We start from the raw sequence: 57671 nt of genomic DNA on the forward strand, positions 1-57671 counted from the left end.
GGGGGAATTCGGCGATCACCGAGCCGTCGACCGGGCTGGTGTTGCTGAAGTACTGGCCGCTGAGCGGGGCGACGAATTCACCACCGATGTAGTTGCCGTAGCGCGGCTTGAGGGTGACGACGGCGCCTGCTGTACCCGGTTTCGCGTAAATCATAGTGCGGTCCTCTCTTATTGTTGGCCGGCCGTGAACGGTCGGGACGGGCGGTATCGGGACTAGCTGCAGATATCTGCCCCATAACGCGCTGCCCGGGTGGGCAGCGCTGTCGCACGCCCTAGGGGCTGCCCCAGGGCGCGTATTTCAGGCACTTTGTGGGGTTTCTCCGCGAGCCAGGCGGGCGTTGATATCGTCGATCACGGCTGGCAGCTCGGCAATGGTGTCAATTAGGTAGTGCGGGCGCGAGCCTTCGAACATCTGGCCGATACGCTTGCGCTCCTGCTCCAGTTTGTCCTGCGGCAGCGCCTTGTATTGGTCAAAGGTCAGGCCGAGGGCGTTGCCGGAGCAGGTCAGCGCCACGGTCCACATGCCGGCGCTGCGACCTTCGAGGATGCCTGGCCAGGTGTCGTCGACCTTCACGCAGGCGGCCACATCGCTGATGCCGAGGGCGATCACGTTGGCCAGTGATTGCGCCGGGTAGGGGCGGCCATTGGGCACTTCGTCGGTGGCGACGACGTGGTCCGGGACATAGCCGTTGTCGCGCGCCAGGTCGACCACCTTGGCCATCACCACGGCCGGGTAGCCGGAGCAGGTGCCGATCTTCAGGCCTTTGTCACGTAAGGTGGCAATGGCCTCGAGTGCACCGGGAATGAGCGCCGAGTGGTCGGCGATCTTCTCGATTTGCAGCGGCATGAAGCGCTCGTAGATAGCGGTTACGTCATCGTCGGTCGGCGGATGACCAAACGCGGCACGGTAACGCTCGGCAATTTCCGGGACGTTGCACAGAGTGCGAATATGATCCCACTTGCCCATGCCCATTGGGCCGCGAGCTTCATCCAGGCTGACCTGGACGCCGAACTCGGCAAAGGCTTCGACGAAGATCTGCGTAGGAGCAAAGGAGCCAAAGTCGACGACGGTGCCGGCCCAGTCGAGGATGACGGCTTGCAGGTGGGTAGGTTGCTGGTAGTTCATGGTGTTTCTCCGTTTCGAGGGCGATGAGGTGCTAACCGTCCTATGGGGCGGCTGTGGGTTAACGATGCAGTCATGTTGTTGGAGGTGGGCCGTTGGCTAACAGCTCGGCGATCATTGGCCGGTTCTTGCGGATGGCCAGGCAGCACAGGTGATAGTCGATGTGGAACGGGTGGTCGACGAAGGTAACCGGCCTGGTTCCAGGTGTTTCGGCGTACTCGACTGCAGAGACAAAACCGATACCGATGCCTTGGGCGATGGCGTGGACGATGGCTTCGCGGCTGTTGAGCTGCATCACGCAGTCGAGTTCAATGTCGAGTTGTTGAGCTCCATCCTCGACCAACTGCCGGGTGCGTGATGCACGCTCGCGCAGAACCAGTCGCTCGCCGCGAAGCTGTTCGACACGTACCTGCTCCTGAGTGGCCCAGGGATGGTCGTCGCGCACCACGGCGATGATCGGATAGCGGCGATACAGGCGGGTGTGCAGGCGTTGATCCAGTCCGGATAGTGCCAGAATGGCCACGTCGATATCGAAGTTGTACAGCCGCTCCAGGGTGTCGACTTCGGAGGAGAACGAGGTCTCCAGTTCGACGTCCGGGTACTGTTGCATCAACTCGTAGGTCAGGTTCATGGCGATAGGTGGTGAAACGGCCCCCAGGCGCAGCATCCCTGCCTTGCGCTGGCGGAAGCTTTGTAACAGTTGCACGGCTTCGTCTTCCTGGCCGAACAGGCCCTGAGTGATCGCGTACAGCTGATGCCCGGCGTCACTCATCTCGATGTAGCGACCGCGGCGGTGGAACAGCTCGACGGAGAACATGTTCTCAAGCGCGCTAACCTGCTCGCTGACGGTCGGCTGGCCGACGCTCAGGTACTCGGCAGCCTGAGTGAAGCTGCCGGTACGCGCGACCGCGTGAAAGGAGCGAAGCCATTTGTGGTACTGGTACATAGTGTTTCTCGATCTTGATTCTGGGCCGTTTCAGCCTAGGTCAACGACGCACGAACAGGGCGACCAGCGCACTGCATGCACAAGCCGAAGCCACGACCACGAAGATCAACGAGGTGTTGCCGGTGCTGTCGAGCATGCTGCCGATCAGCGGCTCTGCCAGACCGGCGAACAGGTAGGACGAGAAGTTCATCACCCCGGTTGCCGTACCCGCTCGTTTGGCGCCCACGAGGTCCGGACACAGTGCCCAGAAGCTCGACGCCGGGCCGTAGACGAAGAAGCCGCAAAGAAACAGGGCGATAAGGCCGATGGCGCTGTGTGCTGGCAGGCTCCACATCCACAGGCTGGTGGCGGCGCCGAGAATCATGTACAGCATGATCGCCTTGTAGCGCTTGGAGCCGAACAGCTTGTCGGACACCCAGCCATTGCTCAGGGCGCCGACCGCCATACCAACGGGCAAGGCGATGGTGATCCACTTCGGATCGATCCAGGCGTCAGCGCCGCCACTTTTCCAGTCGGCACCTAGGAAGTGCACCGGTACCCAGACTATCAGGCCGTAGCGCGCCGCATTCTGGAAGCCCAGTGAGACCGCAGCAATGATCAGGCGGAAGTTCTTCAGTACGGCCTTGTAGCGCTGGGCCGAGGTTTCTACTTCACCGGAGGCCGCTTCCTGACCCTTGTCCTCAGCATTGGCCACGCCCGTGTCGGCCAGCGGCTCGAAGCCGAGGTCCTGCGGGCGCTCCCGAGCGACAAAGAAGAACATGATTCCACCCGCGAGCATCAGCAGTACCGGCAGACGGAAAATCCAGCGCCATTCGAGCTGCAGGACCTCGAGGACTACCACCGAGGTGACGTAGGAGAGGATCGACGCGCAGCCGGCAGCGAAGACATAGAAGCCGTACACCTTGCCGCGTTCGTGCACGCCCCACCAGTTGGACAGCACGCGACTGCCAGGTGCCCAGCCCAGCGCTTGCAAATAGCCGTTGAGGCCCCAGGGCAGGATCAGGCTGAAGAAACCGGTGGCGAAGCTGGTAACCCAGTTGGCGCCACAGGACAACACTGCGCCCAGGCTCATGATGCGTCGGCCCCCGAACTTGTCAGCGAGGTTGCCGTTGATGGCCTGGCCGATTGCGTAACACCACAGCATGGCGGCGGAGATCCAACCGAGGGTTTCCTTGCTCAGGCCGAACTCGGCCTGCATGCCCGGAATGGCGAAACCGAAAGTTTGCCGGCCGGTGTAGAAGAACAGGTAACAGAACATCGCCGCCAATAGCATGCGCCATTGGGCGAAACGAAAAGACGGTGTAGCAGGTAAAGCAATACCAGACAGGGATTGGGAACGGCTCATGATCTTTTCCTTCTTGTTACGCTCCCTCCGGACACTTAGCCGGAAGGACGGCACTCTTTTCTGGTGCTACAGGAAACAGGCGTCCGCAAGTGGGCGCCCAGCATTGGAAGCGGCTTTCAGGCGGCTTGCGAACCGATGAAGTTCTTGCCGCGAGCACCCTGCATGGCGTAGAGGATCATCTCCTGTGCCTCACTCTCCGTCACCCCGTAATCCGTGAACTCGGTCTTGACGTCGAGGCTATGCAGGAACTCTCGCAGGCGCTTCTGGGCCAGGCCCAGATCGGTACCGAAGACTCGTTGCAGCGTCTGATCCCGCGTGGCATCGCGTCCCCAGGCCAGGCCCAGTACATAGGGCAGGGTGAAGGAACAGGCGATGCCGTGGGGCAGGCCGTGGCGCAGGGTCATCTCATAGGAGATGGAGTGCGCCAGTGCGGTCTTGGTGTTGGAAAAGGCCATCCCCGCCTTCAATGCGGCCAATGCCATGCGCGAGCGAAGGTCACGGCTCGACAGGTCCTGGCGCAGTCGGGGTAGGCATTCGAGGATGTCCTCGATGGCAGAGATGGCGAAAGTGTCGGAAATCGGGTTGGCGTTGACGTTCCAGATCGCTTCCAGTGCGTGCGACAGGGCGTCCAGGCCGGTAGACACGGTGACGCCGGCCGGTACCGTCAGCATCAGCTCCGGGTCGACGATGGCGGCAGTCGGCCAGGTGCAGGACAGGTGTAAGGAGTACTTCTTCTGCTGGGCGGCATCCCAGATGGTCGCCCAGGGCGTCACTTCGCTGCCGGTGCCGGCGGTGGTCGGTACGGCGATCAGCGACTTGCAGCGCGGCGGGGTGAACTGTTTGCCGCTGGCCAGCAGGCTCAGCAACTCTCTGAAACTGCCGGAGGTGGTGCCGACCATCAGCGCCTTGGCGGTGTCGATGGCGCTGCCGCCGCCGACCGCGAGCACGGTCTCGCAGCCTGCTGCCTGCTGCCAGAAGCGCTCATAGGTCGTGCATAGCTGGGCGACATCGGGGTTGGGTTGCACATCTTCGACGATATGCACCAGGCGATCGCCCAACAGAGCCTGGATCTTGTCGACCAGGCCCAGGCCACGGGCTTCGGGGAAGATCACCAAGGCCACGGTCTGGCCTTCGGTAAGGGTGGTGATCTGGCTCAGGCTGCCGCCGCCAAAATAGGTAGCGACCGGGTTATGGAACTGGGCAGGCATGGCACTTCCTTTATTGTTGTTTGAACGTGGGGCCATAGTCTCTGCCACCATAGCGACGCTCAAATCGATTGATTCAAGGTATGGATCGGCGGGGCCGATAGATGAGGGCGCAGCGATATCGTGGGTCACCGTTCGGGTACTCCAGAAATTCGGGGATGCCTGAGGCGGTAGCCGGTACAGAGCCTCGGCTGGCCTCAGCTAAGGGAAGAGCTTGTATCGGCGGCGGGCTCAGTGCCTGCCGCCTTGCTGGATACTGCTGCGCAAGCGGCTGGACAGCATGTCGGCGGCTATCACCATCAGGGTAATGACGATGATGCAGGTGGCGGTTTCCTGGTACTTGAACAGCTTCAGGCTGCTGACCAGTTCGAAGCCCAGACCGCCGGCGCCGACCATTCCCAATACGGTGGCCGAGCGCAGGTTGACCTCGAAGCGGTAGAGGATCACCGCGATCCAGGCAGTGATCACCTGCGGCAGCACGCCGAACACGATCACTTGCAACGGTCTGGCGCCGGTAGCGCGCAGCGCCTCGATCGGCCCCTGATCGATCTCCTCGATACTCTCGGCGAAGAACTTGCCCAGCATGCCGACACCATGTACTGCGAGCGCCAGTACGCCAGGGAACGGGCCAAGGCCGACGGCGGAGACGAAAATCAGCGCCAGGATCAGTTCGTTGATGCTGCGGATCACGTTCAGCGTCTGCCGGGTGCCCTGGTAGAGCCAGCGATTGCTGTGCAGGTTGCGTGCGGCGAGAAAGGCCAGTGGCACGGCGAAAATGATGCCCAGCAGGGTGCCCCAGATGGCAATCTGGATAGTCTCCAGCGCTGGAGCAACCAGCCTGGAAAGGATGTCCAGGTCCGGAGGCACCGAACGTGAGAGGAAGTCACCGATCTGCGGCAAGCCGGCGGCCAGCTCACCCCAGCTCAGCTGTGCGCCGCCAGCGCTCCAGTGGAGCATGGTGATCAGGGCCAAGATCAGAGCGGAGCTGGCGAGCCAGCCGCGCAGGTTTTCGGGCGTATTCACCATCCAGCGATAGTTGTGTGCACGCATGTCAGCCTCCCAGACCATTGGCGTAGTGTGGATGTGGTACACAGGCTTCAGACGCCGCGTCGGGACACTCTTCGGGGGCGGGGTAGATACGCTGCAAGACTGGTTCGTCCAGACCATCGGCACTGCCGTCGTAGACCAGACGGCCGTGAGCCAGACCGATGATTCGATCGCCAAACTCACGGGCCAAGTCCACCTGATGGAGGTTACATACCACCGTGATGCCCAACTCGCGGCTGGCATCACGCAGGTACTGCATGACCAGGCGTGCGGTCTTCGGGTCGAGACTGGCCACGGGCTCGTCGGCGAGAATTACTCTGGGTTGTTGAGCAAGTGCGCGGGCAATGCCCACACGCTGCATCTGCCCGCCCGACAGGGAGTCCGTACGGGCACCGGCCTTGTGTAGCAGATCTACTCGGCGCAGGCACTCGCGTGCTAGTTCGACATCGTGGTTGCTGAACAGCTGAAGCACAGAGGTCAAGGTCGAGACAGACCCCAGTCGCCCGCTGAGCACGTTCTTCAGTACCGAGAGGCGCCGAACCACATTGTGGTGCTGGAAGATCATAGCGACCTGTCTATGCAGATCGCGTTCGTCACGTACCTGCATCGCATCGATACCTGCCACCTCTAGTTCGCCTCCATCGGCTTGGGCCAGGCGATTCATGCAGCGCAGCAAGGTGGACTTGCCTGCACCGGACTGGCCGAGCACGACAACGAACTCGCCAGCGCCGACATGCAGGTCGATACCGCAGAGGACGGGGTTGTCACCGTAGTGCTTGGTGAGTTGGCGGACCTTGATCATTTCATCTTGCTCAGGTCGAGATCGAGCACCTTGGCGGTGTCACGTACCACGTTGTAGGCGTTGTCGGTGGTTGGCTGGAAGCCGTCGAGCATTCCCTGATCACCCCAGGGCACGTTTTTGACGTTGGCCAGGGCAGTGACCAGTTTCTGCTTCAATGCCGGATCTAGATCCTTGCGCCAGACCATTGGTGACTCAGGGATGTCGTTCGAGCTCCAGACAATCTTCAGGTCGTCCTGCTTGACCTGCCCCGAGCTGATGGCGGAGTTGAGAATGCGGTCTGCCACGGCGGCGGCGTCGACCTTGCGGTTGATCACGGCCAGAATGCTGGCGTCATGCGAGCCGGAGAAGATCACGCGGGAGAACAGCTTGTCCGGGGCGTATCCAGCCTGCTCGATACCAGCCTTGGGAAACAGATGACCGGAGGTGGAGCTGGGATCGACGAAGGCAAAGGTGTGGCCGTTGAGGTCGGCCAGCGAATGGATGCCGCTGTCGGCACGGGCCACGATCAGGCTGCGGTAGGCACTCTTGCCAGTCTTCTTGGTGACCGCAACGGCAAAGGCCTCTGCATCGGCGATCTGGTTTGCCAGCACATAGGAGAATGGACCCAGATAGGCGACATCCAGTTTCTTTGAACGCAGTGCTTCGATCACGCCGTTGTAGTCGGTGGCCACGAACGGTTTGACGGGCATGCCCAACTGCGACTGCAACTGATCGAGCACGAGCTGACTGCTCTCGATCATCGACTGGGAGTCCTCGGACGGAATCAGGCCGATGCTGAGAGCCGTCTCGGCCTGCAGGTGGGGACTGGCAAACAGCGGCAGAGACACGCTGGCGACACATAACAGTTGGCGAAGAGTCTTCATGGCATTCCCGGTTTCGTTGGTTGGAATGCCGCTTAAGCTAGGCCTGTAATGTGACGGTCACACTATCGATTCAATATGGCCTTCGACTGAAAAGTATTGAGTAATTCTATAGATGGCCAACAGCAAGCTTCGCGCCTTTCTCGCCGTCGCTCGGCATGGCAGTTTCAGTGCGGGGGCACGTTCCCTCGGGCTCAGTCAGCCGACCGTCACCACCCAGGTACAAGCCCTGGAGCGGCAGCACAACCTTGAACTCTTCCACCGCCGTGGTCGCCGCGCCGAACTCTCCAGCGTGGGGCGCCAGCTACTGCCCATCGCCCAGCAGTTGCTGGCTCTGGAAAGTGAAGCCGATGGTCTGTTGCGCGATTGTGGAACGCTGGTACGTGGCCAGTTGCGCCTCGGGGCCGTTGGGCCATTTCATGTCATCGAGATGGTCGACACCTTCAGTCGCAGCTACCCACAGATCGACTTGTCGATCCGTGTCGGTAACTCCGCCTCAGTGCTGGCCGATCTGGACAATTATGTAATCGATGTCGGTGTGCTGGCTGGCTTGCATGACGACCATGCTTACCACGCAACGCTCTATGCCAGGCACCCGGTGATCGTCTTTGCCCGCCACGACCATCCCTTGGCAGATCGTGAGTGCATTCCGATTCAGGCCCTGCAGGGCCAACGGATGCTGCGTAGAGAGCAGGGTTCTACAACGCGACTGGCCTTCGAGAAAGTCATCGCAGAGCATGACGTGACCCCGCGCATGGTGATGACGATCGGTAGCCGCGAAGCCCTGCGCGAAGCAGTTGTTCGAGGTATTGGCCTGGGTGTGGTATCAGAGGCAGAGTTTATTCCTGGAGAGGAATTACGGGCTATACGCATCGAGGGCGATCCGGTTTACACCGAGACTTACCTCTATTGTCTAGCCGAGCGCCGCAGCAGTCAGTTGGTGGACGCTTTCCTGACCTGTGCTGATGAAGCTCGGCAACGACGTAGAGGGGCAGCAAGCTACTAGAGGTCCCGGGGCTGTCCCGCGAGTCCGGCGCGATCATTGATGTTTGCGGTGATCGTTGGCATGCAGGTCGTCAGGTCGTCCTTGGCCTCGGCAGCCATCAACTTCGTTTAACGCTTCGACGCATCTTCGACACTAAAAGAAAACCCCTGGCTTTCTCTAGGAAAATCAGGGGTTTATTTGGTGGAGCCGGGGGGATTTGAACCCCCGTCCGCCAGCTCTCCGCTATCGGTTCTACATGCTTAGCCATCTCTACTGAGTTAACTCCGCGCCGCCCGAGTGGCAGGGTGCTTGGAGCGAGCTGCATGAGTTTTAGCCGTTACGTCTGCAGCGAACTTGGCGGCGATCCTGTTCTATATGACTGACCAGATCTTCGGGTTTACAGGCATCCCCTAGGGTCAGCTGGCGCCCTTAGGCGGCCAGGGCGTAGTTGTCGTCGTTGGCAACTATCAAATTGTGGCAGCGGATTTACGAGAACTGTCACCTACTCGGCATGCCCCTCAAGTTTCGCTACCGGCGTCGAATCCTAATCGGCCCCAAAACCTTCGTGGTTACATCTACGACGCGGAGTGTACGGTAAAGGTTCCTCGGCGTCGACTGCGGATTCCATCTCAGGACGCTATGATGGCCTCCCGCATCCGCCTGCCTGCCCATGGAAAGGAGCCGCAATGCCGAGTTCTAGCCGCCACCCTCTGCGTCAGTGGATCTGGCGAGCGTTCGTGCAAAGCGCGCTGATCCCGCTGATTCTGGTGGAGTCGGTGCTGATTGCGGTGTACCTGCTGAGCAATCAGGCCATTCGTGATGCGCAGATCAGCCACCTGCAGGAAACGGCGGTCAAGGACCTGGCCAGCGCCGCGTTGCGCGAAGGGCAGATCATCGATGGTCGCCTGCGCTCCATCGAGTCGCTGCTGCAGGTCTATCGCGATGCGACGCATGATGCGCTGCTCGATAGCCGTTTCCAGGCCGATGACCTCGAACGGGCGCGCCATGCGCTGACCGACTCCGGGGTGTTCTATACCCGCAGTGACGATGGTCGGGCTGCTTCGTTCTACGCCAACAGCACGCCGTTGGCGCAACAGGACCACGCCAAGGTCATGCGTCTGTCGCAGGTGGACCCGCTGATGCGTTCGATCCGGCACGCCAACCCGCTGGTGGCGGCGCTGTATTTCAACAGCTGGGACAGCTACAACCGTATCTATCCCTGGTTCGACACGCCGGCGCAGTATCCCCACGACATGGTGATACCCGATTACAACTTCTATTACCTTGCCGACGCCAAGCACAACCCCGAGCGCAAGGTGGTATGGACCGACGTGTACCTGGACCCGGCGGGCCTGGGCTGGACGATGTCGGTCATCGCCCCGGTCTACCGCGAGAGCTTTCTCGAAGGTGTCGTAGGGCTGGATGTCACGGTCGGCCAGGTGCTGAGCGAGATCGCCGAGCTCAACGTGCCCTGGCGGGGCTATGCGATGCTGGTCAGCCATGACTACAACATCATGGCGCTCCCCGAGGCGGGTGAGCTGGACTTCGGCCTGCGCGAGCTGACCCAGTACTCCTACGAGGAGGCGGTGCGCCGCGAGGTGCTCAAGCCCGAGGATTTCAACCTGGTCAAGCGTGAGGGCATGGCGCCGCTGCTGGAGGCGATGAGCGAGGGCCCAGGTGGCGTGCAGGAGGTCTTGCTGGGCGGGCGCAACCAGCTGGTGGCCTGGAGCGAGATTCCGCAGACCGGCTGGCGCCTGTTACTGGTGGTGGACGAGGAGCAGGTGTTTCACGATACCAACCAGTTGTCCGAGCGTTACATGCAGATCGGCTACCTGCTGATCGCCGGGCTGCTGGCCTTCTATCTGTTGTTCTTCGCACTGATGTGGCTGCGTTCGCGGCATCTGAGCGATCAGTTGGCCAAGCCCATCTCCGGCATCGTCGACATGGCGACCCGCCTGGGTGAGGGCAGGGATCTGCCCGTCGCGCCGGACAGCCACATCCATGAAGTGCGGCGCCTCGCCGATGCCATGCAGCGGGCCGGCAAGCAGCTCAAGGCCAGCGAGCAGGAGCGGCTCGAAGCCCAGAGCATCCTGCAGCTGGTGCTCGACAGCACCACGGAAAGCCTCTGGGAAATCGATAGCCGGGCCCTGACCATCGAGCTCAGCGAGCGCTTCGTTCGCCGCTTCGGCCTGGGTGGCACGCACCTGACGCTGAGCGAGTTCAACCAGCGTGTGCACCCGGATGACCTCGAGCGCCTGCGGCACTTGCGCAAGCAGTTCGCCGACAATGGCGATGAGCATTTCGATGCCGAATACCGCTACCTGGACTGCCGTGGCGAATACCTCTGGCTGCTCAGCCGGGGCAAGGTCCTGGCCCGGGACGAGAGCGGCTGGCCGCTGCGCATCGCGGGTACGCACGTCGATATCACCCGGCTCAAGCAGGTTCAGGAGGAGTTGCGGCATGCCAGCCTGGAGGCGCTTGCGGCCAGCCAGGCCAAGAGTCGCTTCCTGTCGAGCATGAGCCATGAGCTGCGCACGCCGCTCAACGCCATCCACGGTTTTGCCCAACTGATCGAGATGGAGGCGCAGGACAAGGCGGATGCCCGCCTGGAGACCGACTATTCGCGGGAAATCGTCAGCGCCAGTCGCCATCTCACCTCGCTGGTCGACGACATTCTCGACCTGTCCAGTATCGAGAGCCGGCGTCAGCAGCTGCAGCTGCAGGCGATCGACATCGGTACGCTGCTCAGTGGCTGTGCCGAGCTGGTGCAGCCGGAGGTGCAGCAGAAACAGCTGCACCTGCAGGTCATGGAACCGGCGGACCCGCCCCTGTTCGTGCAGGGCGACCCGCGGCGCGTACGGCAGATTCTGCTCAACCTGCTCTCCAATGCGATCAAGTACAACAGCCCGCGCGGGATGATTCGCATGGGGTACGAGGTGCGCGCCGACTGCGTGCGGCTGTGGGTCGATGACACCGGCCCGGGGTTGTCGAGCGAACAGCAGGCGCAACTGTTCCAGCCGTTCCAGCGACTGGGGCGTGAGAGCTCGAACATTCCCGGTACCGGTATCGGGCTGGTGCTCTGCCGCGAGCTGGCCACCCTGATGGATGGCGAGATCGGCCTGCGCAGCGAGCCGGGCGTCGGCAGCTGCTTCTGGCTCGACCTGCCCAGCGCGGCCAGCCCGGACGCGCTGGGCGACGAGAGCCATGAGGCCGCGCCTCAGACCGTGCAGAGTCTGGTTCAGGTGTTGTGCGTCGAAGATCACCCGGCCTGCATGCGGATTCTGCAGGCCTCGTTGCGGGAGTTCGCCGAGGTTCGCGGCGTCAGCTCCTGCAAGAGTGCGTTGGCCGTATTGCAGGAGAGCGAGCCGGCGCTGCTGCTGCTGGATATCGACCTGCCGGACGGCAGTGGCCTGGACGTGCTGGATGCCATGCGCCTGGAACCGAGGTTGCGCAACATACCGGTGATCGTGATCAGTGCGGTGGCCGATGAGCGGCTGTTCGAGGACGCCCGGGCGCGTGGCGCCGCGGCCTGCCTGAGCAAACCGGTGGACCTGCAGGAAGTGCGTCAGTTGGCGTTGAGCCTGCTATACAGCGGTTTCTAGCAGGCTCAAGCATCGCGCCCAGGGGTGTCACTCGCTGGCGGACAGCAGGTCCAGCGCTTCGCCCAGCACCTTGACCGACTCGGCGTGATCACCCGCCTTGTGCAGGGCTTCGCCCTCGGCGCGCAACTCCTTCACCTTGGCCAGTACCTCGGGGTCGGTCGGCGGTTCGCTTTGCAACAGGGCATCGATCTTGGCCATGTCCTGAGGGCAGTGCATGGCCCAGAGCGGCAGGCTGATCAGTGCAGCGACGAGAAACATGAGCGTACGGCGCATGATGGCTCTCCTGGAAGGGGGCGGGAATCTCAGTATAGGAGAGCCTGGGCCAGTGGCTGATTGTCGACGCAACGCGGTCAGCGTCGTAGCACCTGTACTTGCACGTTGCGCTCCGACTTGCAGCAGCGGATATCGATATCCAGGAAGCGCTGGATGACCTCGATGTTGCTGCTCAGGTGTTCGCTGACGTGTGGCGTGGTGAAACTGCCGGCACCTGCCATGGCCAGTGGCAGCAACAACTGGTCGGCCAGGTGCTCCTCGACGGCGGCGCCGCTGCCGAGCCAGGTGCGCGCCTGTTCGATGGCCTGGTCGGCCACCTGTTCGGCGCGCACGCTGGTCTGTCCGACGCTGCTGAACACGGCGGTGACATCACTGCAGGTGACCTCCAGCAGCAGTATGTTGCCGGGGCCGATGTCTCGCTCCAGCCACACCCCCTTGAGGTCTTCGGCCGGCCATTTCAGGCGCTTGCCGACCCGCGCCAGTTCGCGCTCGGCCACATGTCCCGGCACGTCGGCCAGCAGTGCCCGTGCCTGCTGGCCGAGGCGTTCGCCGGGGCCGCTCAGGTGCAGCGGTTGCAGGGTGCCAGGGGTGATCTGCAGGGCCAGTTCACCGCCGCCGGCCGGCACGAAGCCATGACGCAGCAGCTGCATTTCGACCTGTGCACCCATGCGCTGCAGCAGCGGCAGCCAGCTGTGCGCGAGAAATTCGAAAGGCGGTGCCAGCGGGTTGTGCGTGCCGCCGCTGAGGTGGATGCGGCTCGGTGCGTCGGCCTGCAGCAGGGCGGGCAGCAGCGTCTGCAGCACCAGGCTGCAGCTGCCGGCAGTGCCGATGGCGAAACGGTAATCGCCACCGCGAATCGGCCCCGGTACGAAGCTCAGGCTCTGCGAGCCAAGTTCGACACCGCAGGTGTTGGCCGAGCAGATCTGCGCGGCGGCATTCACTGCGGTCAGATGCTGGCGCAGCAAGCCCGGCCGGCTGCGCTTGGCGCGGATGTTGTGGATGCGAAACGGCTGGCCGGTGAGCATCGACAGGCTCAGCGCGCTGCGCAGAATCTGGCCGCCACCGATGGCGCCGTCCAGTTCGAGGAAATCCGTGTTCATTATTCTTCTCTGTTGCTTACAGGTGGCCACTCTTTGGCCCAGTCTGGCGGCGGGAGAGGCTGCGGTTTGTTATGGGCAAAATTTGCCAGCTCGCGCCATTGCAGTTCCGGCTCGGTTGGTGAGTCACAAACCATCAGGCGGCCATCTGTGCTGAGAATCAGTCTGCCTCGGGTGTCGAAGTCCACTAAATCGACTTCACCCAGATCCCACTGGTTATGTACATTGCTGACGGTGAAACGTTTGTGCAGCTTCCAATGTTTGCCTTGACGGACGCTACGGGTGATGCGCACCGCGCCCTGACCAATTTCCTTACCCAGGTGCGTATTCAATTGCCAGTGGTAGTCGTTAAGGCTTTCCGGCGATTGGTTCAGTGGCTGCCAGCCTTCTTGCAAGGCGATTTGCAGGGACAGCGGCTGGTGTAGGTGTTCCTGTGTACCAGTGACTTTCAAGCGGTCCTGCGTAAATGAGTTCTGGGCCTTGGGAAAGGGCAGGCCGAGTTTCACGGAGCGCAGCTCGTTGAACAGGCCACCTCCATCCCAGCAGCCATTGGGCCATAGGCCCAAGGCTGTGAAGTACGGTGGGCGGCTGATAGCTGTCCAGGTATCACCTACGCCATCCGCTCGGAATAGCGTCCAAGCGTTGGTTTTCCTGGCGGAATAGAGCAGCAACTCTCCGTCGGGCGAGAGGTTGCTCAACTCCGCGTAGATGCGCCCTTTGAACCATTGGCCCTCGGTAAAACTGTCGGTACGCAGATCCCAGCGGATCATCTGTACCCAACCCGTAGGTCCACGACGCAGCAGCACGGCGATGGGCGCGTTTCTGGCGATTTTGAGCGACAGGCTGCACTTGGAGCGTTGTCGTCTGGAGTGACTGCCATTATTTCGAGCGTTCATCTCGAGGCATAGCTCCATACGCAGTCGCGCAAGAAATCATCCAGGCACCCAGAGTCGGTGTGTGTTCGTGGCAACGACGGCACCGGTCCTTCCAGCTGCGCTTCGATAAACGCATGCAGGGCCGGGCGACGTGGGCCATAGGCCGACTCGTCAGCACTGCGCTTGAGCGCCAGCAACTCGTCGACTTCCGCCAGCAGGGCGCGGTCGTCCACCGTCTGCAGCAGGTCGGCGAAGGTCATCGGCGGGCGGCCGCGGCCCTGGTCGATCCAGCGTACGGCAAGCAGCGGGCGCAGCACGTAGAAGTACTTCTTGAAGCGCACCGTCTCGTCCTGCAGGTAGCCGCGGAAATTCTTCCTGGCCATCGACAGGTAGTGATGACGCGCCGCCGGCGGGTTGTAGAACAGCTCGGCCAGTTCGCGCAGGCGCGCCGTGGCGTCGTCTTCCTGGCGATACACCAGCGGTGAGTCGAGCCATTCCAGCAGCGTCGGGTTGGATTTGCGCAGCAGGCCGAGGGTCTTGCGCAGCTCCCAGCCGCTGACGTCCAACTCGTCGTCCAGCGGCCGCTCGATCACATCGCGCGGTGTGTCGACCTGGACGAACCAGTCCGGTTTTTCCACGTAGACGAAGCGTACGTCGTAGTCGCTGTCGGGCGAGGCGAAGCCCCAGGCGCGGCTGCCCGACTCGCAGGCATACAGCACCTTGACGTTGCGCTCGCGTTCTATGCGCTCAAGTTCTTCCAGCACCCGCGCGCGCATGGTGTCGCTGAGCGGATGGCGCTGTTGCAGGTTCATTTCTTTCATCCTTCTGTCCTTCATGCCAGGCGTGCGTAGCAACCTGGCGGCAGCTGGCCGTGCTGTTCCAGTGTTTGCAATCGCTCCAGCAGTTGCATGCGTTCCTCTCGGCCTGTGCTCGGGTCGACCATCAGCCCTTGCCGCTGGCACCACTGGGCGATCTGCTCCAGCCAGTGCTGGTCAGCCTCGCGGCTGTCCAGGCGGCGCAGCAGGTAAGCCAGTTGCTGCCAGCGCGGGCGCAGGTGCATCAGCGCACTGTGGCGCGCGGGCGATAGCTGCTGGCGGTCGAGGCGGGCATCCAGTGCCTCGGCCATCGCTGACCAGGGCTGCTGGCTGAGTCTGCGCACGGCCATGGCGAAGACCTTGTCTGCCGGGTCATCGAGAGCGGCCAGTTGCTCGTTCAACTGTGTGTCGCCGAGGGCGCTGACGGCGGCCAGGCGCACGCTGCTTTGCGGGGCGCGCAGAGCGGCTTGCAGCCAGTCGTCCGCCAGGCGCGTATCCAGGTCGGCGGCCAGGCCGAGGACCATGAGCCACTCGCGCTTGCTCTCTGGCAGCGCTTGTTGCAGACGGCCGCTCAGTACCTGGCGGGCGTCCAGTTGCCAGCGCGGCGCCGCCCAGAGCGCCAGACTGCGCATGGCGGGCGAGGCATCGAGCAGTGCACGACGCAGCAGTTCGCGTGGGTCGTCGAGGCGCTGCAGCAGGGCATGCATGGCCTTTACCCGTACGCTGGCGCCAGGTGTGTGCAGGGCTTCTTGCAACAGTGCGACGGCCTGTTCATCCGGCAGAGCCTGGCAGGCCAGCACCGCTTGCTGGCGCACGGTCATTTCGCGGTGTGCCAGGGCTCGCTCCAGCAGCCGGGCAGGGTTGTCGCTGACTTCGAGCAGCAGCGCGAAGAGAAAACGCGCCGCCTGCCCCTGGCTGCTGGCGAAGGCGGCTTCCACCTGGCTGCGCACCGAGTCGGCCTGCAGTGCCAGGCGGGCGGCGGCCAGGGTCGGAGCATGGTCGTCACGCTGGCGCCCGGCCAGTGCCATCAGCTGGGGCAGGGCGTACAGCAACTCGGCGGCGTGCCCGCTGGTGAGGTAGCACTGCAGCGCCGCCTTGGCCAGGGTACGTATCTGCGGCACCCAGTCGTTGAGGCGTTCGAGCAGCGCCGTCAACGCCTCGGGCGAGGGTTGCTCGCCGAGTTCGCGTACGGCGGCCTCGCGCACCAGGCCATTGCGGTGGCAGCTCAGTCTTGCCCAGTCGCCCTCTGCGTGGCCCTGGCCCTGGCGCAGGGCGCTCTGCGCTTCCTGCAGGCGCCAGTTCTCCCCGTAATCTGCGGCCGGGGCGCGGCTTTTCAGCCGCTCCAGCCAGTCGTTCAGGTACTTCATTTTCCTATCCTTTCACGCATACCACCTGTCGCAGGGTATGCATCACTTCCACCAGCTCGCGCTGGGCGTCCATTACCTGGTCGATGTCCTTGTAGGCCATCGGGATTTCGTCGATCACGTCGGCGTCCTTTCGGCATTCGACGTGAGCCGTGGCCTTGATCTGGTCGTCCACGGTGAACAGCTTCTTCGCCTTGGTACGGCTCATGGTTCGGCCGGCGCCGTGGCTGCAGGAGCAGAACGCTTCCTCGTTCCCCAGGCCGCGCACGATGAAGCTCTTGGCCCCCATGGAGCCGGGGATGATCCCCAGCTCACCCTTCTTCGCCGACACCGCACCTTTTCGCGTTACCAGCACCTCTTCACCGAAGTGGCGCTCCTTCTGCACGTAGTTGTGGTGGCAGTTCACCGCTTCCAGCGCCACATCGAACGGCTTGCTGATCACGCCTCGTGCCGCCGCGATCACCGCGTGCATCATCAGTGCGCGGTTCTGCTTGGCGAAGTCCTGCGCCCAGCCCACGGCTTCCACGTAGTCGTTGAAGTGCTGGCTGCCTTCTTCGAAGTAGGCCAGGTCGCGGTGCGGCAGGTTGGCGATGTGCTGACGCATATCGGCCTGGGCCAGTTCGATGAACAGGTTACCGATGGCGTTACCTACGCCGCGTGATCCGCTGTGCAACATGAACCACACGCGGTTGGCTTCATCCAGGCAGACCTCGATGAAGTGGTTGCCGGTTCCCAGGGTTCCCAGGTGTTTGCGGTTGTTGGTCTTCTCCAGCTTCGGGTGCTTGTCGGTGATCAGCTTGAAGCGCTCGCTCAGCGCCGACCAGGCGTGGTCGGTCAGCTCCGGCACGTTCTCCCAGGCACCTTTATCGCGGGCGCCGCGCCCGGAAGTACGGCCGTGCGGCACGGCCTTCTCGATGGCAGCGCGCAGGCCGGCCAGGTTATCCGGCAGGTCGTGGGCCATCAGCGTGGTGCGCGCGGCGATCATGCCGCAACCGATATCCACACCAACGGCCGCCGGGATGATCGCGCCGACCGTGGGGATCACGCTGCCGATGGTCGAGCCCTTACCCAGGTGCACATCCGGCATCACCGCCAGGTGCTTGAAGATGAACGGCATCTTCGCCGTATTCATCAACTGCTGCTTGGCGTCCTCCTCGACCGGGACGCCTTGCGTCCACAGCTTGATCGGCTTGCCGTTGGCCACTTCCAGCAGGTTGTAAGTCTTGGTTTGCATCGTCATTCACTCGTCATTCGTGCCGGTCATCCGGCGTGTGTGCAGTGCGGCGACTAGAGGTGGTGAAACATGCGCGCTGCTCTATCCCATTGAGCTACCCGTTGCCGGGGCGGGAGTCGAACCCGCAACCTTCACGTTCTGTAGTTCCACCGGCATTCGCCGGGTCAGTCAAAAAAGTGGAGGCCGGGCCTCCGCGCAGCGACGAGATAACGGGCACATTTGCTCTACCGGCTGAGCTACAGCCTTGCGGCTGGCGGGATTCGAACCCGCGACCCAATGTAGTACCCGTGGCATTCGCTGCCGGCCCGCCGTGGCGGGCCAAAAAAGATGCGACGACAAGGTGTGGTGAAACGTTTTCGTGTTCTGCCATTGAACTACGACCCCGCAGTGATGGAGTCGACGGGATTCGAACCCGCATCTCGACCGTGGAAGGGTGTAGTTCCACCGGCATTCGTCGCAAAACTCTGAATCAGGTGGCACGACAAGATGAGTGACTGTTCCGTGTTGCCACGGGCCGGTATCGAACCCGGCATAACCAATGTACAGCCACTGGCATTCGTGCCTTCGTGCGCAGTCGACAAGGGTGTGATGAGACGTCTTGGATGTAGTCCCATCGGCATTCGAATGCGCTCGAAATCGTTGATCTGTGTGCCCGGCCGCAATGGGCCGGGCGCGTTGTCATAACTCCATCTGCTCGATGGCGTCGACCCAGTGGCCGGCGCCGAAGCGGCCGCTGGCGAACTGTGCCAGCACATCGAACACCGCGTCGCTGAAGCCGCCGACATTCAGGATGTCCTTGCGGTCCGCCGCCTGCGTGGTGCCGTAGGGCTGCAGATCGATGCAGATCAGCCGCGCTTGCGGGTTGATGTGCTTGATCCGTTCCCACTGCCGCAGGGTTTCGGTGGCACCATGGCGGCGGGCGTCGATCCAGGATTCGTTGTCGGAAACCAGAACCAGTGTGTCCACCTTGGCCTTGGCGTCGGCCAGTTGCTTGAGCGGCGCGGAGCAGCTGGTGCCGCCACCGCCGACCGCCGCCAGCTTCTGCGCGTTGCTCATCACGCTGTCACGCGGGTTGAGCGCCACCTTCACCACCTTGTTCTCGAACGGCAGTACCTGAGCACGCGGTTGCTTGCGCAGGATGGCCGCGGCCACCAGCGCCGCGACATCGATGCAGCGCACCGCTGTGGTCGCGCCCTGGCGGTAGCCGGTCACGGGGCTGTGCATCGAGCCGGACACGTCCGGGCACACCACCACATGGCCGCTCAGCGCCGGCACGTTGGCCAGCGACAGCTCCAGGGCATCCTGCAGCGCCTCGCGCACGGCCAGCGGCACACCGTCGCCGGTCATGCGGTAGGCGGCCAGCAGCTGGTACGGGTAAACCCGTGCCTTGGCCACGGCTTCGGTGTCAGCCAGGCGCTTTGCGACCCGCTCTGCGCAACCCTCGACCGCCAGTGCGCCATGGCGCAGCAGGGTGTTGAGGTTCATGCGCAGAGCCTGCCAGCCCATGCGTCCGGCCAGCTCAGCCCATTGCTCGGCGTTCAGCGTCTCGTTGCCGAGCAGCTGGAACGGCACGTCCGGCAGCTCGCTGCTGGCGCCGCTGCGGAAGGCCAGCAGGGCACGGGTCAGCGGCGGCAGGGCGGCGGCATCGGCCGGCTTGCCGATCAGCCAGGCGAAGAAGGCTTCGCGCCAGGCTTCGCTCGGCTTGGGGTGAACCATCTTCACCACGTCCGCCAGTGACGGCTGGTTGCCGATCGCCGCCTGCAGCAGCTGGCGTTCGCTGGCCGCGTTCAGCCAGTTCTGCACCAGGCGCTTGGGCTGCGAGCCGAGCGATTTGCGTCCGGTCACGCCGCTGCGCAGGATCTGCACGAAGGTGCTCAGCATCTTGCCGTTGTCCACCACCTGCTCGAACAGCGCCGGCACCAGGCTCGAGCGCTGGGCGGCCAGGGCTGCCAGCAGCAGGGCCGGCATGTCTTTCATGTGGCCTTTCTTGCGGGCGTACAGTGCGGCCTTGGCCACGTAGCGGGCGTCGAGTTCGGCGACCAGCTTCAGCACTTCGGCCAGCTGCGTTTCAGCATCGGCGTAGAAGGTCTGGTTCAGGCAGCCGGTGACGGCGAGCTGAGCCAGCTTGTGCTTGGGCGTGTAGGCATAAGCCGGTGCCTGCTGCTGATTCAGGGTGTCGCTGGCCGGCAGTTGCGCGGCCCGGGTGTTGAACAGATTGAAGTTGGCCATCGTGGCGTCTCGCTGTGTTTATCCGTTGTGCCAGGACTATTGCAGCGGCTGTGCCAGGTTTTGTTGGTTGGCTGTGATTAATTTTCAACTAATTGATTTATAAAGATTTAATTTTATTTTATTGCCCGTAAGGGAAAAGCTTTCGACAGCGCGTTCTGCAATTTTCATATCTGATGATATCGTTGTTTATCTTTTTGGATAGTTTCTGGGACGGCGGATATGAATGGCAAGCGCACGGTCGCCATCGGTTTCATCGGCGCGACCCTGGATCGGGTCGGCAAGGGCGCCAACCGCTGGAACAAGTGGCGGCCGAGCATCGGTCTGTGTCAGCAGGCCGATCTGCTGATCGATCGCCTGGAGCTGATTCACGGTACCGATGCACGCGACCTCAGCCTGGCCGAGCGTATCCGCGCCGACATCCAGCAGATTTCCCCGGAGACCGAGGTGCGTCTGCAGCCGATGCACCTGCGCAACCCCTGGGATTTCGAGGAGGTGTATGGCGCACTGCATGACTTCACCAGTGGTTATGCCTTCGATACCGAGCACGAGGACTACCTGGTGCACATCACCACCGGTACCCACGTGGCCCAGATCTGCTGGTTCCTGCTGACCGAGGCGCGTTATCTGCCGGCGCGCCTGGTGCAGACCTCACCGGCGCGCAAGCGTGATGAGGCGGCGCAGGTCACCGGCACCCATGCACTGATCGACCTCGACCTGTCGCGCTATGACCGCATCGCCTCGCGCTTTCAGAGCAAACGCCTGGAAAGCCTGGCCTTCCTCAAGTCCGGCATCGCCACGCGCAATGACGCCTTCAACCGCAGCATCGAGCAGATCGAACGGGTCGCGTTGCGCTCATCGGCGCCGATGCTGCTGATCGGCCCGACCGGTGCCGGCAAGTCGTTCCTCGCTCGCCGCGTGTACGAGCTCAAGCGCAGTCGCCATCTGGTCGAGGGCCGCTTCGTCGAGGTCAACTGCGCCACCTTGCGCGGCGACGGCGCGATGTCGGCGCTGTTCGGCCATATCAAGGGCGCCTTCACCGGTGCGCAGAATGCCCGCGATGGCCTGCTGCGCGCGGCCGATGGCGGCATGCTGTTCCTCGACGAGATCGGCGAGCTGGGTCTCGACGAGCAGGCCATGCTGCTCAAGGCCATCGAGGAAAAACGCTTCTTCCCGATGGGCTCGGACAAGGAGGTAAGCAGCGACTTTCTGCTGATCGCCGGCACGCACCGCGACCTGCGTACGCGGGTCGCCGAGGGCCTGTTCCGTGAGGACCTCTACGCCCGCATCAACCTGTGGACCTTCGAGCTGCCGGGCCTGGCCGGGCGGCGTGAGGACATCGAACCGAACATCGACTTCGAGCTGGAGCGTCATGCTCGCGAGCAGGGGCGCATGGTGCGCTTCAACCTGGAGGCACGGCGCCGCTACCTGGCGTTTGCCAGCTCGGGCGAGGCGGCCTGGCAGGGCAACTTCCGCGAGCTGTCGGCCTCGATCACGCGCATGGCCACCCTGGCCGACAGCGGGCGTATCGACGAGGCGCAGGTCGAGGAGGAAATCACGCGGCTGCGGCGGGCCTGGGGGCTGGCCCAGCAGCAGGACGCGCTGGGCGACCTGCTCGGGGAGCAGGCTGCCGGCCTCGATCTGTTCGACCGTCTGCAGCTGCAGGCGGTGATCGAGGTGTGCCGCCAGGCCGACAGCCTGTCGGAAGCGGGCAGACGCCTGTATCAGGTATCACGCCTGGCCAAGGCGCAACCCAACGATGCCGACCGTCTGCGCAAGTACCTGGCGCGCTTCGGCCTGGATTGGCAGGCGCTGCGTCAGTAGTGATACCAGCGCAGCTCCAGCTGCACCTCGTTGACCGGGCTGGCGAGTTGGCTGAACTCACGCTGGGCGCTCAGGCGCAGGCCGAGGTTGCGCGAGACTTCCCACTGCTGGTTGAGTGACAGGCGGCGGCGCACCTCTCCGTTGTGGAAGTAGTCGCCAGCCGCCTCCAGGGTCAGGTTGCCCATGGGGTTGCGCCAGAGCAGGCCGGTGTTGAAGCCCAGCGCGGGGGCGATGACGGCGGCGAAGTCCTCGTTGTATTCCAGGCGCGCGGTGCCGAGGGCGAAGCCGAGCAGGTCGTCGTGCAGTTGCCAGCTGGCGCCTGCACCGCCACTGAGATGACCGACCAGCGGAGTATCGCCATCTTCACCCAGTACCCGCTCCAGCCCGCCTCCGACCTGCCAGGAGAGCGGTTGCAGCAAGGCGTTGCGCGGGGTCAGCGAGCGGATGTTGGCCAGGTCCAGGCGCTGCAGCTGCCAGTGGTTGTTCTCGTACTGACGCAGCTTGAGCTGGAGAATCTCGATCTGTGCGCCGAGCGGGAAACCGTCGAGGTTGTCGTTCAGGTCGTGGTAGGCCATGCGCAGGCCGTACTCGGCGAAGGCGCGATCGTCACGGCTGCCGCCGGCCAGTTGCCAGGTCCGCGATTCGTGGCCTTCCTCGGGCAGCGGTGGGCGCTCGACGTCCAGTGCCGGCGGCGGATTGCGGCTGATGGCGCCGAGCAGCTGGAAGCTGCGCTGGGCGTTGCTGCTGCGCTCTTCGTCGTTGGCGTGGTAGCGCACCAGGCGGAAGGCTGCGTCCTGCATCAAGGCGCGGCGCTCGGCGGGCAGGGCGGTAAAGGCGGCGTCGTCCAGTTGCGCCGGGTCCTGGCTCAGGCGCAGTACCCAGGCCTGCTCGTCGGCGTCCAGCGGGGCGGCACGCTCCAGCAGCTCGCGCTCACGCGACGGGCGATAGTCGATGCGCTCGATCAGCCCGGCGTCCTTGACCGCGCGCACGGTGTCGGTGGGGATGGCGGTGAGCGGGAAGTGCTCGGTCAGCTCGATGCCGGGGCGGGCGATTTCCAGCAGTTCCAGCAGGCGGTAGGAGCAGTTCTCGTCGAAGAAGAAGTAGTCGAAGCGGATCTGCTTGAGTTCCCAGACGTGCTCGACCATGCGCGTGGTTTCCTCCGGCGTCAGGTTGAGCCGGTACTCCCACAGGTCACGGTTCTCCAGGCGGTTGTACTCGCTGAGTTTCTCGCGGTACGGCACCAGGGCGAACAGGCCGGGGTAACCCCCCATCAGCCCGCGCCAGGCATAGAGGATGCTGTTGTCGTTGCCTTCGATGAAGGCCCCGAAGTTTAGCGCGTAGCTGAGCAAGGCGGTGTTGTGGCTGTCGATGTCGGGCTGGTCGATGCGCAGCAGGGTATGACCGAACATCGACGACGGGCTGTTCAGGTAGGCCGCCGGGAACACCAGCACCGTGCTGTGTGGGTTCACGTCGGCGATCCACGTGCGGTACTCGGCGCAGTCCGGGGTGGGCAGGTCGTTCAGTTGCAGCTGCGCCTTGAGCCAGCGCGTACGCGCCGGGTAGACGCACTGCGGGTGGCGGTCGCCCAGCTCGGCGGGCTGGTACAGCGCCTTGACGGTCGCCTGGAGCTCGGCTGCCGGGTCGCTGGCGCCGTGTTCCGCGAGAAAGAAATCGTCGTCGTCGACGTAGCTGCGCCAGCCACCGAGTTTGCCGGTTTCGTAGTGGCCCAGGGCGATCCAGTAGGGATCGTCAGCCAGTCGTTCGAGGCTGGCGGCATGCAAGGGCAGGCTGAGACTCAGGGCGATGACGGCGAATATCCGTTTCAAGGGCACTGTTCTTCTGCTTATGAGGATGGCCGAGCTTTGGTCAGCCATGCGCTGGGTGTCAAGGCAGTCGATGAACGCATTTCGCGCAAGTGCTGATCGGCGTCAGTCTTGCGCCGTGCGCGGCGGATCACACTGGTGATTCCTCACTCCCAAGGAGACAGGGCTCATGGCTCATCGAGATGTGCTGGACGCGCTGCAGCGCGACTATACGACCCGCGCCGAGGCGATTCGCCGAGATCTGGGGCGCACCCATTCGGCCGATTTCGCCGAGCAGGCGCAGCAACGGCAGAACGATGAAGTGCTGGAGGCCCTGCTGGCCGAGGCCGAGCAGGGCTTGGTGCGGGTGCGCCAGGCGCAGCAGCGGCTGGCCGAAGGGCGCTATGGCGAATGCCTGTGCTGTGGCGAGCCGATCGATGCGGCGCGCCTGGCCGCCATGCCGGTCGCCGAGTACTGCCTGCACTGCGCCGAGTTCAACTGAGCGGCGCTTCGACCTCCTGCAGCAGACGGCGGGCGGCCGAGTCGGCGGCGTCGATGTAGGGTTGCAGGACGCTGGCCGCGCCGGCGCGATTGAAGGCTTCCAGGTCGCCTTCGCGGAAGGCGCTGAGGGTCACGCTGCCGCGAAAGCCGGCACTGCGCGCGGCGCGCAGCAGCAATGCGTTGACCTCGCGCTGGGGGATGGTGCTGACCAGCGCGCGGGCCTGCTGCAGGGGCAGGTGGGCGATGAAGTCGGCGTCCTCGGCATCGCCGTAGCACACGGCCAGGCCGGCCTGGCGGGCGCTGGCCAGCGCCTGTGGGTCGAAGTCCACGCCCAGCACGCGCAGGCCACCCTCCTGCAGGCGGTGCGCCAGCTCGCGCCCGTAGCGACCGAGGCCGTAGACGATGACTTCCGGCTGTGCCTGGGCGGGGGCGTTGTCCTCGGCATTCTCGCGGTGGGCGACTTTTCGCTCGAACATCCCGAGCCAGGGGGACAGGCGTTCGAACAGCGGTTGCGAGTAGAGAATCATGTAGGTGGACAGGGTGATGGTGATGATTCCCACCAGGGTCGTCAGTCCCAGTGCCGCTCCGCCCACGTGGCCGAGGCTGATGCCCATGGCGACGAAGATGATGGAGAACTCGCTGATCTGCGCCACCGTCAGGCCGGCCATGAAACCGGTGCGCTTGCGGTAGCCCATGGCGCCCATGATGGCCATGACGATCAGGGGGTTGCCGATCAGCACGAACAGCGACAGCAGCACGGCGCTGCCGATCTGCTGGTGCAGGTAGGAAAAGTCCAGCTGGATGCCCAGGTGCAGGAAGAAGAACAGCAGGAGGAAGTCGCGCAGGCTGGTCAGGCGGCTGGCGATCGCCTCGCGCAGCGGCGTGGAGGCCAGGCAGAAACCGGCGATGAACGCGCCCAGCTCCTTGGACAGGCCAAGTGCCTCGGCACCGCCCGCCAGCAGCGTGCCCCAGGCGATCGCCACCAGCATCAGCAGCTCGGGGGAGCGGGCCATGGGGGTCAGCAGGCGGGGTAGGGCGAAGCGCATCAGCAGGTAGAGCACCAGCAGGCTGGCCAGCAGCGCGCCGATCAGGGCCAGCGGTGACAGGCCCGTGTGCTCGCCACTGGCCGGCTGGTACAGGCTGATCACCAGCATCGCCAGCACCACGGCGATGTCCTGCACGATGAGGAAACCCATGGCGATGCGCCCGTGCAGCGAGTCGATCTCGCCTTTGTCCGACAGCAGCTTGACGATGATGATGGTGCTGGAGAAGGTCAGCGCGACGGCGACGTAGCCGGCGCTCGTCCAGTCCAGGCCCAGCAGGCGGCACAGGGCCAGGCCGGCGAGGATGGTGAAGGCCAGCTGCCCCAGGCCCGTGGCCAGGGCCACCGCACCCAGGGTGCGTACCAGGTGCATGTCCAGCTTGAGACCGACGACGAACAGCAGCACGGTGATGCCGATTTCCGACAGCAGGCTGATGGAACTGTGATCGCCCGACAGGTTCATCACCGCCGGGCCGGCGAGAATGCCGACCAGGATGTAGGCGATGATCAGCGGCTGGCGCAGCTTCACGGCGAGCATGCCGAGCAGCGCGGACAGGCTGAGCAGGGCGGCGATTTCCTGAAAGGCACTCATAGGCAAGGTTCCTTGTGGTGGGGCTGCCTGTCGATGGTGCAGGCTTGGTGGGGCAATGCGTGGCAGCTTATCGCAGCACCGTTTTTGCGCATTGCCTTGAATCAAGCCTTGATCCTCTTCGCGCCACAGGCCCAGAATCACCCCATGTTTTGCGGAAGACTCCGCCCGCTATAAGGATCGCCAATGTCCAAGCGTAGCCTCGATGCTTTGCGCCTTGCCCCCGAATCACTGACCCGCCCCTTCGCCCCCGAGCAGTTCAATTTCGACAGTACCGATGATCTCGAACCCTTCCGCGGCGTGCTGGGCCAGGCGCGCGCGGTCGAGGCCCTGCAGTTCGGCGTGGCCATGCCGCGCCCGGGCTACAACGTGTTCGTCATGGGCGAGCCGGGTACCGGGCGCTTCTCCTTCGTCCAGCGCTACCTCAAGGCGGAAGCCAAGCGCATGGACACCCCGGCCGACCGCGTCTACGTCAACCACTTCGACGAGCCACGCGAACCGCGCGCCCTGGAGCTGCCTGCCGGCACTGCCGGCGATTTCATCGCCGATATCAATCAGCTGATCGACAACCTGCTGGCCACCTTCCCGGCGGTGTTCGAGACGCCGACCTACCAGCAGAAGAAGAGCGCCATCGACCGTGGCTTCAACAAGCGCTACGACCAGGCGCTGGACGTGATCGAACGTCTGGCGCTGGAGAAGGGCGTGGCGCTGTACCGCGACAGCAGCAACATCGCCTTCACCCCGATGGCGGACGGCAAGGCGCTGGACGAAGCCGAGTTCGCCCAGTTGCCGGAGGCCGACCGCGAGCGCTTCCATGCCGATATCGCCGAGCTGGAAGAGCGCCTGAACGAAGAACTGGCGAGCCTGCCGCAATGGAAGCGCGAATCGAGCAACCTGCTGCGCCAGCTCAACGAAGAGACCATCACCGTGGCCCTGCAGCCGCTGCTGGCGCCGCTGTCGGAGAAGTACGCGGAGAACGCCGGTGTCTGCGCCTACCTGCAGGCCATGCAGGTCAACCTGCTGAAGACCGCGGTCGAGCAGCTGGTGGATGTGGACAAGGCCGACCCGCAGCTGCGCAAGCTGCTGGAGGAGATGTACTGCCCGAGCCTGGTGGTCGGCCATCACGCCAATGGCGGCGCGCCGGTGGTGTTCGAGTCGCACCCGACCTACGACAACCTGTTCGGCCGTATCGAATACAGCTCCGACCAGGGGGCGCTGTACACCAGCTACCGGCAGCTGCGTCCCGGCGCCCTGCACCGGGCCAACGGCGGCTACCTGGTGGTCGAGGCGGAGAAGCTGCTCGGCGAGCCCTTCGTCTGGGAGGCGTTGAAGCGTGCCTTGCATTCGCGCCAGCTGAAGATGGAGTCGCCGCTGGGCGACCTGGGCCGCATTGCCACCGTGACCCTCAACCCGCAGGTCATCCCGCTGCAGCTCAAGGTGGTGATCATCGGCTCGCGCCAGCTCTATTACGCGCTGCAGGATCACGATCCGGACTTCCAGGAGATGTTCCGCGTGCTGGTCGACTTCGACGAGGACATCCCGCTGGCCGAGGACAGCCTGGAGCAGTTCGCCCAGTTGATGAAGACCCGCACCTCGGAAGAGGGCATGGCGCCGCTCACCGGCGCGGCCGTGGCACGCCTGGCCACCTACAGTGCGCGTCTGGCCGAGCACCAGGGGCGCCTGTCGGCGCGGATCGGCGATCTGTTCCAGCTGGTCAGCGAGGCCGACTTCATCCGTCAGCTGGCCGGTGAAAGCATCACCGAGGTCGGCCATATCGAGCGCGCGCTGAAGGCCAAGGCGACCCGCACCGGCCGGGTCTCGGCGCGGATCATCGATGACATGCTGGCCGGTATCATCCTCATCGACACCAGTGGCGCTGCCGTGGGCAAGTGCAACGGCCTTACCGTGCTGGCCGTCGGCGACTCGGACTTCGGCGTGCCGGCGCGTATTTCCGCCACCGTCTATCCCGGCGGCAGTGGCATCGTCGATATCGAACGCGAGGTGAGCCTCGGCCAGTCGATCCACTCCAAGGGGGTGATGATCCTCACCGGCTTCCTCGGCAGTCGCTATGCCCAGGAATTCCCGCTGGAGATTTCCGCGAGCATCGCCCTGGAGCAGTCCTATGGCTACGTCGATGGTGACAGCGCTTCGCTGGGCGAGGTGTGCACGCTGATCTCCGCGCTGTCGCGCACGCCGCTCAAGCAGTGCTTCGCCATCACCGGTTCGATCAACCAGTTCGGCGAAGTGCAGGCGGTCGGCGGGGTCAACGAGAAGATCGAGGGCTTCTTCCGGCTCTGCGAGGCGCGTGGCCTGACGGGCGAGCAGGGGGTGATCATCCCGCATTCCAACGTCGCCAACCTGATGCTCGACGAGCGCGTGCTGCAGGCGGTGCGCGCCGGCCAGTTCAACGTCTACGCCGTGCGCCATGTCGACGAGGCCCTGAGCCTGCTGGTCGGCGAGCCGGCCGGGCACCCCGACGAGAAGGGCCGTTTCCCCAAGGGCAGCGTCAACGCCCGGGTGGTCGAGCGTCTGCGCGATATCGCCGAGATCGGCCTGGAAGAAGAGAGCAAGCCGGTCGAGGCCGAGAAAACCAAGGTCGAGAAGGCCAAGGCCGAGGCCGCCAAACCGGCCAAGGCACCCCGACGCAAGAAGGGCGAGGAGGGCGGCGCCAGCTGATCGAATCTTGCACGACTGTCCCGGATCGCCTGAGGTAGCTGCCCCAGGCATCTTGCTCACCCGTCATGCACAGAGTTATCCATAGATTGCGTGAATAACTTTGGCTTCACAGTGCAAGCGTTCGGGGTGTAGGCTGAGGTCTGGATTCTGCGAGGGTCGTCGTCATGTCGCGCAGCCTCTGCCTTACCCGCCAATGCCTGGGCCTGGTGACCCGCATCGAATGCATCATCAGACCACTGGCAGGAGACAACGGACGTTGGACGTTGCTCTGCGCTGCCGGGATGTCGGGGGCGCAACCTTCTGCGATCCGGGCCCAGGGCCCGTTCCATGGGCCTTTCGTCGCCGAGGACGTGCTCGAGGCGATCGCCGAGAGTCTGTTCGTGCAGGGATATGTCGAGTGCAGCGAACCGCCGATCTGGCGCGTGCACCTGCAGGCCGAGCTGCGTCGCGTCAACGGTGAGCGCTACAGCCTGCCAGGGGCCTTCCAGCGTCATCCCGAGACCGACGGGCAGAGCTGAGCGGCAGCGCCCCCCAGGGCTGCCAGGCCCCGGTCCAGAGGGTTATCCACAATTTCACCGATGCTTCTGCTGCGGCCGGCTGCTGGTTATACTCGCCGCCGTTTTTCTTTTCCTTCTGTGAGCCACACATGGAACGCTTACTCGAAAACGCGATGTATGCCTCGCGCTGGTTGCTGGCGCCTATCTACTTCGGCCTGTCGCTCGCGCTGCTGGCCCTGTCGCTGAAGTTCTTCCAGGAAATCTTCCACATCCTTCCGCACGTGTTCGAGAAGAGCGAGTCGGAGCTCATCCTGGTGCTGCTGTCGCTGATCGACATGGCGCTGGTCGGCGGCCTGCTGGTGATGGTGATGATCTCCGGCTACGAGAACTTCGTCTCGCAGCTGGACATCGATGAAGGCAAGGAGAAACTCGACTGGCTGGGCAAGATGGACTCCAGCTCGCTGAAGATGAAGGTTGCCGCCTCCATCGTGGCGATCTCCTCGATTCACCTGTTGCGCATGTTCATGGATGCCCAGCAGATCGAGAACGAGAAGCTGAAGTGGTACGTGATCATTCACATGACGTTCGTCGCATCCGCCTTCGCCATGGGCTATCTGGACAAGCTGACCAAGCCCAAGCACGACTGACTCGCACGCCACCGACCGCCCGTCCGAACATGACGGGCGGTCTGCTTTTCAGGTTTGAGTTTTTCCTGTGTTGTACAAGAATCAATTTTGTATAGGTTCTTGTATAGTTTAACCAGGAGGCCGACCTGATGAATCTGCATGACCTGTCTATCCACGCCCAGGCCGGGCGTATCGATGAACTGAACCTGATTTCCCTGGAAGGCGGTATCTATCTGCTCGAAGCGCAGATGGACGGCCGCAGCCATCCGATTCTCGACCCGCGCGGCAGCACGCTGAACCTGCGCTCGGTCGAACACGCACGGGACGTCCTGCAGGAAATGCCGGCGCTGCCCTTCTTCCTGGTGCACAGTTCGGTGCACGACGAGATGTGCGGCATGCCGTCGGCTGACAACAGCCTGCGCGTGCCCATCGCCTTCCGTTCCAGTTGGTGACTGCCTCGTTCACGCGCGCGCCGGGTGTGCGCCGGCTGGTGCTGATCCTGGGGGACCAGCTGACGCCGGGCCTCGGTGCGTTGCAGGACATCGACCCGCAGCGCGATCACCTGCTGCTGGCCGAGGTGATGGAGGAGGCCAGCCATGTGCCGCACCACCCGCAGAAGATCGCCCTGATCTTCAGCGCCATGCGCCATTTCGCCGAGCAGTTGCGCGAGCAGGGGCTGCAGGTGCACTACGTGGCCCTGGACGATGTGGACAACAGTGGCTCGCTGCCGGGCGAACTGCTGCGCTGGACGCAGCAGCTCGATCCTGCCGAAGTGCACCTGACCGAATGCGGCGACTGGCGCCTGGAGCAGGCGCTGCGCCACTGCGGCGTGCCGATCCACTGGCATGTCGACTCGCGCTTTCTCTGCAGCCGGGAGGCCTTCGCCGACTGGGCGCAGGGACGCAAGCAGCTGCGCATGGAGTACTTCTACCGTGAGATGCGTCGCCGCAATGGCCTGCTGCTCAACCCCGACGGCACGCCCGAGGGCGGCGCCTGGAACTTCGACGCAGACAACCGCAAGGCGTTGCCGCGCGAGGTGCAGCCGCCCGCGCCGTTACGGATCGAGCCGGACGCCATCAGCCGTGAGGTGCTGGCGCTGGTGGCGCAGCGCTTCCCCGACCATTACGGCAGCCTGGACGGCTTCGACTATCCGGTGACGGCAGAACAGGCCGAGCGTCTCTGGCAGCACTTCCTCGTCCGGGGCCTCGCCGACTTCGGCGATTACCAGGACGCCATGGCCGACGACCAGCCGTTTCTCTTTCACTCGCGCATCAGTGCCGCATTGAACATCGGCCTGCTCGACCTGCGACGGATCTGCGCCGAGGTCGAGGCGGCCTACCGCGCAGGGGATGTGCCGCTGAACGCGGCCGAGGGCTTCATTCGCCAGCTGATCGGCTGGCGCGAGTACGTGCGCGGCATCTACTGGCTGCGCATGCCCGACTATGCCGAAGGCAATGCATTCGGCAACTCGCGTGCGTTGCCGGCGTTCTACTGGACCGGCGAGACGCGCATGAACTGCATGCGTCAGGCGATCGGCCAGACCCTGCGGCACGCCTATGCACACCACATCCAGCGGCTGATGCTCACCGGCAACTTCGCCCTGCTCGCCGGCATCGCGCCCAAGGCCATCTGTGACTGGTACCTGGCGGTGTACATGGACGCCTTCGACTGGGTCGAGTTGCCCAATACCCTGGGCATGGTGATGCACGCCGATGGCGGCTACCTCGGCTCCAAGCCCTACTGCGCCAGTGGTCAGTACATCAAGCGCATGTCCGATCACTGCCAGGGTTGCAGTTACAAGGTGAGCGAGAGCACCGGTGAGTCGGCCTGTCCGTTCAATGCGCTGTACTGGCACTTCCTCATGCGTCACCGCGACCCCCTGCAGCGCAACCCGCGAATGGGCATGGTCTACCGTAACCTGGCGCGCATGGACGACGCCCGGCAACAGGCGCTCTGGGACTGGGGGGAACGCCTGCTGGCGCGGCTGGATGCCGGAGAAATGCTGTGAAGAAGGGCGAGCTGCCGGTGAAGATGTGCGCGTGCTGCGGCCTGCCCTTCACCTGGCGCAAGAAGTGGGCGCGCTGCTGGGACGAGGTGCGCTACTGCTCCGAGCGCTGCCGCCGTGTACGCCGCTCTGCGGTTCAGACCTGAAAACGCGCGACCATGCCCTGCATGTCGGCCGCCAGGTTCGACAGGGCGCGGCTGGCGGTGCTGGTCTGCTCCGAGCCGGCCGAGTTCTGCAGCGACAGGTCGCGGATGTTGACCAGGTTGCGGTCCACCTCGCGGGCGACGTGGGCCTGCTCTTCGGTCGCGCTGGCGATCACCAGGCTGCGCTCGCCGATCTCGGCGATCGACTGGATGATCTGCTGCAGCGCGCTGCCGGCGCCCTGGGCGATATCGAGAGTGTGCTGGGCCAGGCCGTTGCTCGACTCCATGGCATGCAGCGCACGCTCGGTATCGTTCTGCACGGTGCCGATCATGGTTTCGATTTCCCGCGTCGACTGGCCGGTCTTGTGCGCCAGCGCGCGGACCTCGTCGGCGACCACGGCGAAGCCACGGCCCGCCTCACCGGCACGCGCGGCCTCGATGGCGGCGTTGAGGGCGAGCAGGTTGGTCTGTTCGGCGATGCCGCGAATCACATCCAGCACCTTGCTGATGCCGCGAATCTTGTCGGCCAGTTCACCGAAGTCGCTCGAGGTGCCATCCACATTGCTGGCCAGCTGGCTGATCGACGACAGCGTCTGGGCGATGCGTTCGCTGCCCTGCTGGGCGACCTGGCCCGACGCGTTGGCGCTTGCCGAGGCACTGGCGGCGTTGCGCGCCACCTCGTCCACCGCCGTGCTCATCTCGGTGACGGCCGTGGCGGCCTGGTCGATCTCCTGGCTCTGCTGGTGCAGGTTGAGCGCCGTGTTCTCGGTCACGGCGCTGAGTTGTTCGGCGGCGGAGGCCAGCTGGTCGGAGGCATCGGCGATCTGTTCGATGGTGCCGCGCAGGTTGCCTTGCATGCTCTTCAGGGCCAGCAGCAGCCTGGCCGGTTCGTCGTTGCCCCGGGTGTCGAAGCTCAGGGTCAGATTGCCGCCCGCCACCGAGTCGGCCACCTGCACGGCCTCGGCCAACGGCCTGACGATGCTGCGCGTCAGCAGCGTCGCGAGGATCGCCGTGGCGATGGCCGCCAGGGCCATGGCCAGCACGGTGCCGCGCAGGGCATGGCTGTACACGGCGCCGGAGGATTGTGCCGCCGCTGACGCGCCCTGGCGGTTCAGCGCGATCAGGGCGTTGAGGGCAGCGACCATGGCGTCGGACTGCTCGTTGAAACTGCCGCCAAGCACGCTGTGAGCCTTCTGCCGGTCACCTTGGCGCAGGTCCTCGACGAGTTGCTTGCGCAGGGCGAGATAACTGGCTTCCGCGGCCTTGAAGCGATCGAACTGGGCGCGCTCCTCGCTCGAGCTGATCAGCGTTTCGTAGCGTTGCTGGGCCTGCTCCAGGTCGGCGAGCAACTCGTCGGCCAGCGGCATGCTCGCCTGCAACTGCTGGGCGTCTTCGCTCAACGCCATGCGCAGGGTCAGTGCACGCAGGCGCAGGACGTCCTGGGTGACGTCGCCGAGGGTATTGAGGCTGGGTATCCAGTTGTCCTCGACCTCGCTGGAGTGGGCATGCATGCTGCGCATCTGCTGCAGGGCGAAGCCCCCCAGCGCGAACACCAGTAACGCAATCAAGCCAAACCCTATTGCGGCGCGTGGGGCGATGGAGATGGATCTGAAGTTCATGCTGGCGGTACCCGAGTTGTGATGGCGGTGGCCAGGCCTTGCCTGGCCTGGTCCGCGAAGGTCATTTCGCCTGTGGCGCGTCGCTGAGGTCCTGCTGCAGGGCCTCTATCTGCTCGTACAGCCCCTCGACGATGGCGACCAGGGCCGGGTCGAAGTGCTTGCCCGACTGTTCGCGGATGAAGGCCTGCGCCTTCTCCCGTGGCCAGGGAGCCTTGTAGGGGCGCGCCATGCGCAGGGCGTCGTAGACGTCGCAGATGGCGACGATGCGCCCGGAGAGTGGTATCGCCTCGCCTTTCAGACCTTCAGGATAGCCGCTGCCGTCCCATTTCTCGTGGTGGCTCAGGGCGATCTCCGCTGCCAGGGCGGTCAGTTCCGAGGCGTGCTGGTCGGAAAGAATGGCGTGGCCGATCTGCGGGTGCTGCTGCATCAGCTGCCGTTCGTCATCGTTGAGCCTGCCGGGCTTGAGCAGGATCTCGTCGGCTATGCCGATCTTGCCGACGTCGTGCATGGGTGCCGCCTGGCGGATCAGCTCGACCCAGTGCGGGTCCATGCCGTGGGCCTGGGCGATCAGCGCGGCGGACTCGCCGATGCGCATGATGTGGTTGCCGGTCTCGTTGTCACGGTAGGCCGCTGCGCGCGACAGGGTACGCACCACCGCGCCGTAGCTCTGGCTCAGTTGCGCGGTGCGCTCGCGCACGCGTTGTTCCAGGGTGCGGTTGGCTTCGTGCAGGGCCAGGGTCGCCTGGTTCATCTGCAGGCTGTTGTGCACGCGCAGGATCATCTCGGGCAGGTCGACCGGCTTGCTCAGGTAGTCGTTGGCGCCCAGCTCCAGGCCGGTACGCCGGCTGGCCGCGTCGCTGAGGGCGGTGATGATGATGATCGGATTGGTGCTGCGGTCGCGGCCGGACAAGGCGCGCAGGATATCGAAGCCGTTGGGGGCGGGCATGTCCAGGTCGAGCAGCAGCAGGCTCCAGGGGTTGTGCCGCAGCCATTCCAGCGCAGCGGCGGAGTCCGAGAAGCTGATGGTGTCGCGCAGGCCGAAGGCCTTCAGGCTGGATTCGAGCAGGCGGCTGTTGGCGACCACATCGTCGACGATGACCACCCGTGATTGCTGGAAGTCCTTAGAGAGCATGCGGTGCCTCCTGGCCAGTCAGGTCTCGGACCAGCTGGTAAAGCTCGTTGGGGTCGATGGGTACGGCGAGCAGGGCACTGATGCCGAGCCCCACCAGCTCCTCGAGCTGGTCCTCACGGCTCAGCAGCACGACTGGCAGGTCTGCCAGCTCGGGGCTCTGGTGCAGCGTGCGCAGCAGTTCGCGCCCGTCCAGGCCGTGCATGTCCACGCTCAACAGCAGCACGTCGGGGCGCTGGGCGCGCAATGCCGTCAGCAGTTCGCGGCCATCGTCGAACTGCAGCAGGTCGGAGTCCGACAGCGCCAGGCTGACGAGTTCGCGGTTACGCTCATCCAGGTCGCCGTGATAGACGCGGGCCCTGGCCTTGCGCGGCAGCTCCGTGGCGCTGCGCTCGGACTCCCTGTAGCGGGGCAGGCTGATCCAGAAGCGGCTGCCCTGCTCGGGCTGGCTTTCCAGGCCCATCTCGCCGTTCATCAGGGCGGCGTACTCCTTGCACAGCGAGAGGCCGATTCCGGTGCCCTGGATGGCGCCGTTCTCCTGACCGAGGCGCTGGAACGGTTCGAACAGCAGCGGTTGCAGCTCGCTGGCGATGCCCATGCCGGTGTCGCTGACCATCAGTCGGACCTGTTCATCCCGGGCCTGGCAGCTCAGGGTGATGCTTCCGGCGGGGGTGTACTTGATCGCATTGGAGAGCAGGTTCAACAGCACCTGGCGCAGGCGCCGCTGATCGGCCAGCACCGGCAGGGGCTCGCTCGGCAGTGACACCTGCAGGCTCAGGCCGCGTGCTTCGACTTCCGGGGCGACCAGGTCCGCGCACTCGTGCATCAGCTCGACGGCGTCGACCTTCCGCAACTCCAGGCGCGGTTGATCGCTCTGCAGGCTGGACCAGTCGAGAATGTCCCCGACCAGCTGGTTGAGGTGACGGCTGGCCAGCAGAATCTCTTCCAGGTAGTCGGTCTCCTGGACGTCTTGCGGTGCCTGTTGCATGCGCATCAGCTGGGCGAAGCCCTGAATGGCATTGAGCGGGGTGCGCAGCTCATGGCTCATGCTGGAGATGAACTGGCTCTTGGCCAGGCTGGCCTCCTGCGCTTCATGGGTGGCGCGCTGCAGCTGGGTGGCATTGCGCTCCAGTTGCTGGCCCATGGATTCGACGTCGTCGATGATGGTTTCCAGCTCGGCGATGGTGGTCGCCGGGCGCTTCGGCTTCCAGTTGCCCTGGCCTATTTCACGGAGCATGGTGACGATGCCGCCGATGGGCTGGCGCAGCCGCTCGGTCAGCTTGCGGGCGCGGCCCCACATGAAGGCGAAGAACACCAAGTAGAACAGCACCAGGCCGGCGATCAGCAGGTAGCCGATGTCGCGGTAGTGGCTGGCCAGGGCATTGGTCTGGCTGAACACCACGCTCTCGTCGACGATCGCCAGCAGGTGCCAGCCCGTCGCCGGAATACTGGCCCAGGCCACCAGCTTGGGCTGGCCATCAAGCGACATGGCGAGGACGCCATTGCTGCGCTCGCCGATGCGTTTCGCCAGGGCCATGGTGTCGGTGCGCTTCAGCAGGTTGAAATCTTCCGGCTTGAACAGCTCCGAGCTGATGGCGTCATCGTAGGAATGCGTGGTCAGCTCGCTGAGGCCAAAGTCCGTTTCACCGGCCGGAGGCAAGGCCATGATGTTCATCTCGTTGCTGACGATCACTGCGTAGCCGCCCCAGGGCACGTCCAGGCCCTGGATATGTTCGAGCAGCTTGCTCACGGTGACGTCCAGGCCGACCACTCCCTCGAGGAAGTCGCCCCGAAACACCGGGGCGATGGCGGAGAGCATCCAGCCCTGGCCTGCCGGGTCGAGATAGATGTCGGTCAGCTCGACCTTGCGCTCGGGGTTGTGCGCGGCGTCCGCCAGGTAATAGAAGTTGAAGTCCGGGATGACCATGTCGTGAGGGTACTGCTGCGACGTGTCGAACCAGGGGTAGATGCGGTTGTAGCTGTCCCAGCTGTTGAAGTAGATGCTGGCGACCAGCGGATTCTGCCGCACCGTTTCGCGCATCAGCGGGTCGAGCTGGGCGAGCCGGGCGACCTTGCTCAGGTCCTGCTGCTGCAGCGGCGTGACGTTGGAGTAGAAGGACGCCGAGCCGCCGTCATCCTCGGCGCTGTAGCGCACGCCACTGGACGTGACGGCCAGTTCGGCCGGGGCGACAGGTCGCTGGTCGTGCAGGGTCTGCTGGGTCAGCGCCGCGTAGGTGGATGTCAGCCGCGAGATATGGCCCAGTTCGCTTTCGAACAGATGGGCTTCCTGTTCGGCCGCGCTTTGCAGGTCGTTGAGTGCGGTCTCGCGCAGGTGGGACATCTGCGCATCACGAATGGAGACGTTGCTGATCAGATAGACGCTGATGAGTACGGTTTCCACCAGGATCAGCGGGATCAGGGCCGTTTGAGCGAAAGCACGCCATATCCATGTCCGAAGACTGACGCGAGAGCTATCTTGCATGACGCACTCTCCTGCGCGGGGAAGCGAACGAATGATATCAATATGATATCTATCCTTTTCTTAAGTGAGGCTTAGCTAAAGGTAGTAGCAAATGCGTGGCACCGAGGGCGAGCTGGCCATTTGCATTCGGCAGGTTGGCGCGGCGTCCGGTCGAATCCTGTTCTGTGCTAGGCTGGCCGACCTTTTTGTAGCCCCAAGCGGAGCCTTTTCATGTCCGAATTCACCTTCAGCCCCGATCTGTCCTCCGACGAGGGCCGCGTCAGTTACGGCATCGGTCGTCAACTCGGTGGTCAGCTGCGCGACAACCCGCCGCCGGGCGTCGACCTGCACGCCATCCTCGCCGGTCTGACCGATGCCTTCTCCGGCCAGGCCAGTCGCGTTTCCGAGGCCGAGCTGGGGGCCAGCTTCAAGGTCATCCGCGAGATCATGCAGGCCGAAGCCGCTGCCAAGGCCGAAGCGGCTGCTGGCGAAGGCCGTGCCTACCTGACCGAAAATGCCAAGCGTGACGGCGTGACCGTATTGCCGTCCGGCCTGCAGTACGAAGTGCTGGTGGCGGGCGAGGGCGCCAAGCCGTCGGCCGAGGACCAGGTGCGTACCCATTACCACGGCACGCTGATCGACGGCACCGTGTTCGACAGCTCCTACGAGCGTGGCCAGCCGGCTGAATTCCCGGTGGGCGGCGTGATTCCGGGCTGGGTCGAGGCCCTGCAACTGATGGGTACCGGCAGCAAGTGGCGCCTGCACGTGCCGAGCGAGCTGGCCTATGGCGCCCAGGGCGTTGGCAGCATCCCGCCGCACAGCGTGCTGGTGTTCGACGTCGAGCTGCTCGACATCCTGTAAGCGCCATCCGCAGGCGGGTCACTGGCGTTACCCTTGCATCGTGATCACGGTGCAAGGGTGAAGCGTCGCCCATCCTGCGCGGCTGCAACGAAACGGGGCGCCCTGGTGACAGGGCGCCCCGTTTGCGTTTTGGCGCCAGGGCTGGCGCTCGACGTGTCGCTCAGGGTCGCAAGGCCCTGGCATAGCAGAACAGGAACAGGCTGCGCACCAGCTCCTTGAGCACGATGGGCTCGCTCGAACTCAGTTCATGCAGGTCCAGGTCACCCTGGTCACGCAGCTCGTCCAGCGCATCTTCTTCCAGCACGGCGCAGACTTCGCCGGTCTGGCGGTTGAGGATACGCAGGTAGGGATGTGGCCGATCCAGCCAGGCATCGATCAGGTAGGTCATGGCAGTTCTCCTTGGCCGTCTTTACGCAACTGAGAATAATTCCTATTACGCAAATAGCAAGGATTAATTGCGACCTTCTGTCGGTTGGGTGAATCAGCCGCTGGCTGGCAGGGGGGCGACGGGAAGGCTCTGGCCGCGACAGGCGCCGCCAGAGCCCTCCCACGGGCGATCAGTGAGCGGGCGAGGCCTCGGCCTGCGCCTGTGGCTGCGCGTCCGGCTTGGCCAGCAGGCTGTAGACGCAGGGCAGGACGAACAGGGTGAACAGGGTGCCGACGCTCATGCCGGTGGCGATCACCAGGCCGATGTCGAAGCGGCTCACCGCACCGGCACCGGTGGCGAAGATCAGCGGCAGCATGCCGAACACCATCGCGGCGGTGGTCATCAGGACCGGGCGCAGGCGGATCGCCGCGGCCTCCTCGATGGCCTCGCGCAGGGGCAGGCCCTTCTCGTGGCGCAGCTGGTTGGCGAACTCGACGATGAGGATGCCGTGCTTGCTGATCAGGCCGATCAGCGTCACCAGGCCCACCTGGGTGTAGATGTTCATCGTCGAGAAACCGAGGAAGATCGGGATCAGCGCGCCGCAGATCGACAGCGGCACGGTCACCAGAATCACCAGCGGGTCACGGAAGCTCTCGAACTGCGCCGCCAGCACCAGGAAGATGATCGCCAGCGCCAGGGCGAAGGTGACGAACAGCGCGCTGCCTTCCTGGATGTACTGACGCGAGGCACCGGCGTAGTCGAAGCTGTAGCCGCGTGGCGCTTCTTCCCGGGCGATGGCGGTGATGGTGTCGATGGCATCGCCCTGGCTGACGATGGCCACGCCCTCGATGATTGCCGAGTTGAGCTGCTGGAACTGCTTGAGCTTGGTCGGTCGGGCGCGATCGCTGAGGGTGATCAGCGTACCCAGCGGGACCATGCTGCCGCTCTCGCTGCGCACGTAGTAGTTGTCCAGCCAGCCCGGATTCTCGCGGTAGGCGCGCTCGACCTGGGCGATCACCTTGTAGCTGCGACCGTCGATGGTGAAGCGGTTGATCTCGCCTTCGCCGAGCAGGCTGGCCAGGGTGCTGCCGAGGTCCTCCATGGACACGCCCATCTGCGCGGCCTTCTCGCGGTCGATGTCGACCACGATCTCCGGCTTGTCGAAGGCCAGGTCGATGTTGAGGAAGGCGAACTTGCCCGACTCCTGCGCACGCGCCTTGACCCGCTCGGCCACCTGCAGCAGCGACTCGTAGTCGTTCGGCGTGTTGATCACGAACTGGAACGGCAGGCCTTCACCGGTACCTGGCAGCGACGGCAGGTTGAAACCGAAGATCTGCAGGCCGGGGATATGGTTCAGCTTGGCCTGCACCTCGGGAAGAATCTCCATCTGCGTGCGGTCGCGCTCGTCCCAGGGCGTCAGCAGGAAGCCGCCGATGCCCGACTGCACACCGTCGAAGCCGTTGATCTGGAACGACGAGTAGTACTCGGGGAAGGTCTTGAAGATCTCCACGAACTGGTTGGTGTAGGCGTTGACGTAGTCGAGGTTGGTCGGCTGCGGTGCGTTGGCGAAGAGGAACACGATGCCCTGATCTTCCTCGGGCGCCAGTTCGCTCTGGGTGAAGCTGAGCAGCACCGGGATCAGCGCCATGACGATCAGGCCGAACACCACCACCACCGGACGGGTGTTGAGGGTGCCGTGCAGCATCTTCTGGTAACGCTGCTTGAGCTTGTCGAAGATCATGTCCAGGCGATGGGCCAGGCCCGAGGGGTTTTCCTCGTGGCGCAGCAGCTTGGCGCACATCATCGGCGACAGGGTCAGGGCGACGATGCCGGAGATGATCACCGCACCGGCCAGGGTCAGGGCGAATTCCTTGAACAGCGCCCCCGTCAGGCCTTCGAGGAAGCCGATCGGCGCATACACGGCGGCCAGGGTGATGGTCATCGAGATCACCGGCACGGCGATCTCGCGGGCGCCCTCGATGGCGGCATCGAAGGGGGTCTTGCCTTCCTCGATGTGGCGGTGGATGTTCTCCACCACGACGATGGCGTCGTCCACCACCAGGCCGATGGCCAGCACCATGGCCAGCAGGGTGAGCAGGTTGATGGAGTAGCCCATCAGCTGCATGAAGAACAGCACGCCGATCATCGACAGCGGAATGGTCACCACCGGGATCAGGACCGAACGGAAGGCGCCGAGGAACAGGAACACCACGACGATGACGATCAGCACGGCCTCGGCCAGGGTCTTCACCACTTCGTCGATGGAGGCCTGGATGAACTGGGTGGCGTCGTAGGCGATGGCCACCTTGAGGTTCGGCGGTAGCTGCGCTTCCAGCTCGGGCAGGGCCTTGCGCACTTCCTTGATCACGTCCAGCGGGTTGGCGCTGGGGGTGCCCTTGATGGCGATGTACACCGAGGGGATGCCATCGAAGGAGCTGATCGAGTCGTAGTTGGCCGCGCCCATCTCCACGCGGGCGATGTCACGCACCAGCACGCGGGTGTCGCCAACCGTCTTCACCGGGATGGCACCGAAGGCGTCGACCGACTTCAGGTCGGTGCTGGCGTTGATGCTGGTGACCACGTACTGGCCCTTCACCTCGCCGGCGGCGGAGAGGAAGTTGTACTTGCGCACCGCGCTGTTGAGGTCGCCGGCGGTAACGCCATAGGCGGCCATCTTCACCGGGTCCAGCCACAGGCGCATGGCGAATACCTGGTTGCCGAGGATCTGCGCCTCGGCCATGCCGGGCAGGGTGGCCAGCTTGGGCTGGATCACGCGCGACAGGTAGTCGGTGATCTGCGGGTTGGACAGCTCGTCGCTGTAGAAGCTGACGTACATCAGCGCCGAGGCGTCGGCGGCCTCCTTCGACAGCACCGGGTCCTCGGCATCCTGCGGCAGCTGGTTCTTCACCTCGTTGGCCTTGGCCAGCAGTTCGGTGAACAGGCGGTCGCTGTTGGCGCCGATACGCGCGTAGATGGAGATCGTGGACAGGTTCTGCTGGCTCGACGAGGTCATGTAGTCGATGCCTTCGGCGCTGGCCAGGCTCTGCTGCAGGGGCTGGGTGATGTAGCCCTGGATGGTCTCGGCGTTGGCTCCGGGGTAGGAGGTGGTCACCGTGATCAGGGCATTCTCCATCTGCGGGTACTGGCGGATGACCAGCTTGCTGAACGCCTGGAAACCGAGCAGGACGATCAGCAGGCTGACCACGGTGGCCAGCACCGGGCGGCGGATGAAGGGATCGGTAAAAGCCATAAGGGTTTCCTTGGCCGCCCCGCGGCGGCCTGTCTATCAACAGTTGCGCACGTTCTGCGCCGCTCCCCGTTTGGGGGCGGGGCCGGGGTGCGGGAGCATCGTGGCGCTACCCGGTTCCCCTCGCCGGGTCCCTCCGCGGAGGGGCCCGGTGCGACGCACGCTCAATCGAACAGCATTACAACGGAGACGAAGTCACTGCGCGGTGGCGTCAGCCGGCTCGTCTGTCCCGAGCTGCTGCGCCTGGTCGTCGACGATGGCCACGTGGGCACCGTTGTCCAGCTTGAGCTGGCCGGAGGTGACCACCTGCTCGCCGGCCTGCAGGCCCTTGCTGACCACCACGCGACCGTCACGGCGCTCGCCGGTCTCGACGAAGCGGCGTTCGACGGCCAGTTGCGTGGTGCCGTCGGCATCCTTGACCGGTTCGCCGTCCTCGCCCTTCTTCTCGGCGATGACGTACACCGAGTTGCCGTACAGGGTGTAGGTGATGGCGGTTTCCGGGACCACGACGCGCGGCTGGTCATCCGGCAGCAGCACTTCCAGGTTGGCGAACATGCCCGGCAGCAGTTTCTCGTCCGGGTTGTTCAGCGTGGCACGCACCTGCAGGTTGCGCGTCTCGTTCTCCACCTTGGGGTTGATCGCGCTGATGCGACCGTCGAAGGACTGCCCCGGATAGGCGGCGACGCTCAGCTTGACCGGCTGACCGACCTGCAGCTGCGGCGCACGCTGCTCCGGGAGGAAGAAGTCGACATGCAGGCGTGACAGATCCTGCAGGGTGGCGATGGTGGCGCCTGGCGAGAGGTAGTCGCCGGTGTCGACCTGACGGATGCCGATGGTGCCGGCGAATGGCGCACTGATGCGCTTCTTCTCCAGCTGCGCCTTGAACTGGGCGACGCTGGCGCTGGCCTTCTGCAGGGTCGAGGACAGGCGGTCGAACTCGCTCTTGGAGATGTTCTGCCGGCTGACCAGGCTGCGTCCGCGCTCGAACTCGACCTGCGCCAGGCTGCGTTCGGCCTCGGCGGTGGCCAGGCTGGCGCGCTCCACTTCGCTGTCGAGCTGGATCAGCGGCTGGCCCTGGGTCACTTTCTGCCCGGACTCGAACATCACGTCGCGCACGATGCCTTCCACTTCTGCGGCAAGGTCGACGCCCTGGAATGCCTTGAGGGTGCCGATGGCGGGCAGGCGGCCTTGCCACGGCTGCTCTTCGGCATGCGCTGCGGACACGCTGATGGCCGGCTGCGGGGCCGAGAACATCTGGATCTGCTGGTAGATGGAGAAGCCTTTGTAGGCGGCGAGGGCGAGTACCACGAGCAGTACGACGCCGAGCATGATGAGCATGCGACGGAGCAACATATTCCGTTTCCTTGGCGAGCAGGGGGAGGCCTGGGAATAGGCAAGAAGGGGACCTTAGTGCCAGATACCGCCGCTGTCAAAGCGTCTCGTCAAGTTTGCTCGAGCAGTTGGCCGACGCATCCCTGCGCCGGCACGCGGGAAGGGCTCAGGAGCCCAGGCGGCGGGTGACGTCGCCCAGTTCCCCGGACATTTCGCGCAGGTTGTGACTGGCCATCTGCGTGCGCTCGACGTTGTCCTGGTTGGCGCTGGCGATGGCGGTCAGCTCGGTGAGGTTGCGCGAGATGTCCTCGGCCACCGAGGTCTGCTCCTCGGCGGCGGTGGCGATCTGATGGTTCATGTCACGGATTGCCTCCACCGCGTCGGTGATGCGCTGCAGCATGGCACCGGCCTCGGTGACCTGGGTCACCCCCTGTTCGCTGCGCTGCTGGCCGCTCTCGATGGCGCGCACCGCATTCAGCGCCCCGGTCTGCACGGTGTCGATGATCTGGTTGATCTCCGCCGTGGACTCGGCCGTGCGCTGGGCCAGGTGACGCACCTCGTCGGCGACCACCGCGAAGCCGCGACCCTGCTCGCCGGCACGGGCGGCCTCGATGGCGGCGTTGAGGGCCAGCAGGTTGGTCTGTTCGGCAATCCCACGGATCACTTCGAGCACCTTGCCGATACGGCCGCTGTCGTTCTCCAGGCGGCGGATCACCTCGGCGGTACTGGCGATTTCGCCACGGATGTCGGTGATGGTGGCGATGGTCGATTGCATCACCGCGCCGCCCTGGCGTGCGGAGTCGTCGGCATCGTTGGCCGCATGGGCGGCGTCGGCAGCGTGGCGGGCCACCTCCTGCGCGGTAGCGGACATCTCGTGCATCGCCGTGGCGACCTGATCGGTGCGCTCGAACTGCTCGCTGACGCCTTCGGTCATGCGCGAGGCGATGGCGTTCAACTCGCTGCTGGCGTTGTCGAGGTTCTGCGTGCTGTGGTGCAGGCGCTCAGTGGTGCTGGCGAGGAAATCACGCAACTTGTTGGCGGCACGTGCGAGCAGGCCCAGTTCGTCCTGGCGGGTGCTCTCCACACGTTGTCCGAACTGGCCGTGGCTGAGCTGGTCGACGTGACCGATCAGATGGCGAATGGGGATGATCAGGTTGCGGTTCACCAGCCACAGGCTGAACACCGCGATGACCAGGGCGGCGCCGAGCATCACGATGGTGCCGCTGAGAATGGTGCGAGTGGCGCTGCTGTTGATCTGTTCGGCCTGGCTCAGGCTGTTCTGCCGCAGTTGCTCGACCAGCGCGGTCATCTGGTCGCTGGCATCGCGGTCGATGCCCTTGACCGCCGCGTCGCCGGCCTTGGCGTCGGCACCGGCAGCGACGAAGGCATCACGGCCCTTGCGGTAGTTGGCGCCGAGTGCCTGGTGCTCGCTGCGCAGGCGTTCGACCTGCTGTTTCAGGGCCGGGTCGGCAGCGGCTACCTGAACCAGTTTGCCGAGGATGTCCTGCACCTTGCGCTCCTGTTCTTCGAACTGGCTCCAGTAGCGTTGCAGGTTGGCGCTGTCCTGACCACGCAGGAGCACGTTCTTCCATTCCTGCACCTGGATCTTGAACTCGACGTTGGCGGAGTCGATCAGGCGCGAGGACTCCACCGGGCCATCGAGCAGGCCACGGTAGGAATGAATGCCGTTGGAGAGAAAGCTGAAACAGGCCAGGGCAGTGATGAGGATCAGCGCCAGGCTGCCGCCGAGCAGGGCGAGAATCTGCGCGCGCAGAGATTTTTGCAGAAACATGGTGGCATGCCTCGGAGGTCTAGCGTTGGGGTTTGCCAGCCTGACGGTCGCAGATGTCAGTCTTATGGATATCCCTCTCTCCTGGCGTCGTACCGGCCTGAGGGAGGCCGATGGCTGGAGTATAGACAGGTCATTTTGAGATGGCACTTTGCTTTCATCGGATTGTTGCGTCGACCCGGATCAGAGCAGGCCGTCAGGAGCTGCTCTGACGGGTGCTTGAATGATTGCGCAATCATCATAATCTGGCTCGGGTTGCCCATTTTCTGGCGGCCCATCCGGGGCGCCGGGGTCCAGCACGAGGAACACGCAATGACCGAACGCTCCATTCCACATGCCGACGACGACCGCATCACCTGGCTGAACCTGCGCTCCGTGGCGCTGCCGCTGGCCAACCCGATCAGCGATGCCAAGGTGCTCACCGGACGGCAGAAGCCGATGACCGAGATCGCCATCCTGATCGCCGAGATCGAAACCCGTGACGGTCATCGCGGCTTGGGTTTCAGCTACTCCAAGCGCGCCGGTGGTCCCGGCCAGTTCGCCCACGCCCTGGAAGTGGCGCCGAACCTGATCGGCGAGAATCCCAGTGATATCGCCAGGCTCTGGGACAAACTCTGCTGGGCCGGCGCCTCGGTCGGCCGCAGCGGGCTGGCGACGCAGGCCATCGGCGCCTTCGACGTTGCCCTGTGGGACCTCAAGGCGCGTCGCGCCGGCCTGTCGCTGGCGCGTCTGCTGGGCGCTCAGCGTGACTCGGTGCGCTGCTACAACACCTCCGGCGGCTTCCTGCATACGCCGCTCGAGCAGTTGCTGAAGAACACCGAGCTCTCCCGCGAGAAGGGCATCGGCGGCATCAAGCTCAAGGTCGGCCAGCCCGACTGGGCGCTGGACATCCACCGCGTCAGCACGGTGCGCGAGCACCTGGGCGAGAGCTTCCCGCTGATGGTCGATGCCAACCAGCAGTGGGACCGGCCGCTGGCCCGTCGCATGTGCCGCCGCCTCGAACCCTTCGACCTGATCTGGATCGAGGAACCGCTGGATTGCTACGACGCCGAAGGCCATGCCGAGCTGGTGCGTCAGTTCGATACGCCGATCGCCACCGGCGAGATGCTCACCAGCCCGGCCGAGCACTGGGAGTTCATCCGCCAGCGTGGCGCTGACTTCCTCATGCCCGATGCGCCGCGCGTCGGCGGCATCACCCCCTACCTGCGCATACAGACGCTGGCCGAGCAGGCCGGCATGAGCCTGGCGCCGCACTTCGCCATGGAACTGCACGTGCACCTGGCGGCCACCCATGTCCGCGAGCCCTGGGTCGAGCACTTCGAGTGGCTGGAGCCGCTGTTCAACGAGCGCCTGGAGATTCAGGACGGGCGCATGCGGGTGCCGAGCCGTCCGGGGCTGGGGCTGAGCCTCAGCGAGCAGGTCGCGGGCTGGACGGTGCAGCAGGCCGAGGTCGGCCAGCGCGCCTGAGACTCAGGTTTGCGGATGGAGGTCGCGCGCCGCCTGGCGCACGGCCTCGAGCACGGCGGGCAGCGCGGGGTTGTCATTGTCGTCGCGCCAGGCCAGGTGCAGTTCGCCGCAGATTCCGGCGGGCAGCGCCAGGTCGCGAAAACGCACCTGTTCGAAGCGAATGGCGCTGGCGCTGCGCGGCACCAGTGCCAGCCCCATGCCAGCGTTGACCAGCGACAGGATGGCCAGGGTCGAGCCCAGCGACTGGACGAACTGCGGCTGGATACCGCTGGCCCGGAACAGGCCGGTATGCAGTTCGTTGAACGGCTGCCACGCGGTATGGGCATAAAGAATGAACGGCTGCTCATGCAGCATCTGCACCTTCGGTTGTCGTGCGTGGGCCAGGGGATGGTCGGCCGGCACGGCCAGGACGAAGGGTTCGCGCAGCAGGCATTCGCTGTTCAGGCCGGGCTGTTGCAGGGGCGCCCGCACGATGGCCAGGTCGACGCGGCGGGCGCGCAGGGCCTGCACCTGCTCGAAGGTGCTCATCTCCAGCAAGGCGATTTCCACGCCGGGGCGCTCGTGCCTGGCGCAACTCACGGCGTGCGGCAGCAGGTCGTAGACCGCACTGGCGACGAAGCTGATGTTCAGCGAACCGCTTTCGCCGATAGCCGCCAGGCGGGCGCTCTGTGCCGCACGGTGGGCCTGGTCGAGCAGGGCCTGGGCTTCGACGAAGAAGGCCCGGCCAGCCGCCGTCAGCGCCACCGAGCGCGTGCTGCGGGTGAACAGGCTGACGCCGAGCTGATGCTCGAGCAGCTGGATCTGCCGGCTCAGCGGTGGTTGGGTCATGTGCAGGCGTTCGGCAGCGCGGCGGAAGTTCAGTTCCGCCGCCAGGGTGGTGAAGCAGCGCAGCTGGGACAGGTCGAACATTGATCTAATTCGGGTATCAATGGAGTGGTTAAGTAGATTAGACCTGTATCAATTCTCGCGTCCATCATCGACCGGCCGGCGCTGCCTTGCCGGCCCTGATCGAGGAGAAGAGGATGAGTATCGAGCGTTACAACCCCGACCCCGTGCGCTGGGTCGGTCTGCGTTCCGTCGAGCTGCCGCTGGCGCGGGCCGTGAGCGATGCCAAGGTGTCCACCGGGCGCCAGTTGCCGCTGGCGGCTGTCAGCCTGCTGTTCGTCGAGCTGCAGACGGAACAGGGCCAGCACGGCCTGGGGTTCACCTACACCCTGCGTACCGGCGGCCCGGCGCAGTACGCACAGGCGCTGGAGCTGGCGCCGCTGCTGATCGGCGAGGACCCCAACGATATCGCCCGGCTGTGGAGCAAGCTGAGCTGGGCCAGTGCCTCCATCGGTCGCAGCGGCCTGGCGGTGCAGACCATCGCGGCGTTCGACAGCGCGCTGTGGGATCTCAAGGCGCGCCGTGCGGGGCTGCCGCTGGCCAAGCTGCTCGGCGCCCAGCGCGAGGCGGTGCCTTGCTACAACACCTCCGGAGGCTACCTGCAGGCCCCCATCGAGGAGGTCATCGAGCGTGCCGGCCAGTCGCTGGCGCGCGGCATCGGTGGGGTCAAGCTCAAGGTCGGCCAGCCGGACCAGGCCGCAGACCTGCGCCGCGTGCAGGCCTTGCGCCGGGCGCTGGGCGATGACGTCGCGCTGATGGTCGACGTCAACCAGCAGTGGGACCGCACCACGGCGCTGCGCATGGGCAAGGCGCTGGAGGAGCTGAACCTGGTGTGGATCGAGGAGCCGCTGGACGCCCACGATCTGGCGGGGCATGCCGCGCTGTCGGCGCAGCTGGTCACGCCGGTTGGCAGCGGCGAGATGCTCAGCAGCGCGGCCGAGGCCTGTGCCTACATCGAGCAGGGCGCGGTGGACGTGATCATGCACGACGCCCCGCGTGTCGGTGGGATCACGCCATTCCTGCAGGTGGCCGAGGCGGCGCGCCGGCGCGGCATGGTCATGGCGCCGCATTTCGTCATGGAGATCCATATCCACCTGGCGGCCGCCTACGAGCACGCCACCTGGGTCGAGCACTTCGAATGGCTGGAGCCGCTGTTCGAGGAGCGTCTGCAGATCGCCGATGGCTGCATGCAGGTGCCGATGCGCCCAGGGCTGGGGCTGACGCTCAGTGAGCGGGTCGCCGGCTGGACGCTGGCGCAACAGGCTTTCGGGCAGCGCCGCTGAACGACAGAAGGGGTCGCCAACCCGCGTCGGCGACCCCTTCCGCGCCCCTCGCAGGCGTCAGGTGCGGAGGATCTCGTTGATCGCGCTGGGCTTCGGGCGCAGCGCGCTGAACACCTGCCAGAGCACGAATGCCAGGGCCAGGCCGAGGAAGGTGCCGGCGATGGGGTTGGTGAAGAAGTCGGCGAAGTTGCCGTCCGACAGCATCAGGCCCCGGCGCAGGTTGGTCTCCGCCATCGGCCCGAGGATGAAGCCGATGATGAACGGCGCCGCCGGCATGCCGGCCTTGACGAAGCCGTAGCCGAGCAGGCCGAACAGCAGGATCGACCAGACATCGAACAGGCGGCTGGACAGGCCGAAGGCACCGACCACGCAGAGCACCAGGATGATCGGCAGGAGGATGTGCTTGGGCACGTCGAGCAGCTTGATGAACAGGCGCAGGCCGTAGAACTCCATGAACAGCATCATGCAGGTGGCGACGATCAGCGCGGCGAAGATGGTGTACACCAGCGGCCCCTGGCTGATGAACAGCAGCGGACCGGGCTGGATGCCGTGGATGAGGAAGCCGCCGAGCATGATCGCGGTCACGGTGTCGCCGGGTATGCCCAGGGTCATCAGCGGCATCATGGCGCCACCGACCCCGGCATTGTTGGCCGTTTCGCTGGCCACCACGCCGCCGATGTTGCCCTTGCCGTAGGTATCACCATCCTTGGCGCGCTTCTTGGCGATGATGTAGGACACCAGGTTGGAGGTGCCGGCGCCGATGCCGGGGAGGATGCCGATGCCCAGGCCGATCGCTCCGGAGCGGGCGGCGTTGGGCAGTTGCTCGCGGAACTCCTTGAGCGAGAAACCGAAGCCCTTGATGTTCTTCATGCTCACCGACCTGGCCTTGCCCTGCACCGCATGGCGACCGCTCTCGGCAAGCTTGATGATCTCGGCCACGGCGAACATGCCGATCATCACGGTGAGCATGGAAAAGCCACCGTTGAGTTCATTGATGCCGAAGGTGAAGCGGCGGATGGCCTCCACGGGGGCAATGCCGACCGTGGAGACGGCGATCCCCAGGGCGCCGGCGAACAGGCCCTTGACCATGGAACCGGCCGACAGGGTGGCGATCAGGGTCAGGGAGAATACGGCGATGGCGAAGTATTCGTGCGGGCCGAAACTCAGCGCCACCTTGGCCAGCTGCGGCGCGATGAACATCAGCGCGACGATGCTGAAGATGGTGCCGAGAAAGGAGAAGACGATGCCGACACCGAGTGCCTTGACCCCTTCGCCTTTCTCCATCAGCGGGCCGCCGTCGAACACCGTGGCGATGGAGGAGGGCGTTCCGGGAATCTTCAGCAGGATCGCCGAAATCAGGCCGCCCGAGGTCGCCCCGATGAACAGCGCCACCAGCAGCGAAAGGCCCGCCTGCGGTCCCATGGTGAAGGTCAGCGGCAGGCACAGCGCCACCGCCATGGTGGCGGACAGCCCTGGTACGGCGCCGAAGACGATGCCCATGGCCACGCCAACGGCCATCAGCATCAGGATATGGATGGAGAAGACGGCACCGAAGCCTTGCTGGAGTAATTCGAGCATGGTCGATCCTCAGAGGAAGTTGTTCAGCAGGCCAGCGGGCAGCATCAGGTCGAAGGCCTCGCGGAACAGCAGGAAAATGGCGGCGGAGCTGACCACGGCAATCAGCAGGTAGCTCAGGTGGCGAATCTTCTGGTTCACCGGAGTCAGCACGATGAACTGCAGGTAGAGGTAGACCACGGTCATCAGCGGAAAGCCCACGGGGCCGAGCAGGGCGATGTAGCCCAGGATCAGCAGCAGGGTCTTGATGACGGTCTTCGGTTCGATGATGCCGGGTGCCGGCTCTTCGTTCTTGCCCGCAGGCTGGCTTGGCGTTTCGCCTGCCACACGGGGTTTGCTGGAAAAGGCGCTGATCAGTTGCATGACGCCCAGCAGCGACAGGAATCCGGCCAGGAGGGTGGGAACGGTGGCGGCGTCCACACCTTCATGGCCTGGCAGCTGTTTGGCCATCACCAGATAGGCCAGGCTGGCGCCGAGCATGGCGACGCCAATGAGCAGTTCTTTCTTGTTCAGGGTGTTCATCGCGTACCTCGATGTTCTGAGGTGCAACACCGGCCGGATCGACACGGGCCGGTGTTGCGTTAGGGCTTACTTGGCCTTGCGCAGGTCATCCTTGAACTGCATGAAGTCTTCGCGGGTCTTGGCCAGGATCGCTTTCGCATCCTCGGTGGCGAAGTAGGATACCGGCTGTTTGAACTTCTTCAGGTCCTCGGCGTACGCGGGCACTTCGGTGATCTGCTTCATCAGGTCGGACATCTTCTTGACGATGGCCGGGTCGGTGCCTTTCGGGAAGGCGACCACATAGGGCTTGTCCATGGTGATGTCGAGGCCCTGCTCCTTGAGGGTCGGCACCTCGCCCAGCATGGCGTTGCGCTCGGCGTTGGGCTGGCCCAGGGCGACCATCTGGCCACCTTTGACGTAGTCCTGCACCGAACCGTAGGTGATCGCGCCCATGTCCAGGCGGCCGCCGAGCATACCGACCACGCGGTCGGACACGGTGCCGCCGTCGACCATCTTCAGCTTGGCGCCGGTCAGTTTCTCCAGCATCAGGCCCTGGATGTGCGAGAAGCTGCCCATCTCGGTGCCATAGGTGATGCTGCCGGGGTTGGCTTTCGACTTGTCGACCAGGTCCTGCATGCTGGTCACGCCGGACTGCTTGGAGGCGACGAACACGGTGCTCTTGTCGACGCCGGCGATGCAGGCGATATCGAAGGTCTCGTAGCTGTCTTCGGTGAGCCCGGCCACTTCGTTGACGATCAGTTGGCCCGGGTGGGTGAAGAGAATGGTGTTGCCATCCGCTGCGGCGCCCTTGACCTGTTCGGCGGCCAGGGTGCCACCACCTCCGGCGACGTTGGTCACGACCATGGTCTTGCCGGTGATCTGGTTGAAGTACTTGGCCATGGTGCGGGCATTGAAGTCGGTGTCGCCGCCGGGGTTGGCGATGACCACCACCTGGATCGGACGAGTCGGCCAGTTGACCTCATCGGCGAACGTCGCGGCGTGGGTGACCAGGGCACCGATGCCGACCAGGGCAGAAAGGAGGGAGGCGCGGAATGTTTTTTTCATTGGAATACTCCGGTGTGGATGAAAGCCGCTTGAGTCAGTTGCGGCCGAGGCTGGGACGTTTCGGGTCGTATTGCCAACCCGGAACCAGGTACTGCATGGCCATGGCGTCGTCACGCGCGCCATTGGCCACTTTCTTGTAAAGCTCGTGGGCGGCCATGATCCGCTCCATGTCCGGCTCGATGCCGAGGCCGGGCTTGTCGGGGACCTCCACCTGACCCGCGACGATCTGCAAGGGTTCACGGGTCAGGCGCTCGCTGCCTTCCTGCCAGATCCAGTGCGTGTCGATGGCGGTGACGCGGCCCGGTACGGCGGCTGCCGCATGGGTGAACATGGCCAGGGAAATGTCGAAATGGTTGTTGGAGTGCGAGCCCCAGGTCAGGCCGAATTCCTCGCACACCTGGCCGAGGCGCACGGCGCCCTGCATGGTCCAGAAGTGCGGGTCGGCCAGCGGGATGTCGACGGCTTCGAGGCGCAGCGAGTGGCCCATCTGGCGCCAGTCGGTGGCGACCATGTTGGTGGCGGTGGGAATGCCGGTGGCGCGCTTGAACTCGGCCATCACTTCGCGGCCCGAGTAACCGTTCTCCGGCCCGCAGGGGTCTTCGGCATAGGCCAGCACATGACCCTGGCCCTGGCACAGGGCGATGGCTTGCTCCAGCGACCAGGCGCCATTGGGGTCGAGGGTCACGCGCGCATCCGGGAAGCGCGCCTTGATCGCGCGGATGGCGTCCATCTCTTCGGCGCCGTGCATCACGCCGCCCTTGAGCTTGAAGTCGTTGAAGCCATAGCGGGCATGCGCGGCTTCGGCCAGGCGGGCGATCGCCTCGGGCGTCAGCGCGGCCTGGTGGCGCAGGTGGTACCAGTCATCGCTCGAACCCTGGCCGCTGAGGTAGGGCAGGTCGGTACGCTGGCGCTCGCCTATGTAGAAGAGGTACGCCAGCATCGGCACGCGGTCGCGCTGCTGACCGCTGCCGAGCAGCTCGGCGACGGGGACGTCGAGATGCTGGCCGAGCAGGTCGAGCAGGGCCGCCTCGACGGCGGTGATCACGTTGTCCAGGCGCAGGTTGATTTCGTGGGGCTGCTTCAGCACCCGTGCTTCGGATTCCGAGGTGACCTGGTGCTGGGTGGTCTGCGGCCCTTTGCCCGGCCCGGCGATCGCCTGGCGCAGGCGATTGAGCACGCGGTTGTAGCGCCCGACCGGCTGGCCGATCACCAGCTCGCGGCAGCGCTCCAGCGCCTGGCGGATACCTTCGCCGCCAGGGACTTCACCACAACCGACACGGCCTGCATTGTCCCTGAGCAGCACCAGGTTGCGCGTGAAATAGGGGGCGTGAGCGCCGCACAGGTTGAGCAGCATGCTGTCATGGCCGGCAACAGGAATGACCTGCATCTCGATGACATGTGGCGTGCTGGTGGAGGAGGCTTCGTACATCTTGGCAGGGGCTCCGAACTGGGCGCGGCCCTCGGCCGCTATGGCAAGGGGGCGGTTCAGTCGAGCAGCACGGCCGGCAGGGGCGCGGGGCTGCAAGGCGTGAGAGCAGGGGCGAAGATGGCCGCGAAGCCGGCTTGGGGCGTACGCTGCGGGCAATCGCTGGCTGCAGCGCGGGCGCTGGCGCAGGGGAGGTGAGCGGCAGTGACGGTCGATGACATGACCCGGGCCTCGCTTGTTTTTATTGGAATGTCATAGGTTGTCGTATGACTTGGTGAAATTAGTACCAGCCTGTTCCTGGCCTGTCAACGCTCCTCATGCGTCTCGATGATTGCGTTGCCATCTGCCTTGACCTCTTGGTCGGGACCTGTTTACGTCTGGCTTTGCCGTCTAGGGCAGGTTTTTCCGGGGATGAGGGAAATGGCGCCGGGATGGGCGACGAACGGAGGGTATAAAAACTGGTGTTTTTTTTGTTGTTGTACGATAACGTATCTCTACAGCTGCGGCTGACGTCATTCCTCACAACTCGCTTTACAGGGTGTTCGCATAATGAATCCACAAGAACTTAAGTCCATCCTCTCCTCCGGTCTGCTGTCTTTCCCCGTGACCGACTTCGATGCTGCCGGTGATTTCCATCAGGCGGGCTACGTGCGCCGCCTGGAGTGGCTGGCACCCTACGGTGCATCCGCCCTGTTCGCTGCCGGTGGCACCGGCGAGTTCTTTTCCCTGGCGCCGAGCGAGTACAGCGCCGTGATCAAGACGGCCGTGGATACCTGCGAGAAGAGCGTGCCGATCCTCGCCGGCGTGGGTGGCCCGACCCGCGTGGCCATCCAGATGGCTCAGGAAGCCGAGCGCCTGGGCGCCAAGGGGCTGCTGCTGCTGCCGCACTACCTGACCGAAGCCTCTCAGGAGGGCGTCGCCGCTCATGTCGAGCAGGTGTGCAAGTCGGTGAACATCGGCGTGGTGGTCTACAACCGTAACGTCTGCCGCCTCAATGCCAGCCTGCTGGAGCAGGTCGCCGAGCGCTGCCCGAACCTGATCGGCTACAAGGATGGCCTGGGTGACATCGAGCTGATGGTGTCGATCCGTCGCCGCCTGGGCGAGCGTCTGACCTACCTCGGCGGCCTGCCGACAGCCGAAGTCTATGCCGCTGCCTACAAGGCCCTGGGTGTGCCGGTCTATTCCTCGGCGGTGTTCAACTTCATCCCGAAAACCGCGATGGCCTTCTACAAGGCGATTGCCGCCGATGACCACGCCACTGTCGGCAAGCTGATCGATGACTTCTTCCTGCCGTACCTGGATATCCGCAACCGCCGTGCCGGTTACGCCGTGAGTATCGTCAAGGCCGGTGCCAAGATCGTCGGCTACGATGCCGGCCCGGTGCGTGCGCCGCTGACCGACCTGCTGCCGGAAGAATACGAAGCGCTGGCCAAGCTGATCGAAGCGCAAGGCGCGCAGTAAGCGCCACGGGTGCCCTAGGGCCCCCGCATGCCGTTGTCCCCTCGACGGGGCAACGGCCCGCTGTTCGTCGAACCCCATAAGAACAACAGGGTAACCTTGATGAATTCACAGACGCCTGCCGCCATCGGCACCCCGCTGATCACCGAGCTGCAAGTCGTACCGGTCGCCGGTCAGGACAGCATGCTGCTCAACCTGAGCGGTGCCCATGGTCCGTATTTCACCCGCAACATCCTCATTCTCAAGGACAGCGCCGGTCACGTCGGTGTCGGCGAAGTCCCCGGCGGCGAGGGCATTCGCAAGACCCTCGAAGACGCCCGCGCGCTTCTCGTCGGCCAGCCGGTCGGCAACTACAACGCGTTGCTCAACCAGGTGCGCCGTGCCTTCGCCGACCGCGACAGCGGTGGCCGTGGCCTGCAGACCTTCGACCTGCGCATCACCATCCATGCGGTCACCGCGCTGGAGTCGGCGTTGCTCGACCTGCTCGGCCAGCACCTCGGCGTGCCGGTGGCGGCGCTGCTCGGCGAGGGCCAGCAGCGCGACGCGGTGGAGATGCTCGGCTACCTGTTCTTCGTCGGCGACAAGGGCAAGACCGATCTCGGCTACCGCGACGAGGCCGAGGCCGATGACGAATGGTTCCGTGTGCGCAACCAGACCGCGCTGACCCCGGAGACCATCGTCCGTCAGGCCGAGGCCGCGCACGCCCGCTATGGCTTCAACGATTTCAAGCTCAAGGGCGGCGTGCTCCATGGCGAGGCCGAGGTCGAGGCGATTCGTGCCCTGGCGGCGCGCTTCCCGGAGGCGCGTGTGACCCTCGACCCCAACGGCGGCTGGTCGCTGGACGAAGCCATTGCCCTGTGCCGCGACCTGCATGGTGTGCTGGCCTATGCCGAGGACCCCTGTGGCGCCGAGAACGGCTACAGCGGACGGGAGGTGATGGCCGAGTTCCGTCGTGCCACCGGCCTGCCGACCGCGACCAACATGATCGCCACCGACTGGCGGCAGATGGGCCACACCATCTCCCTGCAATCGGTGGACATCCCCCTGGCCGACCCGCATTTCTGGACCATGGCCGGCTCCGTGCGCGTGGCGCAGATGTGCAACGACTGGGGACTGACCTGGGGCTCGCACTCCAACAACCACTTCGACATCTCCCTGGCCATGTTCACCCACGTCGCCGCTGCGGCGCCGGGACGCGTCACGGCCATCGACACCCACTGGATCTGGCAGGACGGCCAGCACCTGACGCGCAACCCGCTGCGCATCGAAGGTGGCCTGGTACAGGTGCCATCGAGCCCTGGCCTGGGCGTTGAGCTGGACTGGGATGCGCTGGCGCAGGCGCACGAGCTGTACAAGGCCAGGGGCCTGGGCTCGCGCGACGACGCCAGCGCCATGCAGTACCTGATTCCGGGCTGGAGCTTCAACAACAAGAAGCCCTGCCTGGTGCGTTGAATCGGCAGGCCCGGCCCCGAGGCCGGGCTTTGCCAGCCTGCCGCGAGTCGTCCAGATGCAAGCCGCCCAATCCGGCCGGGTGCGTTACCGCATCCTGCTGATGCTGTTCCTGGTGACCACGGTCACCTTTGCCGACCGCTCCAGCCTGTCCATTGCCGGTACTGCCCTGCAGGCCGGCCTGGGTATCGATGCGGTAGCCCTCGGCTATATCTTCTCGGCGTTCGGCTGGGCCTATGTGATCGGACAGATTCCCGGTGGCTGGCTGTTCGACCGTTTCGGCACCAAGCCGGTCTACACCCTGGCACTGTTCGCCTGGTCGCTGCTGACCCTGCTGCAGGGTTTCGTCGGCTGGTTGCCGACCACCTGGGCCGTCAGCAGTCTGTTCCTCCTGCGCCTGCTGGTGGGGTTCGCTGGCGCGCCGTGCTTTCCGGGCAACGCCCGGGTCACGGCGTCCTGGTTCCCTTCGGCCGAGCGCGCCACCGCCACGGCCATCGCCGGTTCGGCGCAGTACGCCGCCACGGCCCTGTTCGCGCCGCTGATGGGCTGGGTGGTGCAGGCCCTCGGCTGGCAATTCGTCTTCATCATTCTCGGCTGCCTGGGCCTGGCGCTGTCGCTGCTGTGGCTGAAGAACCTCTACGTCCCGCGCGAGCATCCGCTGCTGGGCGCGGCGGAGCTGCAGCTGCTGGAGCAGGGCGGGGCGCTGGTCGACCTCGACCAGCGCAGTGGCGCCGGGGGGCCGCAGTGGCGTCACCTGCGCCTGCTGCTGACCCAGCGCACCCTGCTCGGCATCTACCTGGGGCAGTACTGCAACAACGCCATCACCTATTTCTTCCTCACCTGGTTTCCGGTGTACCTGATCCAGGCTCGCGGCATGAGCATCGTCGGTGCCGGTTTCGCCGCCGCGGTGCCGGCCATCAGTGGCTGCATCGGCGGTGTGCTCGGCGGGCTGCTGTCCGACGGCCTGCTGCGCCGTGGCCATTCGCTGACCCTGGCGCGCAAGCTGCCCAGCGTGTTCGGCCTGCTCCTGTCGTGCAGCCTGGTGCTGTGTATCTTCGTCGAGAGCGACGCCGCGGTGGTGGCGCTGATGACCCTGGCCTTCTTCGGCAAGGGCCTGGGCTCGCTGGGCTGGACGCTGGTCGCCGACACCGCGCCCCGGCAGATCCTCGGCCTGTGCGGCGGGCTGTTCAACACCTTCGGCAACCTGGCGGCGATCACCACGCCGATCATCATCGGCTACCTGGTCAGCCTCACCGGCTCGTTCGACGGCGCGCTGCTGTACGTCGGCGCCAATGCCCTGCTCGCGGTTGTCGGCTTTACCCTTATCGTCGGTCGTATTCACAGGCTCGAGCTGCCGGCCGATGGCCGCAGCGCGGCGGCCTGAGCGCAAAACAGGAGAACCCATCCATGCAGTTGATTCCCCATCAGGATTCGCCCCGTTACATCCGCCTGCACCCGAGCGACAACGTCGGCGTGGTGGTCAACGACCAGGGTGTGGCCGCCGGCGGCCGCTTCGACGATGGCCTGACGGCCACCTGCGGCATTCCGCAGAGCCACAAGGTGGCGCTGCAGGACATCGCCGAAGGCGGCGAGGTGGTGCGCTACGGCGAGGTCATCGGCTATGCCCTCGAGCCCATTGCCGCTGGCAGCTGGGTCACCGAGCAGGTGCTGCGCATGCCCGAGCCGCCGCTGCTCGACAACCTGCCCAAGGCGACCATCAAGGCCGCACCCGGCGAGCCGCTGGAAGGCTACACCTTCGAGGGCTTCCGTAACCCGGACGGCAGTGTCGGCACCCGCAACATCCTCGGTGTGACCACCACCGTGCAGTGCGTGGTCGGCGTGCTCGACCACGTGGTCGAGCGGGTGCGCCGGGAACTCTTGCCCAGGTACCCCAACGTCGATGATGTGGTGGCGCTGTCGCACAGCTACGGCTGCGGCGTGGCGATCAATGCGCCGGATGCCGTGGTGCCGATCCGCACCCTGTACAACATCAGCCGCAATCCCAACTTCGCTGGCCAGGCGCTGGTGATCAGCCTCGGCTGCGAGAAACTGCAGGCCAGCCAGCTGATGGATGGCGACCTGCTGACCAACGGCATGGACGAGGAGGACTGGCTGTTCCGTCTGCAGGACTCCGGCAGCGGCTTCGCCGGCATGGTCGAGCAGATCATGGGCATGATCGAGGCGCGCTTGCAGGTCCTCGACCTGCGCCGCCGCGAAACGGTGCCCGCGAGCGAGCTGGTGGTGGGCATGCAG

The 57671-nt window shown here is 64.7% G+C and carries 45 protein-coding genes, 1 other RNA gene and 1 pseudogene (1 of these 47 running past the window's edge); 17 read left to right on the top strand and 30 right to left on the bottom strand.

Translation table 11 applies throughout. From position 1 onward, the window contains the following. The 8 genes and pseudogenes from EPK82_RS16090 to phnD form a co-directional block, all read right to left on the bottom strand. Positions 1-154 (bottom strand): annotated as a pseudogene (locus EPK82_RS16090) (aldehyde dehydrogenase family protein); the annotation flags it as partial. A gap of 144 nt (positions 155-298) precedes the next feature. Continuing rightward, positions 299-1126: a phosphonoacetaldehyde hydrolase gene (phnX, locus tag EPK82_RS16095; RefSeq protein WP_134677241.1), complete on the bottom strand. Its 828-nt coding sequence runs from the start codon at positions 1124-1126 to the stop codon at positions 299-301. A 70-nt stretch (positions 1127-1196) separates the two neighbouring features. Continuing rightward, positions 1197-2069 carry a LysR substrate-binding domain-containing protein gene (locus EPK82_RS16100; RefSeq protein WP_134677243.1) on the bottom strand — a complete coding sequence of 291 codons (873 nt, stop codon included), beginning with the start codon at positions 2067-2069 and terminating at the stop codon, positions 1197-1199. A 40-nt stretch (positions 2070-2109) separates the two neighbouring features. Then, a complete protein-coding gene (locus EPK82_RS16105; protein ID WP_134677245.1) occupies positions 2110-3414 on the bottom strand; it encodes an MFS transporter in 1305 nt (434 codons plus the stop codon). Between the two features lie 116 nt (positions 3415-3530). Beyond that, complete coding sequence (psrA, locus tag EPK82_RS16110) at positions 3531-4622, bottom strand: iron-containing alcohol dehydrogenase PsrA (RefSeq protein ID WP_134677247.1); 1092 nt, start codon at positions 4620-4622, stop codon at positions 3531-3533. Positions 4623-4850: 228 nt separating this feature from the next. Further along, a complete protein-coding gene (gene phnE, locus EPK82_RS16115) occupies positions 4851-5669 on the bottom strand; it encodes a phosphonate ABC transporter, permease protein PhnE (protein WP_134677249.1) in 819 nt (272 codons plus the stop codon). Between the two features lies 1 nt (position 5670). Beyond that, positions 5671-6468: a phosphonate ABC transporter ATP-binding protein gene (gene phnC, locus EPK82_RS16120; RefSeq protein ID WP_134677251.1), complete on the bottom strand. Its 798-nt coding sequence runs from the start codon at positions 6466-6468 to the stop codon at positions 5671-5673. Next, a complete protein-coding gene (gene phnD, locus EPK82_RS16125) occupies positions 6465-7331 on the bottom strand; it encodes a phosphonate ABC transporter substrate-binding protein (RefSeq protein ID WP_134677253.1) in 867 nt (288 codons plus the stop codon). Before phnD ends, phnC begins: the two co-directional genes overlap by 4 nt. A 112-nt stretch (positions 7332-7443) precedes the next feature. Here phnD and EPK82_RS16130 point away from each other — a divergent pair, with 112 nt between their 5' ends. Further along, positions 7444-8334, top strand: coding sequence for a LysR substrate-binding domain-containing protein (locus tag EPK82_RS16130; RefSeq protein WP_134677258.1), 891 nt, complete (start codon positions 7444-7446; stop codon positions 8332-8334). Between the two features lie 178 nt (positions 8335-8512). Here EPK82_RS16130 and ssrA read toward each other — a convergent pair. Further along, positions 8513-8869, bottom strand: a transfer-messenger RNA (tmRNA) gene (gene ssrA / locus EPK82_RS16135). Between the two features lie 130 nt (positions 8870-8999). On the opposite strand from ssrA, the gene EPK82_RS16140 reads away from it, so the two are divergent. Then, on the top strand, positions 9000-11915 hold the full coding sequence (locus tag EPK82_RS16140; RefSeq protein ID WP_134677260.1) for a hybrid sensor histidine kinase/response regulator: 2916 nt from the start codon (positions 9000-9002) through the stop codon (positions 11913-11915). A gap of 27 nt (positions 11916-11942) precedes the next feature. Here the strand turns inward: EPK82_RS16140 and EPK82_RS16145 are convergent, their stop codons facing one another. The 7 genes from EPK82_RS16145 to EPK82_RS16175 form a co-directional block, all read right to left on the bottom strand. After that, positions 11943-12188 carry a hypothetical protein gene (locus EPK82_RS16145; protein ID WP_037047057.1) on the bottom strand — a complete coding sequence of 82 codons (246 nt, stop codon included), beginning with the start codon at positions 12186-12188 and terminating at the stop codon, positions 11943-11945. A 77-nt stretch (positions 12189-12265) separates the two neighbouring features. Further along, a complete protein-coding gene (gene rtcA / locus EPK82_RS16150) occupies positions 12266-13288 on the bottom strand; it encodes an RNA 3'-terminal phosphate cyclase (RefSeq protein WP_134677262.1) in 1023 nt (340 codons plus the stop codon). Further along, entirely contained in the window at positions 13288-14181 is an 894-nt protein-coding gene (locus EPK82_RS16155; RefSeq protein ID WP_134677264.1) for a hypothetical protein, read from the bottom strand. The genes rtcA and EPK82_RS16155 overlap by 1 nt, the downstream gene beginning before the upstream one ends. Continuing rightward, positions 14178-14972, bottom strand: a complete 795-nt coding sequence (locus EPK82_RS16160) for a nucleotidyltransferase domain-containing protein (protein ID WP_134677428.1) — start codon at positions 14970-14972, stop codon at positions 14178-14180. The genes EPK82_RS16155 and EPK82_RS16160 overlap by 4 nt, the downstream gene beginning before the upstream one ends. 20 nt (positions 14973-14992) lie before the next feature. Next, a complete protein-coding gene (locus EPK82_RS16165) occupies positions 14993-16342 on the bottom strand; it encodes a PBS lyase (RefSeq protein WP_134677265.1) in 1350 nt (449 codons plus the stop codon). Between the two features lie 4 nt (positions 16343-16346). Continuing rightward, the gene (locus EPK82_RS16170; protein ID WP_134677267.1) at positions 16347-17573 is read right to left on the bottom strand and encodes an RtcB family protein; all 1227 of its coding nucleotides are present in this window, start codon (positions 17571-17573) and stop codon (positions 16347-16349) included. A gap of 678 nt (positions 17574-18251) precedes the next feature. After that, positions 18252-19802, bottom strand: coding sequence for a vWA domain-containing protein (locus EPK82_RS16175; protein ID WP_134677269.1), 1551 nt, complete (start codon positions 19800-19802; stop codon positions 18252-18254). 219 nt (positions 19803-20021) lie between these two features. Here EPK82_RS16175 and rtcR point away from each other — a divergent pair, with 219 nt between their 5' ends. Further along, complete coding sequence (gene rtcR / locus EPK82_RS16180; RefSeq protein WP_134677271.1) at positions 20022-21623, top strand: RNA repair transcriptional activator RtcR; 1602 nt, start codon at positions 20022-20024, stop codon at positions 21621-21623. Here the strand turns inward: rtcR and EPK82_RS16185 are convergent. Further along, the gene (locus tag EPK82_RS16185) at positions 21617-23449 is read right to left on the bottom strand and encodes an Lnb N-terminal periplasmic domain-containing protein (RefSeq protein ID WP_455708952.1); all 1833 of its coding nucleotides are present in this window, start codon (positions 23447-23449) and stop codon (positions 21617-21619) included. The genes rtcR and EPK82_RS16185 overlap by 7 nt on opposite strands. A gap of 166 nt (positions 23450-23615) precedes the next feature. Between EPK82_RS16185 and EPK82_RS16190 the strand changes: the two genes are divergently transcribed. Beyond that, positions 23616-23927, top strand: a complete 312-nt coding sequence (locus EPK82_RS16190; RefSeq protein ID WP_037047077.1) for a TraR/DksA family transcriptional regulator — start codon at positions 23616-23618, stop codon at positions 23925-23927. On the opposite strand, the gene EPK82_RS16195 is transcribed toward EPK82_RS16190, so the two are convergent. Continuing rightward, on the bottom strand, positions 23920-25560 hold the full coding sequence (locus tag EPK82_RS16195) for a cation:proton antiporter (protein ID WP_134677275.1): 1641 nt from the start codon (positions 25558-25560) through the stop codon (positions 23920-23922). The two genes, EPK82_RS16190 and EPK82_RS16195, sit on opposite strands and share 8 nt — an antisense overlap. A gap of 183 nt (positions 25561-25743) precedes the next feature. On the opposite strand from EPK82_RS16195, the gene EPK82_RS16200 reads away from it, so the two are divergent. The 6 genes from EPK82_RS16200 (at position 25744) to EPK82_RS16225 (ending at position 31507) form a co-directional block, all read left to right on the top strand. Beyond that, complete coding sequence (locus tag EPK82_RS16200; RefSeq protein ID WP_134677277.1) at positions 25744-28233, top strand: Lon protease family protein; 2490 nt, start codon at positions 25744-25746, stop codon at positions 28231-28233. Between the two features lie 164 nt (positions 28234-28397). Continuing rightward, positions 28398-28751: a PA4575 family protein gene (locus EPK82_RS16205; protein ID WP_037047082.1), complete on the top strand. Its 354-nt coding sequence runs from the start codon at positions 28398-28400 to the stop codon at positions 28749-28751. Between the two features lie 128 nt (positions 28752-28879). Beyond that, positions 28880-29377, top strand: a complete 498-nt coding sequence (locus EPK82_RS16210) for a TIGR00645 family protein (RefSeq protein ID WP_037047085.1) — start codon at positions 28880-28882, stop codon at positions 29375-29377. A gap of 128 nt (positions 29378-29505) precedes the next feature. Then, on the top strand, positions 29506-29808 hold the full coding sequence (locus EPK82_RS16215; protein WP_037047088.1) for a DUF6482 family protein: 303 nt from the start codon (positions 29506-29508) through the stop codon (positions 29806-29808). Next, positions 29805-31364 carry a cryptochrome/photolyase family protein gene (locus EPK82_RS16220; protein WP_134677278.1) on the top strand — a complete coding sequence of 520 codons (1560 nt, stop codon included), beginning with the start codon at positions 29805-29807 and terminating at the stop codon, positions 31362-31364. Before EPK82_RS16215 ends, EPK82_RS16220 begins: the two co-directional genes overlap by 4 nt. Further along, positions 31361-31507, top strand: a complete 147-nt coding sequence (locus EPK82_RS16225; RefSeq protein WP_134677280.1) for a DUF2256 domain-containing protein — start codon at positions 31361-31363, stop codon at positions 31505-31507. Before EPK82_RS16220 ends, EPK82_RS16225 begins: the two co-directional genes overlap by 4 nt. Here EPK82_RS16225 and EPK82_RS16230 read toward each other — a convergent pair. The 3 genes from EPK82_RS16230 to EPK82_RS16240 all read right to left on the bottom strand — a co-directional run bounded on the left by EPK82_RS16230 (position 31498) and on the right by EPK82_RS16240 (position 36734). Further along, positions 31498-33123, bottom strand: coding sequence for a methyl-accepting chemotaxis protein (locus tag EPK82_RS16230; RefSeq protein WP_134677282.1), 1626 nt, complete (start codon positions 33121-33123; stop codon positions 31498-31500). The two genes, EPK82_RS16225 and EPK82_RS16230, sit on opposite strands and share 10 nt — an antisense overlap. A 61-nt stretch (positions 33124-33184) precedes the next feature. Then, positions 33185-34255 carry an HD domain-containing phosphohydrolase gene (locus EPK82_RS16235; RefSeq protein WP_134677284.1) on the bottom strand — a complete coding sequence of 357 codons (1071 nt, stop codon included), beginning with the start codon at positions 34253-34255 and terminating at the stop codon, positions 33185-33187. Next, positions 34245-36734: an ATP-binding protein gene (locus EPK82_RS16240; protein ID WP_134677286.1), complete on the bottom strand. Its 2490-nt coding sequence runs from the start codon at positions 36732-36734 to the stop codon at positions 34245-34247. Before EPK82_RS16240 ends, EPK82_RS16235 begins: the two co-directional genes overlap by 11 nt. 210 nt (positions 36735-36944) lie before the next feature. On the opposite strand from EPK82_RS16240, the gene EPK82_RS16245 reads away from it, so the two are divergent. Beyond that, positions 36945-37574: an FKBP-type peptidyl-prolyl cis-trans isomerase gene (locus tag EPK82_RS16245; protein WP_134677288.1), complete on the top strand. Its 630-nt coding sequence runs from the start codon at positions 36945-36947 to the stop codon at positions 37572-37574. 160 nt (positions 37575-37734) lie between these two features. On the opposite strand, the gene EPK82_RS16250 is transcribed toward EPK82_RS16245, so the two are convergent. The 4 genes from EPK82_RS16250 to EPK82_RS16265 all read right to left on the bottom strand — a co-directional run bounded on the left by EPK82_RS16250 (position 37735) and on the right by EPK82_RS16265 (position 44312). Then, positions 37735-37962, bottom strand: a complete 228-nt coding sequence (locus tag EPK82_RS16250; RefSeq protein ID WP_037047109.1) for a PA4570 family protein — start codon at positions 37960-37962, stop codon at positions 37735-37737. A 169-nt stretch (positions 37963-38131) separates the two neighbouring features. Beyond that, complete coding sequence (locus EPK82_RS16255; RefSeq protein WP_047588741.1) at positions 38132-41191, bottom strand: multidrug efflux RND transporter permease subunit; 3060 nt, start codon at positions 41189-41191, stop codon at positions 38132-38134. Positions 41192-41383: 192 nt separating this feature from the next. Further along, positions 41384-42541 carry an efflux RND transporter periplasmic adaptor subunit gene (locus EPK82_RS16260; protein ID WP_047588743.1) on the bottom strand — a complete coding sequence of 386 codons (1158 nt, stop codon included), beginning with the start codon at positions 42539-42541 and terminating at the stop codon, positions 41384-41386. A 145-nt stretch (positions 42542-42686) separates the two neighbouring features. Further along, entirely contained in the window at positions 42687-44312 is a 1626-nt protein-coding gene (locus tag EPK82_RS16265) for a methyl-accepting chemotaxis protein (protein ID WP_037047120.1), read from the bottom strand. A 309-nt stretch (positions 44313-44621) separates the two neighbouring features. Here EPK82_RS16265 and EPK82_RS16270 point away from each other — a divergent pair, with 309 nt between their 5' ends. After that, positions 44622-45776, top strand: a complete 1155-nt coding sequence (locus EPK82_RS16270) for an L-talarate/galactarate dehydratase (RefSeq protein ID WP_134677289.1) — start codon at positions 44622-44624, stop codon at positions 45774-45776. 3 nt (positions 45777-45779) lie between these two features. On the opposite strand, the gene EPK82_RS16275 is transcribed toward EPK82_RS16270, so the two are convergent. Next, positions 45780-46685: a LysR family transcriptional regulator gene (locus tag EPK82_RS16275; RefSeq protein ID WP_134677291.1), complete on the bottom strand. Its 906-nt coding sequence runs from the start codon at positions 46683-46685 to the stop codon at positions 45780-45782. Between the two features lie 113 nt (positions 46686-46798). On the opposite strand from EPK82_RS16275, the gene EPK82_RS16280 reads away from it, so the two are divergent. Next, entirely contained in the window at positions 46799-47944 is a 1146-nt protein-coding gene (locus tag EPK82_RS16280; RefSeq protein WP_134677293.1) for an L-talarate/galactarate dehydratase, read from the top strand. Between the two features lie 57 nt (positions 47945-48001). On the opposite strand, the gene EPK82_RS16285 is transcribed toward EPK82_RS16280, so the two are convergent. From EPK82_RS16285 to EPK82_RS16300, 4 genes are all read right to left on the bottom strand, one after another. Continuing rightward, on the bottom strand, positions 48002-49522 hold the full coding sequence (locus EPK82_RS16285) for a tripartite tricarboxylate transporter permease (RefSeq protein ID WP_047588753.1): 1521 nt from the start codon (positions 49520-49522) through the stop codon (positions 48002-48004). A gap of 9 nt (positions 49523-49531) precedes the next feature. Next, on the bottom strand, positions 49532-50041 hold the full coding sequence (locus EPK82_RS16290) for a tripartite tricarboxylate transporter TctB family protein (protein ID WP_134677295.1): 510 nt from the start codon (positions 50039-50041) through the stop codon (positions 49532-49534). A gap of 66 nt (positions 50042-50107) precedes the next feature. Then, positions 50108-51085 carry a tripartite tricarboxylate transporter substrate binding protein gene (locus tag EPK82_RS16295; RefSeq protein WP_037047135.1) on the bottom strand — a complete coding sequence of 326 codons (978 nt, stop codon included), beginning with the start codon at positions 51083-51085 and terminating at the stop codon, positions 50108-50110. Between the two features lie 34 nt (positions 51086-51119). After that, on the bottom strand, positions 51120-52514 hold the full coding sequence (locus EPK82_RS16300; RefSeq protein WP_047588759.1) for an enolase C-terminal domain-like protein: 1395 nt from the start codon (positions 52512-52514) through the stop codon (positions 51120-51122). A 546-nt stretch (positions 52515-53060) separates the two neighbouring features. On the opposite strand from EPK82_RS16300, the gene kdgD reads away from it, so the two are divergent. From kdgD to garD, 4 genes are all read left to right on the top strand, one after another. Beyond that, positions 53061-53972: a 5-dehydro-4-deoxyglucarate dehydratase gene (gene kdgD, locus EPK82_RS16305; protein WP_037047142.1), complete on the top strand. Its 912-nt coding sequence runs from the start codon at positions 53061-53063 to the stop codon at positions 53970-53972. Positions 53973-54071: 99 nt separating this feature from the next. Then, a complete protein-coding gene (gene gudD, locus EPK82_RS16310; protein WP_134677297.1) occupies positions 54072-55421 on the top strand; it encodes a glucarate dehydratase in 1350 nt (449 codons plus the stop codon). Positions 55422-55476: 55 nt separating this feature from the next. Further along, on the top strand, positions 55477-56802 hold the full coding sequence (locus EPK82_RS16315; protein WP_037047146.1) for an MFS transporter: 1326 nt from the start codon (positions 55477-55479) through the stop codon (positions 56800-56802). Between the two features lie 23 nt (positions 56803-56825). Further along, positions 56826-57671 carry the 5' portion of a galactarate dehydratase gene (garD, locus tag EPK82_RS16320; RefSeq protein ID WP_134677299.1) on the top strand. The gene runs 711 nt beyond the window's last position, so 846 of the gene's 1557 nt are visible here — the first part of the coding sequence; its start codon is at positions 56826-56828; its stop codon lies off the right edge, out of view.

It is taken from the genome of Ectopseudomonas khazarica (assembly GCF_004521985.1).
Classification (GTDB): Bacteria; Pseudomonadota; Gammaproteobacteria; order Pseudomonadales; family Pseudomonadaceae; genus Aquipseudomonas; species Aquipseudomonas khazarica.

What these genes read in the sequence shown, in the direction of transcription:
- phnX (WP_134677241.1), bottom strand. Translation starts at nt 1,126, where the DNA reads ATGAACTACCAGCAACCTACCCACCTGCAAGCCGTCATCCTCGACTGG.
- EPK82_RS16100 (WP_134677243.1), bottom strand. Translation starts at nt 2,069, where the DNA reads ATGTACCAGTACCACAAATGGCTTCGCTCCTTTCACGCGGTCGCGCGT.
- EPK82_RS16105 (WP_134677245.1), bottom strand. Translation starts at nt 3,414, where the DNA reads ATGAGCCGTTCCCAATCCCTGTCTGGTATTGCTTTACCTGCTACACCG.
- psrA (WP_134677247.1), bottom strand. Translation starts at nt 4,622, where the DNA reads ATGCCTGCCCAGTTCCATAACCCGGTCGCTACCTATTTTGGCGGCGGC.
- phnE (WP_134677249.1), bottom strand. Translation starts at nt 5,669, where the DNA reads ATGCGTGCACACAACTATCGCTGGATGGTGAATACGCCCGAAAACCTG.
- phnC (WP_134677251.1), bottom strand. Translation starts at nt 6,468, where the DNA reads ATGATCAAGGTCCGCCAACTCACCAAGCACTACGGTGACAACCCCGTC.
- phnD (WP_134677253.1), bottom strand. Translation starts at nt 7,331, where the DNA reads ATGAAGACTCTTCGCCAACTGTTATGTGTCGCCAGCGTGTCTCTGCCG.
- EPK82_RS16130 (WP_134677258.1), top strand. Translation starts at nt 7,444, where the DNA reads ATGGCCAACAGCAAGCTTCGCGCCTTTCTCGCCGTCGCTCGGCATGGC.
- EPK82_RS16140 (WP_134677260.1), top strand. Translation starts at nt 9,000, where the DNA reads ATGCCGAGTTCTAGCCGCCACCCTCTGCGTCAGTGGATCTGGCGAGCG.
- EPK82_RS16145 (WP_037047057.1), bottom strand. Translation starts at nt 12,188, where the DNA reads ATGCGCCGTACGCTCATGTTTCTCGTCGCTGCACTGATCAGCCTGCCG.
- rtcA (WP_134677262.1), bottom strand. Translation starts at nt 13,288, where the DNA reads ATGAACACGGATTTCCTCGAACTGGACGGCGCCATCGGTGGCGGCCAG.
- EPK82_RS16155 (WP_134677264.1), bottom strand. Translation starts at nt 14,181, where the DNA reads ATGAACGCTCGAAATAATGGCAGTCACTCCAGACGACAACGCTCCAAG.
- EPK82_RS16160 (WP_134677428.1), bottom strand. Translation starts at nt 14,972, where the DNA reads ATGAACCTGCAACAGCGCCATCCGCTCAGCGACACCATGCGCGCGCGG.
- EPK82_RS16165 (WP_134677265.1), bottom strand. Translation starts at nt 16,342, where the DNA reads ATGAAGTACCTGAACGACTGGCTGGAGCGGCTGAAAAGCCGCGCCCCG.
- EPK82_RS16170 (WP_134677267.1), bottom strand. Translation starts at nt 17,573, where the DNA reads ATGCAAACCAAGACTTACAACCTGCTGGAAGTGGCCAACGGCAAGCCG.
- EPK82_RS16175 (WP_134677269.1), bottom strand. Translation starts at nt 19,802, where the DNA reads ATGGCCAACTTCAATCTGTTCAACACCCGGGCCGCGCAACTGCCGGCC.
- rtcR (WP_134677271.1), top strand. Translation starts at nt 20,022, where the DNA reads ATGAATGGCAAGCGCACGGTCGCCATCGGTTTCATCGGCGCGACCCTG.
- EPK82_RS16190 (WP_037047077.1), top strand. Translation starts at nt 23,616, where the DNA reads ATGGCTCATCGAGATGTGCTGGACGCGCTGCAGCGCGACTATACGACC.
- EPK82_RS16195 (WP_134677275.1), bottom strand. Translation starts at nt 25,560, where the DNA reads ATGAGTGCCTTTCAGGAAATCGCCGCCCTGCTCAGCCTGTCCGCGCTG.
- EPK82_RS16200 (WP_134677277.1), top strand. Translation starts at nt 25,744, where the DNA reads ATGTCCAAGCGTAGCCTCGATGCTTTGCGCCTTGCCCCCGAATCACTG.
- EPK82_RS16205 (WP_037047082.1), top strand. Translation starts at nt 28,398, where the DNA reads ATGTCGCGCAGCCTCTGCCTTACCCGCCAATGCCTGGGCCTGGTGACC.
- EPK82_RS16210 (WP_037047085.1), top strand. Translation starts at nt 28,880, where the DNA reads ATGGAACGCTTACTCGAAAACGCGATGTATGCCTCGCGCTGGTTGCTG.
- EPK82_RS16215 (WP_037047088.1), top strand. Translation starts at nt 29,506, where the DNA reads ATGAATCTGCATGACCTGTCTATCCACGCCCAGGCCGGGCGTATCGAT.
- EPK82_RS16230 (WP_134677282.1), bottom strand. Translation starts at nt 33,123, where the DNA reads ATGAACTTCAGATCCATCTCCATCGCCCCACGCGCCGCAATAGGGTTT.
- EPK82_RS16235 (WP_134677284.1), bottom strand. Translation starts at nt 34,255, where the DNA reads ATGCTCTCTAAGGACTTCCAGCAATCACGGGTGGTCATCGTCGACGAT.
- EPK82_RS16240 (WP_134677286.1), bottom strand. Translation starts at nt 36,734, where the DNA reads ATGCAAGATAGCTCTCGCGTCAGTCTTCGGACATGGATATGGCGTGCT.
- EPK82_RS16245 (WP_134677288.1), top strand. Translation starts at nt 36,945, where the DNA reads ATGTCCGAATTCACCTTCAGCCCCGATCTGTCCTCCGACGAGGGCCGC.
- EPK82_RS16250 (WP_037047109.1), bottom strand. Translation starts at nt 37,962, where the DNA reads ATGACCTACCTGATCGATGCCTGGCTGGATCGGCCACATCCCTACCTG.
- EPK82_RS16255 (WP_047588741.1), bottom strand. Translation starts at nt 41,191, where the DNA reads ATGGCTTTTACCGATCCCTTCATCCGCCGCCCGGTGCTGGCCACCGTG.
- EPK82_RS16260 (WP_047588743.1), bottom strand. Translation starts at nt 42,541, where the DNA reads ATGTTGCTCCGTCGCATGCTCATCATGCTCGGCGTCGTACTGCTCGTG.
- EPK82_RS16265 (WP_037047120.1), bottom strand. Translation starts at nt 44,312, where the DNA reads ATGTTTCTGCAAAAATCTCTGCGCGCGCAGATTCTCGCCCTGCTCGGC.
- EPK82_RS16270 (WP_134677289.1), top strand. Translation starts at nt 44,622, where the DNA reads ATGACCGAACGCTCCATTCCACATGCCGACGACGACCGCATCACCTGG.
- EPK82_RS16275 (WP_134677291.1), bottom strand. Translation starts at nt 46,685, where the DNA reads ATGTTCGACCTGTCCCAGCTGCGCTGCTTCACCACCCTGGCGGCGGAA.
- EPK82_RS16280 (WP_134677293.1), top strand. Translation starts at nt 46,799, where the DNA reads ATGAGTATCGAGCGTTACAACCCCGACCCCGTGCGCTGGGTCGGTCTG.
- EPK82_RS16285 (WP_047588753.1), bottom strand. Translation starts at nt 49,522, where the DNA reads ATGCTCGAATTACTCCAGCAAGGCTTCGGTGCCGTCTTCTCCATCCAT.
- EPK82_RS16290 (WP_134677295.1), bottom strand. Translation starts at nt 50,041, where the DNA reads ATGAACACCCTGAACAAGAAAGAACTGCTCATTGGCGTCGCCATGCTC.
- EPK82_RS16295 (WP_037047135.1), bottom strand. Translation starts at nt 51,085, where the DNA reads ATGAAAAAAACATTCCGCGCCTCCCTCCTTTCTGCCCTGGTCGGCATC.
- EPK82_RS16300 (WP_047588759.1), bottom strand. Translation starts at nt 52,514, where the DNA reads ATGTACGAAGCCTCCTCCACCAGCACGCCACATGTCATCGAGATGCAG.
- kdgD (WP_037047142.1), top strand. Translation starts at nt 53,061, where the DNA reads ATGAATCCACAAGAACTTAAGTCCATCCTCTCCTCCGGTCTGCTGTCT.
- gudD (WP_134677297.1), top strand. Translation starts at nt 54,072, where the DNA reads ATGAATTCACAGACGCCTGCCGCCATCGGCACCCCGCTGATCACCGAG.
- EPK82_RS16315 (WP_037047146.1), top strand. Translation starts at nt 55,477, where the DNA reads ATGCAAGCCGCCCAATCCGGCCGGGTGCGTTACCGCATCCTGCTGATG.